The sequence below is a fragment of the Stenotrophomonas sp. 82F1 genome (assembly GCF_056861525.1).
This window is the reverse complement of sequence record NZ_JBSPUD010000004.1, coordinates 285,663-329,838: the sequence shown is the minus strand read 5'-3', so window position 1 is coordinate 329,838 and position 44,176 is coordinate 285,663. Positions and strand designations below refer to the sequence as shown.

34 protein-coding genes and 1 riboswitch (1 of these 35 running past the window's edge) are annotated in these 44,176 nt (G+C 66.7%); of the genes, 25 read left to right on the top strand and 9 right to left on the bottom strand.

The annotated features are described in order from the left end of the window. Positions 1-261: 261 nt before the first annotated feature. The 3 genes from AC13GI_RS07675 to hemH form a co-directional block, all read right to left on the bottom strand. A complete protein-coding gene (locus tag AC13GI_RS07675) occupies positions 262-2,358 on the bottom strand; it encodes a methyl-accepting chemotaxis protein (RefSeq protein WP_482995971.1) in 2,097 nt (698 codons plus the stop codon). A 291-nt stretch (positions 2,359-2,649) separates the two neighbouring features. Then, entirely contained in the window at positions 2,650-3,507 is an 858-nt protein-coding gene (locus AC13GI_RS07670; RefSeq protein WP_099819947.1) for an alpha/beta fold hydrolase, read from the bottom strand. After that, entirely contained in the window at positions 3,504-4,466 is a 963-nt protein-coding gene (hemH, locus tag AC13GI_RS07665) for a ferrochelatase (RefSeq protein WP_099819946.1), read from the bottom strand. Before hemH ends, AC13GI_RS07670 begins: the two co-directional genes overlap by 4 nt. Positions 4,467-4,632: 166 nt before the next feature. Between hemH and AC13GI_RS07660 the strand changes: the two genes are divergently transcribed. The 4 genes from AC13GI_RS07660 to tatC all read left to right on the top strand — a co-directional run bounded on the left by AC13GI_RS07660 (position 4,633) and on the right by tatC (position 7,060). Further along, positions 4,633-5,523, top strand: a complete 891-nt coding sequence (locus AC13GI_RS07660; protein WP_099819945.1) for a lipid-binding SYLF domain-containing protein — start codon at positions 4,633-4,635, stop codon at positions 5,521-5,523. A 74-nt stretch (positions 5,524-5,597) separates the two neighbouring features. Continuing rightward, positions 5,598-5,825 (top strand): Sec-independent protein translocase subunit TatA, encoded by a 228-nt coding sequence (gene tatA, locus AC13GI_RS07655; RefSeq protein ID WP_482995970.1) that lies wholly within the window; start codon positions 5,598-5,600, stop codon positions 5,823-5,825. A 15-nt stretch (positions 5,826-5,840) separates the two neighbouring features. Beyond that, the gene (tatB, locus tag AC13GI_RS07650; protein WP_482995969.1) at positions 5,841-6,314 is read left to right on the top strand and encodes a Sec-independent protein translocase protein TatB; all 474 of its coding nucleotides are present in this window, start codon (positions 5,841-5,843) and stop codon (positions 6,312-6,314) included. Then, the gene (tatC, locus tag AC13GI_RS07645; protein WP_176022400.1) at positions 6,311-7,060 is read left to right on the top strand and encodes a twin-arginine translocase subunit TatC; all 750 of its coding nucleotides are present in this window, start codon (positions 6,311-6,313) and stop codon (positions 7,058-7,060) included. The genes tatB and tatC overlap by 4 nt, the downstream gene beginning before the upstream one ends. A 92-nt stretch (positions 7,061-7,152) precedes the next feature. On the opposite strand, the gene AC13GI_RS07640 is transcribed toward tatC, so the two are convergent. The 3 genes from AC13GI_RS07640 to AC13GI_RS07630 are packed head-to-tail and all read right to left on the bottom strand — an operon-like array spanning position 7,153 to position 10,669. Next, positions 7,153-8,064 (bottom strand): BPSS1780 family membrane protein, encoded by a 912-nt coding sequence (locus tag AC13GI_RS07640; RefSeq protein WP_089237918.1) that lies wholly within the window; start codon positions 8,062-8,064, stop codon positions 7,153-7,155. A gap of 51 nt (positions 8,065-8,115) precedes the next feature. Beyond that, complete coding sequence (locus tag AC13GI_RS07635; RefSeq protein WP_375068743.1) at positions 8,116-8,862, bottom strand: glutamine amidotransferase; 747 nt, start codon at positions 8,860-8,862, stop codon at positions 8,116-8,118. Further along, positions 8,834-10,669 carry a GspE/PulE family protein gene (locus tag AC13GI_RS07630; protein ID WP_482995968.1) on the bottom strand — a complete coding sequence of 612 codons (1,836 nt, stop codon included), beginning with the start codon at positions 10,667-10,669 and terminating at the stop codon, positions 8,834-8,836. The genes AC13GI_RS07635 and AC13GI_RS07630 overlap by 29 nt, the downstream gene beginning before the upstream one ends. Positions 10,670-10,752: 83 nt before the next feature. On the opposite strand from AC13GI_RS07630, the gene glyQ reads away from it, so the two are divergent. The 8 genes from glyQ (at position 10,753) to AC13GI_RS07590 (ending at position 27,306) form a co-directional block, all read left to right on the top strand. Then, entirely contained in the window at positions 10,753-11,664 is a 912-nt protein-coding gene (gene glyQ, locus AC13GI_RS07625) for a glycine--tRNA ligase subunit alpha (RefSeq protein WP_025878768.1), read from the top strand. An 88-nt stretch (positions 11,665-11,752) separates the two neighbouring features. Next, the gene (glyS, locus tag AC13GI_RS07620; RefSeq protein ID WP_482995967.1) at positions 11,753-13,828 is read left to right on the top strand and encodes a glycine--tRNA ligase subunit beta; all 2,076 of its coding nucleotides are present in this window, start codon (positions 11,753-11,755) and stop codon (positions 13,826-13,828) included. 188 nt (positions 13,829-14,016) lie between these two features. Continuing rightward, positions 14,017-15,813 (top strand): autotransporter assembly complex protein TamA, encoded by a 1,797-nt coding sequence (locus AC13GI_RS07615; protein ID WP_165378667.1) that lies wholly within the window; start codon positions 14,017-14,019, stop codon positions 15,811-15,813. Beyond that, on the top strand, positions 15,810-19,676 hold the full coding sequence (locus tag AC13GI_RS07610; RefSeq protein WP_482995966.1) for a translocation/assembly module TamB domain-containing protein: 3,867 nt from the start codon (positions 15,810-15,812) through the stop codon (positions 19,674-19,676). Before AC13GI_RS07615 ends, AC13GI_RS07610 begins: the two co-directional genes overlap by 4 nt. A 179-nt stretch (positions 19,677-19,855) precedes the next feature. Next, a complete protein-coding gene (locus AC13GI_RS07605; RefSeq protein ID WP_482995965.1) occupies positions 19,856-22,003 on the top strand; it encodes a S46 family peptidase in 2,148 nt (715 codons plus the stop codon). Between the two features lie 238 nt (positions 22,004-22,241). Next, entirely contained in the window at positions 22,242-25,697 is a 3,456-nt protein-coding gene (locus AC13GI_RS07600; RefSeq protein ID WP_482995964.1) for a hybrid sensor histidine kinase/response regulator, read from the top strand. 252 nt (positions 25,698-25,949) lie between these two features. Then, positions 25,950-26,039, top strand: a riboswitch (yybP-ykoY riboswitch). Positions 26,040-26,127: 88 nt separating this feature from the next. Next, positions 26,128-26,703 carry a manganese efflux pump MntP gene (locus tag AC13GI_RS07595; RefSeq protein ID WP_099819933.1) on the top strand — a complete coding sequence of 192 codons (576 nt, stop codon included), beginning with the start codon at positions 26,128-26,130 and terminating at the stop codon, positions 26,701-26,703. A gap of 147 nt (positions 26,704-26,850) precedes the next feature. Beyond that, a complete protein-coding gene (locus tag AC13GI_RS07590; protein WP_482995963.1) occupies positions 26,851-27,306 on the top strand; it encodes an REP-associated tyrosine transposase in 456 nt (151 codons plus the stop codon). A gap of 102 nt (positions 27,307-27,408) precedes the next feature. Here the strand turns inward: AC13GI_RS07590 and AC13GI_RS07585 are convergent, their stop codons facing one another. Together AC13GI_RS07585 and acs are read right to left on the bottom strand one after the other, a co-directional pair. Next, positions 27,409-28,074 carry a response regulator transcription factor gene (locus AC13GI_RS07585; protein WP_006477308.1) on the bottom strand — a complete coding sequence of 222 codons (666 nt, stop codon included), beginning with the start codon at positions 28,072-28,074 and terminating at the stop codon, positions 27,409-27,411. 95 nt (positions 28,075-28,169) lie between these two features. Further along, positions 28,170-30,113 (bottom strand): acetate--CoA ligase, encoded by a 1,944-nt coding sequence (acs, locus tag AC13GI_RS07580; protein ID WP_482995962.1) that lies wholly within the window; start codon positions 30,111-30,113, stop codon positions 28,170-28,172. 245 nt (positions 30,114-30,358) lie between these two features. Here acs and AC13GI_RS07575 point away from each other — a divergent pair, with 245 nt between their 5' ends. From AC13GI_RS07575 to xth, 4 genes are all read left to right on the top strand, one after another. After that, positions 30,359-31,780 (top strand): DcaP family trimeric outer membrane transporter, encoded by a 1,422-nt coding sequence (locus AC13GI_RS07575; RefSeq protein ID WP_482995961.1) that lies wholly within the window; start codon positions 30,359-30,361, stop codon positions 31,778-31,780. A 111-nt stretch (positions 31,781-31,891) separates the two neighbouring features. Further along, a complete protein-coding gene (locus AC13GI_RS07570; protein ID WP_482995960.1) occupies positions 31,892-33,547 on the top strand; it encodes an MFS transporter in 1,656 nt (551 codons plus the stop codon). A 270-nt stretch (positions 33,548-33,817) separates the two neighbouring features. Continuing rightward, positions 33,818-35,224, top strand: a complete 1,407-nt coding sequence (locus AC13GI_RS07565) for a coniferyl aldehyde dehydrogenase (RefSeq protein ID WP_482995959.1) — start codon at positions 33,818-33,820, stop codon at positions 35,222-35,224. A gap of 65 nt (positions 35,225-35,289) precedes the next feature. Beyond that, positions 35,290-36,057, top strand: a complete 768-nt coding sequence (xth, locus tag AC13GI_RS07560) for an exodeoxyribonuclease III (protein ID WP_482995958.1) — start codon at positions 35,290-35,292, stop codon at positions 36,055-36,057. A gap of 51 nt (positions 36,058-36,108) precedes the next feature. Here the strand turns inward: xth and AC13GI_RS07555 are convergent, their stop codons facing one another. Then, entirely contained in the window at positions 36,109-36,360 is a 252-nt protein-coding gene (locus tag AC13GI_RS07555; protein WP_025878785.1) for a GlsB/YeaQ/YmgE family stress response membrane protein, read from the bottom strand. Between the two features lie 84 nt (positions 36,361-36,444). Between AC13GI_RS07555 and AC13GI_RS07550 the strand changes: the two genes are divergently transcribed. The 9 genes from AC13GI_RS07550 to AC13GI_RS07510 all read left to right on the top strand — a co-directional run. Beyond that, positions 36,445-37,044 carry a 4'-phosphopantetheinyl transferase family protein gene (locus AC13GI_RS07550; RefSeq protein WP_089237883.1) on the top strand — a complete coding sequence of 200 codons (600 nt, stop codon included), beginning with the start codon at positions 36,445-36,447 and terminating at the stop codon, positions 37,042-37,044. A 39-nt stretch (positions 37,045-37,083) separates the two neighbouring features. Further along, a complete protein-coding gene (gene rsmG / locus AC13GI_RS07545) occupies positions 37,084-37,722 on the top strand; it encodes a 16S rRNA (guanine(527)-N(7))-methyltransferase RsmG (RefSeq protein WP_033832551.1) in 639 nt (212 codons plus the stop codon). Between the two features lie 112 nt (positions 37,723-37,834). Continuing rightward, a complete protein-coding gene (locus AC13GI_RS07540) occupies positions 37,835-38,632 on the top strand; it encodes a ParA family protein (protein ID WP_032976776.1) in 798 nt (265 codons plus the stop codon). After that, positions 38,632-39,552, top strand: coding sequence for a ParB/RepB/Spo0J family partition protein (locus tag AC13GI_RS07535; RefSeq protein ID WP_089237881.1), 921 nt, complete (start codon positions 38,632-38,634; stop codon positions 39,550-39,552). Before AC13GI_RS07540 ends, AC13GI_RS07535 begins: the two co-directional genes overlap by 1 nt. A gap of 144 nt (positions 39,553-39,696) precedes the next feature. After that, on the top strand, positions 39,697-40,422 hold the full coding sequence (locus tag AC13GI_RS07530; RefSeq protein ID WP_482995957.1) for a suppressor of fused domain protein: 726 nt from the start codon (positions 39,697-39,699) through the stop codon (positions 40,420-40,422). Between the two features lie 64 nt (positions 40,423-40,486). Beyond that, a complete protein-coding gene (locus AC13GI_RS07525; protein WP_482995956.1) occupies positions 40,487-41,452 on the top strand; it encodes an NAD-dependent epimerase/dehydratase family protein in 966 nt (321 codons plus the stop codon). A gap of 90 nt (positions 41,453-41,542) precedes the next feature. After that, positions 41,543-42,265 (top strand): glycosyltransferase family 2 protein, encoded by a 723-nt coding sequence (locus AC13GI_RS07520; RefSeq protein ID WP_482995955.1) that lies wholly within the window; start codon positions 41,543-41,545, stop codon positions 42,263-42,265. After that, positions 42,265-42,612, top strand: a complete 348-nt coding sequence (locus tag AC13GI_RS07515; protein WP_482995954.1) for a lipid-A-disaccharide synthase N-terminal domain-containing protein — start codon at positions 42,265-42,267, stop codon at positions 42,610-42,612. Before AC13GI_RS07520 ends, AC13GI_RS07515 begins: the two co-directional genes overlap by 1 nt. Positions 42,613-43,010: 398 nt before the next feature. Further along, a protein-coding gene (locus tag AC13GI_RS07510) for a DUF885 domain-containing protein (protein WP_482995953.1) crosses the window boundary here: on the top strand, positions 43,011-44,176 show its 5' portion. 607 nt of this gene lie beyond the right edge of the window; only the first 1,166 of its 1,773 coding nucleotides appear in the window; the start codon lies at positions 43,011-43,013; its stop codon lies off the right edge, out of view.

Genomic DNA, 44,176 nt, shown 5'->3' with positions numbered 1-44,176 from the left:
ACTACCGGGGGCCAGCAGATGGCCGGCACCAAGCATAAGAAAGCGGCGCCCAAGGGCGCCGCTTTCTGTAGAGCTCAACGGCAGGCGGAGTTACTTCGCCGCAACGGCAGGTGCCCTCGGCCTTCATCATCGTGTGCCGGGCAGCCTTGAATGGACTGCCTTCGTACCCGTTGAGCCAACGAACCCTGCCGCGAACCGCGCCCAACAAAAAGGCGGCGCCCTGCGGGCGCCGCCTTCCATGGAGCATGGCGCAGGGTCGGCTCAGTCGATCAACGCCGCCTCGCGCTGCCGGAACACCGATACCGCCTGGTTAAGTGCGCCTGCCTGCGACTGCAGTTCACGTGCCGCTGCAGTGGCCTCTTCCACCAGGGCCGCGTTCTGCTGCGTGGCCTGGTCCATCTGCACCACCGTCTGGTTGATCTGCTCGATACCGGAGGACTGCTCCTGCGATGCCGCCGAGATCTCGCGCATCAGGTGGCTTACGTTCTCCACGCCGCCGACGATGCCCTGCATGCGCTGTCCGGCATCGGCCACCAACTGGGCGCCCTCGCCGACCTGACGACCTGCCTCGTCGATGAGGACCTTGATCTCCTGGGCGGCGGCGGCCGATCGCTGCGCCAGCACACGGACCTCGCTGGCGACGACCGCGAACCCGCGCCCCTGCTCGCCGGCACGTGCCGCTTCGACCGCTGCGTTGAGCGCCAGGATGTTGGTCTGGAAGGCAATGCCGTCGATCACGCCGGTAATGTCGCCGATCCGCTTCGACGCGCCTTCGATGGCCTGCATGGTGTCGACCACCCGCTGCATGGCGTGGTTGCCATCACTTGCCGCGCCCTGGGTGGAGGCGGCCAGCTCACTGGCCTGTCGCGCGTGCGCTGCATTCTGGCGCACGGTGGCGGTCAGTTCTTCCATGGAAGCGGCCGTTTCCTGCAGATGCGCAGCCTGTCGTTCGCTGCGCTCGGACAGGGCACCGTTGCCGGCGGCGATCTCGCTGGCGGCCGTGCTGATGGTGGTGGCGCAGTGCTGGATGTGGCCGACCATGCGTGCCAACTGGCTCGCGGTGGCGTTGGCGTCGCGCTGGATGGCGGCGAATGCGCCGTGATACTCGCCCTGCATGCGGCGATCGAGATCGCCGTTGGCCATCGCCGAGAGCATCTGCCGCACTTCGTCGACCGTGCTGCCCAGAGTATCCAGCAACTGGTTGATGCCACCGGTCAGGCCGTCGAGGAAGCTGGCGCCCTCGCTCGCCTGCAGGCGCTGTTCGAGATCACCGTGTGCGGCGGCATCGACAATCCCGGCAACGGCATTCTCCAGCGTCAGCTCATGGGTGCGGTCATGCCATTCCACCGCGAAGCCCAGCCGCGCGCCCTGTGCATCGAACACCGGGGTGACCACCTGGGCGAAATGCACCGGCCCGATCCGTACCTTGCCGTGATGTGTCACCTGCAGCCCGTTGAGGATGCCGCGGATGCGGTCCGGGTTGGCATGGAAACGATGGATGCTGCTGCCGACCAGCCGCTCGGCGTCGAAATCGGGGAACGCCTGGCGCAGCGTGGCCTGCTGGTTGCGCAGCAGCGCCACCACCGAACGGTTGACGTAGCGGATGACGTGATCGTTGTCGGCAATCATCATCGCCGTGCGCGAGGCGTCCAGTGCCTGGCGGATCTGCGCGTTCTCGGCGTGCGCCTCGGCCTCGCGGCCGCGCTGCGCCTGCACGTGGCGCGCGGTATCGGCCAACGCGTGGGCCAGTGAGCCGGGTGCGTAGCTGCGTGCATCGCTGTGTGCACCGAGGTCGGCGCCCGTGGCGATGTCACGTGCCAATGCGGCCAGGCGGTGCGGTCCGTGACCCAGCGCTTCACTCTGCTGGCGCAGGCGTGCGGCGGTCTGGCCCAGCACCAGCGTCAGCGCCGCCAGGGCAGTGGCATTCAAAAGCGGTGGCAGCACGGCCGCTCCGTCCAGCAACGGCGCCAGCACTGCAGTGACGCCAATGGCGCCGGCCAGCCACAACGGCAGGCGGTCACGCTGGGTGAGCAGCACGCCCAGCAGCAGTGCAGTCGGCAACGCGGCATTCAATCCGCCGATATGGCAGAGCAGGCTCAACTGCAGGGACAGCACTACCGCCAGGCCGTTGCGGGCGATGGCCTGGCCGGCCTGGCGCCAGCCCAGCCAGGCGGCTGGCAGTACCGCGGCGGCAACGGCGCTGGCGGCGGGCAGCGACGTACCGCGCACGGCCAGCACAAGGCCAATCGCTGCGAATACCACGCTGCCCAGCAGCAGGCGACGATCGCCCCGCTGTGCCAGCTGTTGCAGATAAGGGGGACGGCCCTGGTCGGGGGGGCGGGAGGACGCAATGGACATCGGCAACTCCTGGATCAACGGACGGCAGCGACCCTGCAACGCCCAGCGCGGAGGAGCGCAACGACGGCACGGTCGGGAAATTCGGAAAATGCGGCGCAGGCAGCGACGCGGAGGACAGACACCGTGACCACATCCTGTGGATGACGGTGCAGCAGACGGGACATGCGGTCTTCCTTGCAGAACCAGGAACAAGCCGCAGGCACAAAGGGCCTGCGTGCTGTGGGCGCAGGGGCCCACTACCGTTCTATCGGCCGCAGTGGCGCAGAGTGAAGTCCGCGCAGCCGACGATGGTCAGCGCGCGTTGCTGTTTCCGCTCAGGAATGCATCGATGACCGCGGCAACCTGTGCCGGGTGTTCCATGTGCAGATGATGATTGCCGGGGAATACCGCCAAGCGGCCATCACGCAGGTGCTGCAGGCGCTCGCTGCGCATCGGCTCGGGATAGTACGACTGCGCAGGCGTGGCGTAGATCACCTGGGTCGGGCAGCTGATGGCCTGCAGCAGGTTGTCGATCTGGCCTTCGCTGAGGCGGATTGCGGTGGGCAGCATCAGGCGCGGATCGCTGCACCAGCGATAGCCGCCATCGACCGGCTCGACACCACGTTCGACCAGCAGGCGTGCGCAGCCTTCGCTGAGCTGGTTGGTCATCATCCGCGCGCGGATCGGTGCGGCCAGATCGGGGAACACGCGCAGCTGCTTGCGTGCGAGTGCTCGGGTGGCATCGACGTGTTCGCGCAGACGGCTGGCGGTGTCCTCTTCCGGCCCACGCAGGCCGCCGAGCGCCTCGATGGCGACCAGGCGTTCGATGCGATCACTGACCGCCGCAGTGAGGCTGGCGATGCCGGCACCCATCGAATGGCCCATCAGGGTGAACCGGTCCCAGCCCAGCGCGTCGGCGACATCGAGTACATGGGTGATCGCCGCTGGCGTGGTGTACACCGCACCAGTGGGCAGATGTGCGCTGTGGCCGTGTCCGGGCAGGTCGATCGCCACCAGGTCCAGTTGCGGCAGATGCGGCGCCAGCGGCACGAAGCTGGCCGCATTGTCGAGCCAGCCGTGCAGGGCCAGCACGCGCGGTCCGTCGCCCGCACGGCGCAGGCCGGCAACGCGTACGCCCGCGATCTGCAGTTCAAACGGCTGCAGGGTCATGCCAGCGAGGCCACGGCCAGCCGTGCCAGTGCACGGGCGTGTTCCGGTTCAGCGTTGAGGCAGGGGATGTAGCGCATCTGTGCGCCGCGTTCGGCCAGCGTCTCGGTGAAGCCCATCGCGACTTCTTCCAGCGTTTCCAGGCAGTCGGTGGCAAAGCCGGGGCAGACCACGTCGATCTGTTTCACCCCTGCCTCTGCCAGCTCCCACAGGCTGGGTTCGGCGTAGGGCTGCAGCCAGCGTTCGCGGCCGAAGCGCGACTGGTAACCCATCTGCCAGTCATCCGCGCCCAGGCCGAGCGCCGCGGCGATCGCGCGTGCACTGGCCTCGCAGCGCTGCGGATAGGGATCGCCGGCATCGGCAAGGCGCTGCGGAATGCCATGGAAGGAGAACATCAGCTTCTGGCCGCGACCGTGCTGCTGCCAATAGCGCTGGATCGAGCCGGCGACGGCCGCAACCCAGTCCGGATCAATCGAATAATCCTGCACCAGGCTGACGGTGATCTGCGGGTTCCTGCGCTGCCACGCATCCACGCGGTCTTCGACCGAGGCGGTGGTGGTGGTCGAATACTGCGGATACAGCGGCAACACCACGATGCGGCGCACGCCCTCGGCGGCCAGCCGATCCAGTTCGGTGGTCAGTGCCGGTTCGCCGTAGCGCATCGCGTGGCGTACGCGCAGCGTCGGCAGCAGGGCCTGCATCGCCTGCGCCAACTGGCGGGTGTGGACCATCAGCGGCGAGCCGTCCGGCAGCCACACCTGGGCGTACTTGGCGGCCGAACGGCCACTGCGCAGCGGCAGGATCAGGCCGCGCAGCAGGGGCTGCCACAGCAGTGCCGGTAGGGCGACCACGCGCGGGTCGGACAGGAATTCGGCCAGGTAACGACGAACAGCGGGAGCCGTCGGCGTCTCGGGCGTGCCTAGGTTGACCGCCAATACGGCGGTATCGGGTGCGTCGAGCATGGGCGCTATTGTCGCCGATTCCATCGTCACGTCGGTATGCAGGGTTTGGATCGTTGTCATCGATGAGACTGATACAGGCAGGCAACGCTCATTGGGGATTCATCACAACACTACTAATTTCAGTCACTTGCTATATCTTCCTATGGACTGACTTCTGGAGCCTGCCATGCGTCGCCCGATCCAAGCCCTGCTGATCGCCGCCAGCCTGCTGTCCAGCCAGGCCATGGCCGGACCGCAGGAAGACCAGCGCGCCCGCAACGCGGTGCGTGTACTGGCTGAAATCCAGGGAATCCCTGAACAGGGCATTCCGGACAAATTGCTCGACGAAGGCCGCGCGGTCATCGTCATTCCCGACACGATCAAGGCCGGTCTGGTGATCGGCGGACGCCGTGGCCACGGCTTGATGTCGGTGCGCATGCCCAACGGTGCGTGGTCCAACCCGGTATTCATCAAGCTCACCGGCGGCAGCATCGGCTTCCAGGCCGGTGTGCAGTCCTCTGACGTGGTGCTGGTGTTCCGCAACGACCGCAGCCTGGACAACCTCGTCAACGGCAAGTTCACCCTCGGCGCCGATGCCGGTGTGGCCGCCGGTCCGGTGGGCCGCAATGCCGCCGCCGCCACCGATGGCCAGTTGAAGGCTGAGATCTGGTCGTGGTCGCGCGCCCGTGGCCTGTTCGCAGGCGTCGCCCTGGATGGTGCGATCCTGCAGATCGACGATGCCGCCAATCTCGACGCCTACGGCAGCAACACCACGCCGCGGATGATCTTCGAGGGACGCGCGGCGGGCTCGCCGTCAATGGATGTGGTCGCTTTCCGTGATCGCCTGGAAGAGGCGACCTACGCGGCGCGCAACAACCGCAACGGTGGCAATGACGCACCGCGTCCGGCCGCCGCTGCAGCGCCCGCCCCGGCGCCTGTTCAGGCAGCACCTGCGGCACCGGTTGAAGCGACCACGGCGCCGCTGCAGGCCGTGCCGCAGACCCCGCCGCCGGCCCAGCAGGGTTTCCAGCCGGTCAATGACGGTGAAATCCGCACTGAAACGCTGGGCAACAACTGACTTTCGTCACGCGCGCCGGCTTACAGCCGGTGCGCTATGCTCGGCAATCTGATCACTAACGTAACGAGCGACTTATGGGCAGTTTCAGCATCTGGCATTGGTTGGTCGTACTCGCCATCGTCCTGCTGGTGTTCGGCACCAAGCGCCTGACCAGTGGTGCCAAGGATCTCGGCTCGGCGGTCAAGGAATTCAAGAAGGGCATGCACGACGAAGACAAGCCGAACGCAAAGTTGGGCGACGAGTCGCGCAGCCAGGACGCCGCGCGCGCCGCGCAGGACGAGCACGACCGCAACGCACGTTGATCCGGAGCGGTTGCGGTGTTTGATATCGGCTTCAGCGAACTGCTGGTGATCGCGGTGGTCGCCCTGGTGGTGCTCGGACCTGAGCGCCTGCCCAAGGCGGCCCGCTTCGCCGGGCTGTGGGTACGCCGCGCGCGTAATCAATGGGATTCGGTCAAGCAGGAACTGGAACGCGAACTGCAGGCCGAAGACATCAAGCGGCAGATGCAGGACGTGCGCCAGGGCATGCAGGACACCGAGAACCAGCTGCGTGCCAGCGGCGAAGCCGTGCGCCGCGAAGCCGAGCAGATGCAACAGCACAGCGACACGCTGGCGCAGCAGGTGCGTGCACCGGCCCCGGCCGAACAGCCCCCCCATCTGGTGGACGCGACCGCGCCGGTAGTGGCTTCGCCTGAAGGTGCTGCCAATGCGGCCACCCCTGCCGAACCTGCGGGCGATACCGTTGCTGACACCGCGGCCGAAACACCCGCCCGCACGGAGCGCCCGTCATGAGCGAACACGACTTCGGCGAAAGTTCGCTGGTGGAACACCTGGTTGAACTGCGCGCGCGCCTGGTGCGTGCGTTGCTTGGCCTGGGCGTGGTTCTGCTGGGCCTGCTGCCGTTCACTCAGAAGCTCTACAACGCATTGGCCGAGCCGCTGATCTCGCAGTTGCCCAACGGGCAGACGATGATCGCCACCAACCCGGCCGGCGCCTTCTTCGCGCCGTTGAAGCTGACGTTCTTCGTGGCTCTGTTCGTGGCCGTGCCGTGGCTGCTGTACCAGCTGTGGGCCTTCGTCGCGCCGGGCCTGTATGCACGCGAGAAGCGCCTGGCGATGCCGTTGCTGGTCTCGTCGGTGCTGCTGTTCTATACCGGCTGCGCCTTCGCCTATTTCCTGGTGCTGCCGGCGGTCTTCCACTTCCTCACTACCTTCAGCCCCGAAGTGATCGCGATCACGCCGGATGCGAACGCCTACCTGGATTTCGTGCTGGCGATCTTCTTCGCCTTCGGCGGCAGTTTCGAACTGCCGGTGGCGATGGTGATCCTGGTGCTGCTGGGCTGGATCACGCCGCAGCAGTTCAAGGAAGGGCGCGGCTACGCGATCGTCGGCATCTTCGTGCTCGCTGCGATCCTGACCCCGCCGGATGTGGTGTCGCAGCTGATGCTGGCGATCCCGATGTGCCTGCTGTACGAGCTGGGCATCCACGCCGCGCGCTGGCTGGTGCCGTCTTCGGCGGTCAAGAAGCCTGCGGCCTGATTCTCCCGGTAGCGCCGGGCCATGCCCGGCGTTCGTGGGGCGAGGTGATATCCATCCGCCGGGCATGGCCCGGCGCTACCGTTGAGCCCGGCTCAGGCGTGGAAGACGTCGTTGGCAGGCGGCGACTGCGGCACCGGCGGTGCGCCGCGGCTGCCGCGATGCACGAACATCTGCTTCCAGGCCGCATAGACCGCGCCGACATACAGCGGCATCAGCACCGTGGTGAACACCAGCTGCGCAATGAATGCCGCCGCCAATGGGCCGCCGATCAGCATGCCCAGCTGGACCACGATCACGAACAGCACATAGACGCAGAACGCGGCGATCAGGCCGAGCACGGTGAACACGGCGGTGGCGCCGATGTTCTCGATGCAGCCCTGCAGGCTCAGGCGCAGCGCGTGCATGCCGCTCTGGCGGTCGAACACCACCAGTGCCGGCTGGGTGAACATCGCCAGGGTCAGGGCCACGGCGGTACAGAACACCAGCAGCATCCACAGCGCGATGCGCTGCGCCGGCAGGTTGGCGACCAGTTCGGCGGCGGTTTCCGGGCTGATCTGCTGCCCGCTGCGGCCGAGTTCCTGCATCTTGGTCATGGTGTCGCTGAAGGCGGTGAAGCCCTCGCGGCCGATCATCAGGTACAGCAGCGCGCCGAGCAGAAGCACGGCCAGCACCTGGATCGCCAGCGGCACCAGCAGGTGGCTGACACGGCGGTCGCGGATCGGCTGCAGCAGATGGGTGGCCAGGCCGGGACGGCCCTGGTCGATCTCACCCATGGCGTACAGCATGCCGCCGAACATCACCGGTGAGATCACCAGCGTCATCATCTGCAGGGCCAGGCCGGCGGTGCCGGGCAGCATCGTCCCCAGCAGGGTGACCACCCAGTTCACCAGCAGCCAGGTCAGGCCGATCCGGGCCAGCTGCAGCGGCGCACGCCGATACAGCGAGAACGTATCCAGCAACCACTGGGCGCCCGCCGAGGCTGGCAGCTTGCGAATCTCTTTCATGGACATCCGGGGAGGGACAGGAGGGGCCGGGCGGTGTGCCCGTGCCGCCGATTATCCCTGTTTTGCCACCGGCTGGGCTGAAGACAGCCGGGCCTGGCGGACAAAGCGCCGCAACAGCTGGCGGGCCAGCGGGGCGGCGCTCACCGCGCGCTCGATGCTGCGCGCACAACCACCATGTCGGCCGATGCAGTCGGCGCGCGCGCGCACGTAGCCACGCATGTGGTGGGTGGCGAATTCCGGATGGAACTGCACGCCCCAGGCCTGGCGGCCCCAGCGGAAGGCGTGGCAGCCATCCAGCGGCGAGCGTGCCAGCACGGCGGCACCTTCAGGCACGCGCAGCACGGTCTGCAGATGGGTGGCGTGGGCCGGGAAGTGGCTCGGCAGGCCTTGGAACAAGGGGTCCTGCGCGGCCTGCGGGTCCAGTGCCAGTTCAATCGTTCCCGATTCGCGCCCGGCGGGGTTGTAGGCCACTTCGCCGCCCAGCGCGTGGGCCAGCAGCTGGTGGCCGTAGCAGATGCCGAACACCGGCACGTTGTCGTGCGCGGTCTGTCGCAGCCAGGCGGCACTGCGCTCGCTCCATTCGGCGTGGTCGGTGACGAATGCGGCCGAGCCGGTCACCAGCACGCCGGCGAAGTTGCGTGGATCGGGCAGGTCGGCGCCATGCTCGACGTCGACCACGACGGTCTCGTGTTCTTCCAGGCCGGCGGCCACCCGGATCCAGTGCGGAAAGCGCCCGTAGCGGCGCAGCGACGGCACGGGGCGGCCGGTTTCAAGGATCAGGAAGGGCGCTGGATTCATCCGGGGGAGGCAGTACGGACAGGACTTCCTCGATTGTAGTCAGCCCCTGTGCCACCTTTTCAAGCCCGGCCTGGCGCAGGGTTCGCACGCCTTCAGCACGCGCGGCGCGGTTGAAACCGGCCAGATCCATGTCCGCACGGATCAGCCCGCGCAGGCGCGAGCCCAATGGCAGCAACTCATACAGGCCGATGCGGCCGAGGAATCCGGTGCGCCGGCACTCCAGGCAGCCGACCGGCCGACAGGGCGTGGCGGCATCTGGATATGCAGCTTCGCTATCAGCCAACACCGCCCAATCGGCCCTGCCGAGGGTGTGCGGCTGCTTGCAGTGCGGGCACAGGGTGCGCACCAGGCGCTGGGCGAGGATGCCGTTGACGGTGGATGACAGCAGGTAATGCGGCACGCCCAGGTCGAGCAGGCGGGTGATGGCCGAGGGCGCATCGTTGGTGTGCAGGGTGGACAGCACCAGGTGGCCGGTGAGCGAGGCCTGCACCGCCATCTGCGCGGTTTCCAGGTCGCGGATTTCGCCGATCATGATGATGTCCGGGTCCTGCCGCAGCAGGGTGCGCACACCGCTGGCGAAGTCCAGGTCGATGTTGGTCTGCACCTGCATCTGGTTGAATTCCGGCGCGATCATCTCGATCGGGTCTTCCACCGTGCACACGTTGACGTCCGGCGTGGCCAGCCGCTTCAGGGTGGAATACAGGGTGGTGGTCTTGCCCGAACCGGTCGGGCCGGTGACCAGCACGATGCCGTGCGGGCGCTCGACCAGGGCGGTCCAGCCGGCTGCTTCCTGCGGGCTGAAGCCCAGCTGGTCGATGCTCTTGAAGGCGGCTTCCGGGTCGAAGATGCGCATCACGCACTTCTCGCCGAAGGCAGTCGGCATGGTCGACAGGCGCATTTCCACTTCACGGCCGCCGGGCGAGCGGGTCTTGATGCGGCCATCCTGCGGGCGCCGGCGCTCGGCCAGGTCCATGCGTCCCAGCACCTTGATGCGGCTGACCACGACGGTCATCACCGCCGGCGGCACTTCGAACACCTTGTGCAGCACGCCGTCGATGCGGAAGCGCATGCGGCCCATGTCGCGGCGTGGCTCCAGGTGGATGTCCGACGCGCGCTGTTCGTAGGCGTACTGCAGCAGCCAGTCGACGATGTGCACGATGTGCTGGTCGTCGGCATTGACGTCGCCGGTACGGCCCAGTTCGACCAGCTGCTCGAAGCTGGGCAGGGTGGTGTTGGCCTCGCCACGCACGTCGCCACGGGCTCCGCGCACCGAGCGGGTGACGCCGAAGAACTCCATGGTGTAACGGTGCAGGTCGAGCGGATTGACCACCGCCAGCTCGATGCGCAGCCGGGTCAGGTGCTGCAGGTCGCGCAGCCATTCCTGTGCCAGCGGCTCGCTGGTGGCCACCAGCACGCGTTCGCCATCCACCGCCAGCGGCAGGAAGCGATGGCGGCGCGCGTAGGCGTGCGAGGCCACGGCGGTGACCGAAGCGACGTCGACCCGGGTTGGATCGATGCGCAGGTAGCGGCTGCCGGTGCGCTGGGCCAGCCACTCGGTGAGGCGTTCCAGATTGAGGTCGCCGCCGTCGCTTGCGGCCAGCTTGAGGTTGGACAGCAGCACCAGCGGATGTACTTCACTGGCATTGCGGGCGCCCTGCGCGGAAAAACGGATGCGCTCGCGCTCGTGCGCAGCCACCACGCCATCGGCCAGCAGGGCCGCCGCAACCTGTTCGAACTGCAGGCGACCGGGCGGCAACGGCACCGCACCAGGCTCGCCGGGCGTGCCCGAGGGCAGCCGATGTTCCATCCACCTGCTCCTTCCGGGTACGGAATGCCCCGCAGGTCGGCCGTTATACTAGCGCACCCCTTTGCCGGCCAAGACTCGTCCGCATGTCCGCGACCCCGACCGTTCCGATCACCTTCCAGGGCCTGATCCAGACCCTGAACCAGTTCTGGGCCCAGCAGGGCTGCGTGCTCATCCAGCCGCTCGACCTGGAGGTGGGCGCCGGTACCTTCCACCCGGCCACCTTCCTGCGTGCGATCGGTCCGGAAACCTGGAACGCGGCCTACGTGCAGCCCTCGCGGCGCCCGACCGATGGCCGCTACGGCGAGAACCCGAACCGCCTGCAGCGCTACTACCAGTACCAGGTGGCGATGAAGCCGGCACCGGACAACATCCAGCAGCTGTACCTGGATTCGCTGAAGGCGGTGGGCATCGATCCGCTGGTGCACGACCTGCGTTTCGTCGAGGACAACTGGGAATCGCCGACGCTGGGCGCCTGGGGCCTGGGCTGGGAAGTCTGGCTCAACGGCATGGAGGTGACCCAGTTCACCTACTTCCAGCAGGCCGGTGGCCTGGAATGCCGGCCGGTGCTGGGCGAGATCACCTACGGTCTCGAGCGCCTGTGCATGTACCTGCAGAACTGCGACAACGTCTACGACCTGGTGTGGACCTACGGCCCGGACGGGCAGCCAGTGACCTACGGCGACGTCTATCACCAGAACGAGGTGGAGCAGAGCACCTACAACTTCGAATACGCCGACGTGGAAGAAATGTTCCACCGCTTCGACGCCTGCGAGCGTGAAGCGCAGAAGCTGGTGGAAGTGAACCTGCCGCTGCCGGCCTACGAGCAGGTGATGAAGGCCAGCCACACCTTCAACCTGCTGGATGCGCGCCGTGCGATCAGCGTGACCGAACGCCAGCGCTACATCCTGCGCGTGCGCGCGCTGGCGCAGGCGGTGGCCAAGGCCTACTACGAGCAGCGCGAGAAGCTGGGCTTCCCGGGCGCGAAGAAGGCCTGACGGCTCGTTCTCCCATCACGCGTTTCACCTACTACCCCAGGGGCGCCGGCCGCGTCGCGCGCTGCGCCCCCACCACAGGATCGAACCGATGAGCCACTTGTCTCCCCTGCTGATTGAACTGGGCACCGAAGAGTTGCCGGTCAAGGCGCTGCCGGGCCTGGCCCAGGCCTTCTTCGACGGTGTTGTCGATGGCCTGCGCAAGCGCGGCGTCGAACTGGAACTGGGCGATGCACGCCCGCTGTCGACCCCGCGCCGCCTGGCCGTGCTGCTGCCGGGCGTTGGCCTGGAACAGCCGGAACAGCACAGCGAAGTGCTGGGCCCGTACCTGAACATCGCGCTGGACGCCGAAGGTCAGCCGACCAAGGCGCTGCAGGGGTTCGCGGCCAAGGCCGGGATCGACTGGACCGCGCTGGAGAAGACCACCGACAACAAGGGTGAGCGCTTCGTGCACCGTGCGGTGACTCCGGGCGCGCGCACCGCTGCGCTGCTGCCGGAAATCCTGCGCGAGGCCATCGCCGGCATGCCGATTCCCAAGCCGATGCGCTGGGGCGACCACAGCTGGGGCTTCGCCCGCCCGGTGCACTGGCTGGTGCTGTTGCACGGCGGTGATGTGGTGGAGGCCGACCTGTTCGGCCTGAAGGCCGACCGCATGAGCCGCGGCCACCGCTTCCTGCACGACAAGACCGTGTGGCTGACCCAGCCGCAGGACTATGTCGAATCGCTGCGAGCTGCCTTCGTGCTGGTCGATCCGGCCGAGCGCCGCCAGCGCATCGTTGCCGAGGTTGAAGCCGCTGCAGCTACCGCCGGTGGCAGCGCGCGCATCACCGAGGACAACCTGGAGCAGGTGGTGAACCTGGTCGAGTGGCCGTCGGCGGTGCTGTGCAGCTTCGAGCGCGCGTTCCTGGCGGTACCGCAGGAAGCGCTGATCGAGACGATGGAGATCAACCAGAAGTTCTTCCCGGTGCTGGATGACGGCGGCAAGCTGACCGAGAAGTTCATCGGCATCGCCAACATCGAGTCCAGGGACGTGGCCGAAGTGGCCAAGGGCTACGAGCGCGTGATCCGCCCGCGCTTCGCCGATGCCAAGTTCTTCTTCGACGAAGACCTGAAGCAGGGCCTGGAGGCGATGGGCGAGGGCCTGAAGACGGTGACCTACCAGGCCAAGCTGGGCAGCGTGGCCGACAAGGTCGCGCGCGTGGCGGCGCTGGCCGAGGTGATCGCAACGCAGGTGGGGGCTGACCCGGTGCTGGCCAAGCGTGCAGCGCAGCTGGCCAAGAACGACCTGCAGTCGCGCATGGTCAACGAATTCCCGGAACTGCAGGGCATCGCCGGCCGCCACTACGCGGTGGTCGGTGGCGAGTCGCCGGAGGTGGCGCTGGCCATCGACGAGGCCTACCAGCCGCGCTTCGGTGGCGATGACATCGCGCTGTCGCCGCTGGGCAAGGTGCTGGCGATCGCCGAGCGTGTGGACACCCTGGCCGGCGGTTTCGCCGCGGGCCTGAAGCCGACCGGCAACAAGGACCCGTTCGCCCTGCGCCGCAACGCGCTGGGCCTGGCCCGCACGATCATCGAAAGCGGCTTCGAGCTGGACCTGCGCGCGCTGCTGGCCAGCGCCAATGCCGGGCTGGCCGCGCGCAACGTGCAGGCCGACGTGGCTGAGCTGTACGACTTCATCCTCGACCGCCTGAAGGGCTATTACAGCGACAAGGGCGTGCCGGCCAGCCACTTCAACGCGGTGGCCGAGCTGAAGCCGGCCTCGCTGTACGACTTCGACCGCCGCCTGGATGCGATCGGGATCTTCGCCGCGCTGCCGGAAGCCGAGGCGCTGGCAGCGGCCAACAAGCGCATCCGCAACATCCTGCGCAAGGCCGAAGGCGATATTCCGGGCCAGATCGATGCGGCCCTGCTGCAGGAAGATGCCGAGCGCGCGCTGGCCGAAGCTGTGACTGCCGCCATCGACGATACCGGCGCCAGCCTGCACCAGAAGGACTACGTGGCCGTGCTGGCGCGCCTGGCCCGCCTGCGTCCGCAGGTCGATGCGTTCTTCGACGGGGTGATGGTCAATGCCGAGGATCCGGCTCTGCGGGGCAACCGCCTGGCGCTGTTGACGATGCTGGGTGAGCGCCTGGGCAAGGTCGCGGCGATCGAGCATCTGTCGAGCTGATGGGTAGCCGCCCATCCACGCATGGCGTGGATCTACTGGGTAGTGCCGGCCACTGGCCGGCATCGCACACGATGCCGGCGTCCGCGCATGCGGCCGCGATGATCGCCACAAAGGCGCGTATTTTGACCGCCACTTAACAACCGATCCCGAAACACGTGATGCATTTCGCATCGTCACCTTCGGTCGGTATGCTGTGCCGCATGCAGCCAACGAAATACGCCCTGCCGCTGATGGTCCTCTCGCTTTGCGCCACTTCCGTGGCCCATGCGCGCGGCACCATCGACAAGGTGGACATCAAGGGATTGGACAAGGGCGACGACGCCGCGATCATCGAGAACATCCAGGAATCGCTGTCGTTGTTCGACACGATCGGCAAGGAGCAGGGCGAGTCGCGCCTGGAATACCTGCTGTCGCAGGCCGAGCGGCAGACCCGCCAGGCGCTGGAGCCGTTCGGGTACTACAACCCGGTGATCAAGGTCGAGGCGCCGCGGCAGGACGAGCACGTCACCGTGCTGATCCATGTCGACAAGGGCCCGCCGGTGCTGGTGCGCCGCGAGCATATCGACATCACCGGTCCGGCGATGTACGACCAGTACCTGCAGGACGACCTGACCGCATTCAAGCCCCGCAAGGGCCAGCGCTTCGAACATACCCAGTACGAAGCCAGCAAGATCACCGTGACCCGGCGCCTGGCCGAGCGTGGCTACTTCGACGCCGACTACACCCAGCGCCAGGTGCAGATCACCCGCGCGGACAACGCTGCCGACATCGACCTGACCTGGGACAGCGGCCGCCGCTACAACATGGGCCCGGTGACCTTCGAGCAGAACTACTTCGACGACAAGCTGTTCGACCCGCTGGTGTACTGGGACCAGGGCAGCTATTTCCACGAAGGCAAGCTGGACCGCCTGCGCGAGTCGCTGACCAAGCTCGATTATTTCAGCGTGATCGACATCCAGCCGCGCCCGGACCAGGCCGATGAAAACGGCGAGGTGCCGGTCGATGTGAAGCTGACGCGGGCCAAGCGCAGCATCTACTCCTACGGTCTCAGCTACGGCAGCGAAAGTGGCGCCGGTGTGCGCGGTGGCCTTGAACGGCGCTTCCTGAACAGCCGTGGCCACAAGATGAACACCCAGCTGGACTATGCGCAGAAGCGCAAGAGCCTGATCACCAGCTACCGCATCCCGGCGTTCAACTGGCTTGATGGCTGGTACACCTTCGCTGCCAGCGCCTACGACGAGCAGACCGACTACATCGATCTGCGCAACTTCAAGCTGATCGCCAGCCGCAGCGGCGAGATCAACGAGAACTGGACCGCCATCGCCTCGATCAACGCGCTGCGCGAACGCTGGCGCTATGCCTCGGGCACCGAATTCACCGATGCGGTCTACAACACGTCCACGCTGGTCTATCCGCAGATCGTGGCTGATTACGTGAAGGTGGACGACGAGCTGTTCCCGCGCAGCGGCATCAGCGGCACAGCGACGGTACGTGCCGGCGTCGAAGGCGTCGGTTCGGATACCAGCTTCGTGCAGGCCAATGCGGTGCTGCGCTGGTACATCCCGGTGGGACCAACCAACCGCCTGATCCTGCGCGGCGAAGGCGGCACCACCTGGACCAGTGACCTGGTGGCGATGCCGCCCAGCCTGCGCTACTTCGCCGGTGGCGACCGCAGCATCCGCGGCTATGCCTACCGTGAGGTCGGCCCGCGTACGCCTAGACCCGACAAGTACGCGCTGGGTGCCAAGCACCTGGTGGTCGGTTCGGCCGAATACGAGCATTACTTCAATGGCGGCCCGTGGGGTGCGGCGGTATTCGTCGATACCGGCAGCGCCTTCGATACCAATATCGATCTGCATACCGGCGTCGGCTTCGGCGTGCGCTGGAAATCGCCGGTGGGCCCGGTGCGGGTCGATATCGCGCATGGCCTGAACAACCCTGATTCGCAGTTCCAGCTGTACCTCAACATCGGAGCGGACCTGTGAGCACGCCCGCACCGACCCCGTCGCCGAACACCCCGCCGCGGCGCGTGCGCTTCTACCGCCGTCGCCGTTTCTGGGCATGGTCCGGCGCGGGCGTGGTCGGCCTGGTGCTGGTTGCCCTGCTGGCCGTGTACTGGCTGCTGCAGACGGTGGCCGGCCGCGATGTACTGCTGGCGCAGGTGGTGGCACGCCTGCCGGTGGGTGCCAGCTTCACCTGGGACAAGGTCGATGGCCCGGTGGCCGGACCGTTGACCCTGTACAACGTGGACTTCCGCTACGACGACATCCATTTCCACGCCGAGCGCGCGCACCTGGAGCCGGACCTGCGCCCGCTGCTGGGCCGCAAGCTGCTGCTGGACAAGCTGGAACTGACCAACGCCACGCTCAACCTGGCCAAGAGCGACGAGCCGTTCAAGCTGCCTTCGTGGCCCGATTCACTGCCGCAGATCGAAATGCCGCTGGCGATCCAGGCCGATGTGATCGCCATCGACAGTTTCCGCATCAGCCAGGCCAACGAGCCGGTGATCGACATCAGCCGCGTGCGTGGTGGCATCGAGATCGCCAACGGCGAGTTCCAGGCGCGCAAGCTGGTCGTGGACAGCGACATGGGCAATTTCACTGCCCAGGGCCGCTACATCCCGGCCAAGGATTACGACACCGACGTTACCGTCACTGCAGTGCTGCCGGCACCGCGCGGTCGGACTGCGGCCACGGTCGGCCTGGTCGCACGTGGTGATCTGGCGCATATGGAAGTGGCGCTGGCCGGTCGCGCGCCGAAGCCGCTGCACGCGATGCTGGTGTTCGATGGCCGCACCGATCCGACCTGGAACGCGACCGTGCGCAGCGACGAGCTGGATCTGGCGCTGTTGTCGCCGGCGCTGGCGAGCTCGGCCATCGCGCCGCTGGCATTGGATTTCACGGCCTCCGGCAAGGGTGGCAACGCCAACCTGCAGGGCCGGGTGAAGCAGGGTGAGCAGGAACTGGAGCTGGCGCCGTCGGTGGTGTCGCTGCAGGACCAGGTGCTGAAGGTCTCACCGCTGGTGGTCAAGGGCCTGGGCGGCGAAGCACGCCTGGAAGGTACTGCCGATTTCAGCGAAGAAGACCAGCAGAAGCTGAACTTCTCGGTGATCGCGCAGGACCTGACCTGGGTGCCGGCACCGGACCCGAACACCGCCGGCAGTTCGCCGGTGCCGGTAACGCTGAAGGAAGCGCGCTTTGGCCTGGCCGGTACCTTGAAGGCGTGGGCGGCGATCGGCCGTGCCGATGTCGAGCGCGAAAAGCAGAAGGCGCAGCTGCGCTTCGATGTGCGTGGCAACGATCAGGCTGCGGAGATCCGCGAACTGCAGGCGCAGACCCCGGGTGGCCAGCTGCAGGTGGAAGGCAAGGTGGCATGGGCACCGCAGCTGGACTGGGATGCCAAGGCCACGCTGAAGGATTTCGACCCGGGCTACTTCGCGCCGGGTTGGGATGGTCGTCTGTCCGGCAATCTCGCGTCCAAGGGCCGCCAGCTGCCGCCGCCGGCCAATGCGCCGCCGGGCACCGCGGGCACGCTGGAGGCCACGGTGGACCTGCCCTCGCTGAAGGGCACCCTGCGCCAGCGCAACGTGGATGCACAAGGCAAGTTCGCCCTGCAGGGTGAGCAGGGCCAGGGTGAACTGAAACTGGCCGTCGGCAGCAGCCGGGTGACCGCCTCGGGCAAGGTCGGCGACCGCCTGGACATCGATGCGCGCTTCGAACCGCTGCAGCTGAGCGATCTGCTGCCCGGCGCCGACGGTGGCCTGCGTGGCCAGGTGCAGGTGAAAGGCCCGCGCGATGCGCCGGACATCACCGCCGATCTGGTCGGCAACAATCTCAACTGGGACGGTTACGGCGCTGAAAGCCTGAGCATCAAGGGCCGGCTGCCGTGGCGTGGTGATAGTGGCACGCTGGCGATTCAGGGCCAGCAGGTCAACGCCGGCATGCTGCTGGAACGCTTGAACATCGATGCGCAGGGCAGTGTCTCCAACCTGCGCCTGGCCGCGCAGACCCGCAACGAGCTGGGCGCGATCGAGCTGCAGGGCAGCGTGCGCCAGCAGGGCGAGCAATGGCGTGGCGAACTGGCCGCGCTGCGCATCGCACCGGTGAAGGGCGATGCGTGGGCACTGCGTGCGCCTGCGGCATTCGCGATCAACGGCAGCAACTACACGCTGGGCGAAACCTGCCTGGGCGCCGCGACCGGGGGCGCCCTGTGTGCGCACGCCAACTGGCCACGCGAAGGGCTGGTGGTGCGCGGCGATGCGTTGCCGTTGGCGCTGGTGCAGCCGTGGTTGCCCCCGCAGTCCGGCCGGCGCATCTACCTGCGTGGCGAACTCAACCTGGACGCGCAGATCCGTCCGCGTGGCAACGCGTGGGAAGGGCATGTGGAAGTGCGTTCGGCCGAAGGCGGCGTACGCCTGGGCGAGAACCGCAACACCAGCGTGGCCGATGCCAACCGTGGCGAGCTGGTGCGCTATGACCAGTTCTCGTTGAAGCTGGACATGACCCCGGCCAGCATCAAGGGCTACCTGGGCATGGGCTTCCAGGGCAACGGCTTCGTCGATGCCAAGATGCAGACCGGTTGGGAACCAAGTGCGCCGCTCAACGGCGAGCTCTACCTCAACATGTCGCGCCTGTACTGGCTGGAACTGTTCTCGCCGGACGTGGTGCGCCCGACCGGCCTGATCGAAGGCCACGTGAGCCTGCGCGGCACCCGCGGCCAGCCCTCGCTGGGCGGTGATGCGCAGCTGAGCAACTTCAAGGGCGAGTTCCCGGCGCTGGGCCTCACCTTCGACCAGGGCAAGGGCAGCTTCGTCGCTCAGCCTGATGGCTCGGCCAAGATCACCGCGCAGGCCAATTCGGGCAAGGGCACGCTGTATGTCGACGGCGGCCTGTCCTGGTTCGGCGATGCACAGCCGCTGCAGCTGAAGATCCACGGCGAGAACGTGCTGCTGTCCAACACCAGCGAACTGCGCATCATCGCCAATCCCAACCTGGACTTCACCCTGGCCAAGGCCGCGATGGAGCTGCGCGGAACGGTGCACGTGCCCGAGGCCGACATCGATCTGGAGCGCCTGGACCGTGGCACCTCGGTGTCCGAAGACGTGGTGGTGCTGGACCCGGCCGATCCGGAAGAGTCGCGCACCTCGCCGCTGGACATGGAGCTGACCGTCAGCCTGGGCGACAAGGTCAAGATGACCGGCTTCGGCCTGAAGGGCGCGCTGACCGGCAAGATGCAGGTCTGGGCCAAGCCCGGCCGCGAGATGACCGCCAACGGCGGCCTGGAAGTCAGTGGCCGCTACAAGGCCTATGGCCAGGACCTGACCATCACCCGCGGCAACCTCAACTGGAACTACAACGCGGTGTCCGACCCGCGCATCAACATCCGCGCCGAGCGCCGGATCGGTGATGTCACCGCCGGCATCGACGTGACCGGGCGCGCACAGCAGCCACGTGCCGATGTCTGGTCCGATCCGGCGATGTCGCAGTCCGAAGCGCTGGGTTACCTGGTGCTGGGGCGCAGCCTGACCGGTGCCAGCAGTGACCAGACCCAGCAGGTGAACGCCGCATCGGCCGCGCTGTCGGCGGGCAGCGGGCTGCTGGCTTCGCAGCTGGGTGCCAAGCTCGGCCTGGACGATGCCGGCGTCAGCCAGTCGCGCGCGCTGGGCGGTTCGGTGATCGGTGTGGGCAAGTACATTTCGCCCAAGCTGTACGTGGGCTACGGCGTATCGCTGGTTGGTGCCGGTTCGGTGATCACGCTGAAGTACCTGCTGCGCCGCGGCTTCGACATCGAAGTGGAATCGAGCACGGTGGAAAACCGTGGCTCGCTGAACTGGCGGCGGGAAAAATAACCCGCCGCGACATCCCTGTAGAGCCGAGCCATGCTCGGCTTCCGCGCGCAGCGCGGACTGACGGAAGAGCAGCCGAGCATGGGCTCGGCTCTACCTGTCAGGCCCCCAACCATCGGCCGTTGCCCCATCCGGCCCCAGCGGCTATGGTCCCGGGCTGTTCTGTCGTACCGGATTGCCTCATGTCGCCACGCAAAGCCCTCCCCACCGCCCTGGCCCTGGGCCTGACCCTCGCCGCCGGCGCCCACGCCGATGAAGGCATGTGGATGCCGACCCAGCTGCCGGAGCTGGCCAAGCCTCTGCAGGCGGCCGGTTTCAAGGGCAACCCGGCCGATCTGGCCAACGTGACTGCGCCGCCGCTGAGTGCGGTGGTGCGTGCCGGTGGTGGCACCGGCTCGTTCGTCTCGGCCGACGGCCTGCTGCTGACCAACCACCACGTGGCGATGGGCGTGATCCAGTACAACAGCTCGCCCGAGCACAACTTCATCAACGACGGCTTCATCGCCAAGGGCCGCGCCGACGAGCGCCCGGCCAATCCGGACTTCCGCGTGCTGGTCACCGTCGGCTTCGACAAGGTGACCGACCAGGTGCTGGCACAGGCCAAGGGCAAGACCGGCCGCGCGTACTTCGACGCGGTGGATGCGGCCAGCAAGCAGATCGTGGCCGAGTGCGAGAAGGACGGCAGCGTGCGCTGCTCGGTGGCCAACATGTATTACGGCACCGACTTCTACCGCATCGCCCAGCTGGAACTGAGCGACGTGCGCCTGGTCTATGCGCCGCCGCGCGCGATCGGCAACTACGGCGATGAGATCGACAATTTCATGTGGCCGCGCCACACCGGCGACTTCACCCTGCTGCGCGCCTACGTGGGCAAGGACGGCAAGCCGGCCGCCTACAGCAAGGACAACGTGCCCTACCAGGCCCCGGCGCACCTGCAGATGTCGGTGGAAGGCCCGAAGGAGGGTGACTACGCGATGCTGGCCGGTTACCCGGGCATCACCTACCGCCATCGCACCGCCGCCGAATTCGCGGGCCAGATCGATACCGTGCTGCCGCGCCGGGTGTCGGTGTTCCAGCAGATGATCGATACCATCGAGGCCGCCAGCGCCAAGGATGCGCAGGCGCGTACCCGCTACGCCTCGCAGCTGCAGTCGCTGAAGAACAACCGCAAGCGTGCCGCCGGTGAGCTTGAAGGCCTGCTGCGCAGCGACGCCAAGGCGCAGCGTGCAGCCGACGAGCAGGCGATGCTGGCCGCCACCGACCGCAAGTACCAGGGCGACATCAAGGCATTGCTGACCAACCTGTCGCAGGGTGCGGCCGTGGGCGAGCGTGACCTGCTGCTGGAGCAGATGGCCGGCCAGAGCCAGCTGCTGCGCTCGGCGCTGCTGCTGGAACGCCTGCGCATCGAATCGGCCAAGCCGGACGCGCAGCGCGAGACCGGCTACCAGCAACGCGACCAGGCGATGATCGAGGGCGTGCTGAAGCAGGTACAGCGTCGCTATGCACCCGAGGTCGAGAAGGCGCTGCTGACCACCCTGCTGACCCGCTACCAGCAGTTGCCGGATGCGCAGCGCGTGGCCGAGTTCGACACGGCGTTCGGCCGTACCCCGGCACAGCTGGCGCAGGCGCTGGACACGCTGTATGCCGGCACCCAGCTGGGTGACGAAGCGCAGCGCCTGTCCCGTTTCGCCGCTGCCCGCGAAGGCAAGGCGCTGGCCGCCGATCCGCTGATTGCCGTGGCCGGCCCGCTGGTGGCCGCGCAGCTGCGCATCGAGAACGAGAGCAAGACCCGCGAAGGCGAACAGCTGCGCCTGCGCCCGGCCTACATGCAGGCCTTGTTCGCCTGGCGTGCCAAGCAGGGCCGTGCGGTGTACCCGGATGCCAACCGCACGCTGCGCATCAGCTACGGCAAGGTGGAAGCGCTGCACCCGCGCGATGGCGTGACCTACTCGCCGGTGACCACCGTGGCCGGCATCGTCGAGAAGAACACCAACGCCTATCCGTTCGATGCACCCAAGCCGTTGCTGGCCGCGATTGCCAAGGGCGACTTCGGCAGCACTGCCGATCCCGCGCTGAAGACGCAGACGGTCAACTTCCTGACCAACCTGGACACCACCGGCGGCAACTCCGGCTCGCCGGTGCTCAACGCCAAGGGCGAACTGATCGGCCTGAACTTCGACAGCAACTGGGAGTCGGTCAGTGCCAGCTGGTGGTTCGACCCCCGCTACAAGCGCGCCGTGCACGTGGACATGCGCTACCTGCGCTGGCTGCTGGCCAAGGTCTACCCGGCGCCCGAGCTGCTGAAGGAAATGGGCGTTCCGGCGGAATAAGGCCGGTACCCGGCAGGTGCCCACCGTTTCCTGGTGGGTGCCCACCATCTGCCAGTGGGTGCCCACCTTTTCCCAGTGGCTGTCCACCTTTTCCTCCGGTGGGTGCCCACCGTTGGTGGGCACGGACGCCTCCGTCACGACCAACGGTCTTGACCCACCTTTGCGGGCCACCGGCGTGACCTACCATCACCACCAACGGTCATGATCTACTGGCCCCTGCTCTGACGGAAACACGCGCGTGGTCTCCAGCTGGATCCTGCTGCTGGTCTCGGTTGCCTATGCGGCGCTGCTGTTCGGCGTGGCGTGGTGGGGTGACCGTCGGCCGATGTACCCGGACCGGCCGTGGCTGCGGCCGGTCGTCTACAGCCTGGCACTGGCGGTGTACTGCTCGTCGTGGACCTTCTACGGCGCAGTCGGCACCGCCGTGCGCAACGGCGTGGGCTACCTGCCGATCTACATCGGTCCGCTGCTGCTGCTGCTGTTCGGCTGGCGCATCATCGAGCGCCTGGCGCTGATCGCGCGCAGCCAGAACGTGGTCTCCATCGCCGACTTCATTTCCTCTCGCTTCGGTCGCTCGCGGCGGCTGGCGGCGCTGGTGGCGATCATCGCGCTGATCGGCATCATTCCCTACCTCGCCCTGCAGTACAAAGCGGTGGCGATGAGCCTGCAGGTACTGACCGGCAACACCGGCCCGACCGGGTTCTTCAGCGATCCAGCCCTGTACGTGGCATTGCTGATGGCGCTGTTCGCCACCCTGTTCGGTACCCGCCAAGTGGACGCCACCGAACACCACCACGGCATGATGCTGGCGATCGCGCTGGAATCGGTGATCAAGCTGGTGGCGATGGTGGCGGTGGGCGTGTTCGCTTACGTCTGGCTCAGCGACCGCAACGAGGCGGTGGTGGAGTCGGTGCATACGCTGTTCACTGGTCTGCCACCGGTGGGTTTCCTCTCGCAGACCCTGCTGAGTTTCCTGGCCATCATCTGCCTGCCGCGCCAGTTCCACGTGGCGGTGGTCGAGTGCGGCGACGTGCGCGACGTGCGCCGCGCGCGCTGGATGTTCGGCGGCTACCTGGTGCTGATTTCGGCGATGGTGCTGCCGATCGCCACCGCCGGCATCAGCCTGTTCGGTACCGGAAGCGGCGTGGCCGATGACTCGATGGTACTGGCCCTGCCGCTGGCCGAGGGCCGCAACGCGCTGGCACTGATCGCCTATATCGGCGGGTTCTCTGCCGCCACCGGCATGGTCATCGTGTCCTCGATCGCGTTGGCGACGATGGTCAGCAACGATCTGGTGATGCCGGTGCTGCTGCGTCGCAGTGGCGATCACCAGGAAGCGGCCGACGTCGCTTCGCGCGTGCTGTGGATCCGCCGCCTGGCGATTCTGCTGCTGGCGCTGATGGCCTACAGCTACTACCGCAGCAGCAGCAACGACAGCACCCTGGCCTCGTATGGATTGATGGCCTTCGCCGCGGTAGCGCAGTTCGCGCCGGGCCTGATCGGTGGCCTGTACTGGCGCGGCGCCAGCCGTCGTGGCGTGGAGACCGGCATGCTGCTCGGCTTCGCCACCTGGCTGTACACCCTGCTGCTGCCGGCGATGACGATGGCCGGCTGGATGGATGCGGGCTGGGTGCAGCACGGTCCGTTCGGCATCGATTGGCTGCGCCCGCAGCAGCTGTTCGGCATGACCGGCTGGGACCCGCTGACCCACGGCACGTTCTGGTCGCTGCTGGTCAACGCGGCGACGATGATGCTGGTATCGGCGCGTTGGCGCCCGGGCGTGGATGAGCGCCTGCGCGCTGCGCCCTTCCTCGATCCCTATGCCGAGCGGCCTTCAGTGGCCGGCGGTTGGCCGGGCCACGTGCACGTGGGCGACCTGCTGGCACTGGCCTCGCGCGTGGTCGGCGAACGCCATGCGCGGCGCTCGTTCTTCGAACAGGCGCAGTCGCTGGGGCGCGAGCTGCAGTCCTCTGCACCGGCTGACCGACCCTGGGTGCAGTTCACCGAACGCCTGCTGGCGGCGTCGATCGGTGCGGCGTCCGCGCGCCTGCTGCTGACCAGCCTGCTGCGCGGCTCGGGCATGGACCTGGGCGAAGTGGTGGCGGTGCTGGACGAAGCGGGCCAGGAGCTGCGCTTCAATCGCGAGATCCTGTCGACCACGCTGGAAAACATCAGCGCCGGGGTCAGCGTGGTCGACCCGGACATGCGCCTGACCGCCTGGAACCGGCGCTACCAGGACATGTTCGGTTACCCCGATGGGATGCTCTACGTGGGGCGCCCGGTGGCCGACCTGATCCGCTACAACGCCGAGCGTGGTGAGCTGGGCGAGGGCGATATCGAAGTGCAGATCAACCGTCGCATCGGCTATATGCGCGCCGGTTCGCCGCATGTGTTCGAGCGCACCCGCAGCGATGGCAAGGTGATCGAAATGCGTGGCCAGGCACTGCCCGGCGGCGGCTACGTCACCAGCTACAACGACATCACCGACTACAAGCACGCAGAACGCGCGCTGCTGGAAGCCAACGAAACGCTGGAACAGCGCGTGGCCGAGCGCTCGCATGTTGCGGAAGTCGCGCAGCAGTCCAAGACCCGTTTCCTGGCCGCGATCAGCCATGACGTGCTGCAGCCGTTGAACGCGGCACGACTGTTTGCTTCGGCGCTGCGCGACAGCGACCATGTCAGCGACGAGCAGAAGCACCTGGCCGAGCGCGTGGATGCGTCGCTGCGTGCGGCCGAGGAGTTGCTGGATGGGCTGCTGGACGTGTCGCGGCTGGATGCCGGCGGCCTGCATCCGGTGATCGGCGAATTCGACGTCAGTGCGCTGATGCGCGAGCTGGCCGCGCAGTACACACCGGTTGCGGCCGGACGTGGGCTGCGCCTGGATCTGTTCGCGCGTACCACCTGGGTGCGCAGCGACCGTCGCCTGCTGCGTCGCGTGCTGCAGAACTTCCTTGCCAATGCGCTGCGCTACACGCGGCAGGGGCGCATCGTGCTGGCGGTGCGCCAGCGCGGCGACGAAGTGGAACTGCAGGTGTGGGACACCGGTCCCGGCATTCCCGAGCATCACATGCGGCAGATCTTCGATGAGTTCCACCGCTACCAGCAGCCGTTCGACTGGGGCGAGCAGGGCCTGGGCCTGGGCCTGTCGATCTGCCAGCGCATCTCGCGCCTGCTCGACCATCGCTTGAACGCGCGCAGCCGGGTTGGCAGTGGCTCGATGTTCTCGATCATCCTGCCGCGGGTGGCGCCGTTGCCGGGCTATACCGAAGCGGTCGCCCTGGCGGCGACGGCACCGCCGGTCCGTAGTGATTCGCTGGCGGGCCTGCGCGTGCTGTGCGTTGACAACGACGAGGAGATCCTCGATGGCATGCGCGCGCTGCTGGGGCGTTGGCAGGTGCAGGTGATCACCGCATCGACAGTGGACCAGGCGCTGCAGAAGATCGCCGAGCGACCGCAGGTGATGCTGGTGGACTACCACCTGCACGACCGCATGGATGGCCTGGATGCGCTGGTGGCGCTGCGCGAGGCAGCGGGCTATCCGTTGCCCGGTGCGCTGCTGACCGCCGATGGCCGCGATGAGCTGAAGCGGCTGGCACGCGATCGTGGCTATCGCCTGTTGACCAAGCCGATCAAGCCGGCGTCGCTGCGCGCGTTCCTGGGCGCGCTGCGAGATACCCGGAACGGCGATGCCTGATGGCAACTGTAGAGCCAAGCCCATGCTCGGCTCCTGCGCGAAGCGCGGTGTTCCGCCGTCTGGCTGGAGAGCAGCCGAGCATCGGCTCGGCTCTACAAGATCTTGGTAGCTCGAACTCCCCGTAGAGCCGAGCCCATGCTCGGCTCCTGCGCGAAGCGCGGCTCATATATAGCCTTCGCTATAAAAACCAGCCCTGCCTGCGCGTTTCGCTGGAAATGCGCCACGCGCGGATCGCGGTGCTAAGCTTCGCGTCCCCTTGGGGAGTAGCCGGATTCCTACGCAGGAATCGTCCACGTCAACATACTCGGCCAGTGCGCCGTGGCGTGGACAACCATGATGGTTGGCGAGACCAGCGGCCCGCGCGCGCAACATCAGGTTGGGCGCGAGCGCAGGCCGTGCGTCCGTCCTTGCCCGACCTCAGCAGCCACCAATGTCCCCCCTTTCGATCCTCCTGATCGGCTTTGCCATGTCCACCGATGCCTTCGCCGCAGCGATCGGCAAGGGCGCAGCCATGCGCAAGCCGGTGTTCCGTGATGCGCTGCGCGCCGGCATCATCTTCGGCGTCATCGAGGCGATCACGCCCATCATCGGTTGGCTGCTTGGCCGTGCCGCGCTGCAGTACGTGGAAGCGTTCGACCACTGGATCGCCTTCGGCCTGCTCGGCGCGCTGGGCATCCACATGATCTACAACGGCCTGCGTCCGGATAACGGCGAGGACGATGAAGATCCGGCGCAGCACCATGGTTTCTGGAAGCTGGCACTGACCGGTTTCGCCACCAGCATCGACGCGATGGCGGTGGGTATCGGCCTGGCCTTCATGGACGTGCATATCGGGGTGATGGCCGCAGTCATCGGCCTGTGCACGCTGACCATGGTCACCGCCGGCATCATGCTGGGCCGCGTGCTCGGCAGCATGGTCGGCAAGCGCGCCGAAATCATCGGTGGTGTGATCCTGGTGATCATCGGTGCGACGATCCTGTACGAGCACCTGCACGGTGCCGCGTAAGCAGGGATAGCTGTAGAGCCGAGCCCATGCTCGGCTTGTGCCTGAAGCAGCCGAGCATGGGCTCGGCTCTACATTGGGGCATTGGCTGACACGCCTTGCGGCGTTGCGCTGATGGAGGGGCGGTCAGGCACAGCCTAGTCTTTCCGCATGTCCAGTCCCGCACTTCGTATTGGTCGGTGGTCGCAGACCGGCAATGTCTATGCGATCACCGCCGTGACATACGCGCGTCGGCGCTGGTTCGACGATGAGGCCAACGTCGATCTGCTGATAGAAGCGCTACGCACAGTGGAGCGGACGGGTCGGACATGCTCCCTGGCCTGGGTGATCATGCCGGATCATCTGCATTGGTTGATCCAATTGCGGAGCGGAACGCTCGCCGGCTGCATGCAGATTCTCAAGTCGCGCAGCGGCCGCTCCATCGGCAGGTACGTCGATGCCGATACTCCCATCTGGCAGCCGGGATACTACGATCACGCGCTCCGTAGCGATGAATGCCTGCGCACGCAGGCGACCTACATGGCGGCCAATCCGGTGCGCGCCGGACTAGCTACGTGCATTGGGGAGTACCCGTATGCGTGGAGTCGATGGCCGCTTGAAACGTGATCTGGAATCTGGCGAAGAGCAGCCGAGCGTGGGCTCGGCTCTACAGGGGCCCCATGACGTCTGTAGAGCCGAGCCCATGCTCGGCTCTGAAGTTCGTCACTATCAGTCTTCTTCCGGCGGCAGCACGATGGCGTCGTCGTCGATCGCCAGCTTGCCGGCCATCAGCACGGCCTGGGTGCGGTTGGTCACGCCCAGCTTGCGCAGGATCGCGGTGACGTGCGCCTTGATCGTTGCTTCGGAGACGTTGAGGTCGTAGGCGATCTGCTTGTTCAAGCGGCCCGCGCCGAGCATCTGCAGCACGCGGAACTGCTGCGGGGTCAGCTCGCGCAGGCGCTGGCCGACTTCGCGTTCTTCGCTGCCGGTCGGCGGCACGTTGTGTGCTTCCGGCGGCGCCCAGGTCTCGCCATCGAGGATGGTGCCGAGCGCATGGCCGATGGTGTCCGAGTCGGCCGATTTCGGGATGAAGCCCAGTGCGCCGTGGTCGAGTGCGCGACGCATCACCGTGGCTTCTTCGCGTGCGGAGACCACCACCACCGGCAGGTGCGGATGCAGCGAGCGCATGTGCACCAGCGCATTGAAGCCCTGTGCGCCGGGCATGTTGAGATCCATCAGGACCAGGTCGGCGTCGTTGTGCTGGTCGGCCAGCGCATACAACGCTTCCACGCTGTCGGCCTCGAACAGTTGAACGCCCGGAATGACCCGCTGCACGGCACCCCGCAGGGCTTCGCGGAACAACGGATGGTCATCGGCAATCAGGAGGGTGGTCATGGTCGGGGGGAACCGTAGGGGGAACTGTTCGGGGCCGAAGCCCCTGGGGTCAGAGCCCGTTCCTTGCGGAAAGGGATCCGACCCCGGGTAGCGAATCAACGAACCTTGCGTTCGTCCACCAGCGAGGCCACGACCGACGGATCGGCCAGGGTCGAGGTGTCGCCGAGCTGGTCCGGCGCGTTCTCGGCGATCTTGCGCAGGATGCGGCGCATGATCTTGCCCGAACGGGTCTTCGGCAGGCCCGGCGCCCACTGCAGGTGATCGGGCGTGGCGATCGGGCCGATCTCCTTGCGTACCCAGGCGACCAGCTCCTTCTGCAGCTCGTCGCTGGGCGCTTCCTCGGCCACCAGGGTGACGTAGGCATAGATGCCCTGGCCCTTCACGTCGTGCGGGAAGCCGACCACGGCGGCCTCGGCCACCTTCGGATGCGAGACCAGTGCGCTTTCCACTTCGGCGGTGCCGATGCGGTGGCCGGATACGTTGATCACATCGTCCACGCGGCCGGTGATCCAGTAGTAGCCGTCTTCGTCGCGACGGCAGCCGTCACCGGTGAAGTAGCTGCCCGGGTAGGTGCGGAAATAGGTATCGATGAAGCGCTGGTGGTCGCCGTACACCGTGCGCATCTGGCCCGGCCAGGAGTCACGGATGATCAGGTTGCCTTCGGTCGGGCCATCCTTGATCTCGCCATCGGCGTTGACCAGGGCCGGCTGCACGCCGAAGAAGGGCAGGGTGGCCGAACCCGGTTTCAGATCCATCGCGCCGGCCAGCGGTGAGATCAGGATGCCGCCGGTCTCGGTCTGCCACCACGTATCGACGATCGGGCAGCGGCTGTCGCCGACCACCTCGTAATACCAACGCCAGGCTTCCGGATTGATCGGTTCGCCGACGCTGCCGAGCAGGCGCAGCGACGCGCGCGAGGTCTTCTTCACCGGCTCCTCGCCTTCGCGCATCAACGCGCGGATGGCGGTGGGGGCGGTGTAGAAGATCGACACCTTGTGCTTGTCGATCACGTTCCAGAAGCGCGACGTATCGGGGTAGTTCGGTACGCCCTCGAACATCAGCGAGGTCGCGCCATTGGCCAGCGGGCCGTACACGATGTAGCTGTGGCCGGTGACCCAGCCGACGTCGGCGGTGCACCAGTAGATGTCGTCCTCGCGCAGGTCGAACACCGCTTCATGAGTGTAGGCCGCGTACAGCAGGTAACCGGCGGTGGTGTGCAGCACGCCCTTCGGCTTGCCGGTGGAACCGGAGGTGTAGAGGATGAACAGCGGATCCTCGGCGTTCATCGGTTCCGGTTCGCAGCTGGCCGGCTGGCTGTCGACCACATCATGGAACCAGCGGTCGCGCGGGGCCTGCATGTCCACCGCGCCGCCGGTGTGACGCACCACCAGCACGGTTTCAACCGTATTCGTGCCGGGCAGCTTCAGCGCCGCATCGACGTTGGCCTTCAGCGGAATCTTGCGGCCACCACGCAGGCCTTCGTCGGCGGTGATGATCAGCTTGCTCTGGCAGTCGCTGACCCGGTCGGCGATCGAGTTCGGCGCGAAGCCACCGAACACCACCGAGTGGATCGCACCGATGCGCGCGCAGGCCAGCATGGCCACGGCAGCGTCGACGATCATCGGCAGGTAGATGGTGACCCGGTCGCCCTTCTTGACGCCGAGGTTACGCAGCGCGTTGCCGAGGCGGCAGGTGCGCTCGTACAGCTCGCGATAGGTCACGTGCTGGGCCGGCGCATCCGGGCTGTCCGGCTCGAACAGCAGGGCGGTCTTGTCGCCACGCTTTTCCAGCTGGCGGTCCAGGCAGTTCACGCTGGCGTTGAGCTCGCCATCTTCGAACCACTTGATGTGGAAGTCGGCCAGGTCGTAGCTGACGTTCTTGATCTTCGTCGGCTTGCGCGACCAGTCCAGCCGCTCGGCGGCCTTGCCCCAGAACGCATCCGGATCGGACACCGAGGCCTGGTACTGCTGTTCATAGGAAATCTTGTCGATACGCGCCTTGGCGGCGAACTGCGGATCGACGGGGTAGAGATCAGCCATGGCACCCTCACTTGCACGTTGACTTTGTGTGTGCAGCCGCAGCATTGCCGCAGCCGTTCCCCCTCAGTTTGCCCCATCCACCCCCGGTCGCGTCACCACTTCGGTTAGACCTTGGTCGAAAGTCGGGCCCCTGCAGGCCTGGGTTCGACCAATGGCCAATAGCCGGTGCGTGCAAACGCCCCGCAGTCTCGGCTCGACCGTGCCCCACGCGCGGCATCACCTTGCCACTTGGGAGAGAGGGCAACATGAGCCACCGTACGTTGAAAGCCGTGCGCACACCTTTGGCGGCCTGCCTGTTGGTCGCCCTGGTCGCACCGGGCATGGCGTTCGCCGAGACCGCCAAAGAGAAGGCACTGGAGTCACGCGTCGCCGAACTGGAGCGGCAGGTGCAGGCGCTGCTGGCGTCGCAACAGCAGCAACAGACCCAGATCGTGCAGACCCAGCAGGCGGTCACCGACGTCCGCACGCTGCAGGCCGAACAGAAGCCGGCGGTGCCTGCGGGCAAGCAGCCGATCCAGGTCACCACCATCACCCCCGGCGCGGCGCCGGGTACCACGGTCAAGATCGGCGGCTTCATCAAGGCCGATTTCCTGGCCACCCAGACCAGCGATGGCCAGCTGGCCGACGATGCCACCGGCCGCGCGCTGTACCTGCCCGGGCAGACCCCGGTGGAAGGTGCCGGCGGCAGCGGCAAGCGCTCGGACGTGGACTACAACGCCCACGCCAAGTTCTCGCGCTTCAACCTGGGCATCGACAACGTCAGCGAGTCGGGCAACAAGGCCGGCGCGTTCTTCGAGATGGATTTCTTCGGCAATTCGCTGGGCAACCAGACCGCCACCAACACCTATGGCTTGACCCTGCGCCATGCGTACATGTACTGGAACAACTGGATGGCCGGCCAGACCTGGTCGAACTTCATGGATGCGGCATCGCTGCCGGAAGCGGTCGACTTCGTCGGTCCGACCGATGGCGTGATCTTCGTGCGCCAGGCCCAGCTGCGTTACACCAAGGGCGGCTTCAGCGTCGCGCTGGAGAATCCGGAAACCACCACCCTCACCGGTACGCGCAATCCGGTCACCGGCGCCTGGACCAATGCCAGCGCCAACTCCGATCGCGGCAGCCTGCCGGACCTGACCCTGCGTTATGGCTGGAAAGGTGACTGGGGCACCTTCGGTGTCGGCGGCATCGTCCGTCAGCTGAAGGTCGACAACCAGACCACCGGTGCCAAGGCCGACAAGGTGGCCGGTGGCCTGACCCTGGGCGGCAAGTGGGTGATGGGTGACAGCGATTCGCTGCACTACCAGTTCACCGGTGGCGAGGGCATCGCCCGCTACATCGGCCTGGGCATCACTGCTGATTCGGCCTATGACGTGGCCCGCGACGAGCTCAACCCGACCGGTGTGATCGCCGGCTACGTCGGTTGGCGCCATGCGTTCTCGCCGAAGCTGCGCACCAACCTGATCTACGCGCGCAGCGACTACGACAACGACAGCATCCTCGGCCCGCTGGTGACCAAGAGCGTGCAGAGCATCCGCGGCAACATCTTCTACTCGCCGCTGCCCAAGGTCGATGTCGGTGCCGAGCTGATGTACGGCAAGCGCGAGGTCGAGAACGGCAACAAGGGCGACATCACCCGTCTGCAGTTCACCACGAAATACAGCTTCTGATCGAGTGCCGACCAACGGTCGGCACCTGCCGAGATTGAGTGCCGACCATGGTCGGTATCTACCTAGACTGCGTGCCGACCAAGGTCGGCACCTACAGAGGGAAAGCGTCCCATGTCCACAACACCTGCACCGGCGAAAGCCCAACTTACCCAGGGACACAAGAAGGTCATCTTCGCGTCGAGCCTGGGCACCGTTTTCGAGTGGTACGACTTCTTCCTGTATGGCTCGCTTGCGGCGATCATCGCCAAGCAGTTCTTCAGCGGCGTCAATGAAACCACGGGCATGATCTTCGCCCTGCTGGCCTTCGCGGCCGGCTTCTTCGTGCGACCGTTCGGCGCGGCCTTCTTCGGCAGCCTCGGCGACCGTATCGGCCGCAAGTACACCTTCCTGGTCACCATCCTGATCATGGGCATCTCGACGTTCCTGGTCGGTGTGCTGCCCAACTACGCCTCGATCGGCTTCGCCGCGCCGGTGATCCTGATCATCCTGCGCCTGGCCCAAGGCCTGGCGATGGGCGGTGAGTACGGTGGTGCTGCCACCTACGTGGCCGAGCATGCGCCGGACGACAAGCGTGGCCTGTACACCAGCTTCATCCAGTGCACGGCCACGCTCGGCCTGTTCATGTCGCTGCTGATCATCCTGGCCTGCCGCTATTTCCTCGGCAACGAAGCCTTCGAAGCCTGGGGCTGGCGCATTCCGTTCCTGGTCTCGATCGTGCTGCTGGGCGTGTCGGTGTGGATCCGCCTGCAGCTGAGCGAGTCGCCGCTGTTCCAGCAGATGAAGTCGGAGGGCAAGGGTTCCAAGACGCCGTTCCGTGACAGCCTGAAGGGCGGCAACCTGAAGCTGATGCTGCTGGTGCTGCTCGGTGCTGCCGCAGGCCAGGCGGTGGTCTGGTATGGCGGCCAGTTCTACGCGCTGTTCTTCCTCAGCAGCATGCTGAAGGTCGATGCCACCACTTCCTACCTGCTGATCGCGGCTGCGCTGGCGCTGGGCGTGCCGTTCTTCATCTTCTTCGGCTGGCTGTCCGACCGTATCGGCCGCAAGAAGATCATCCTCGCCGGCTGCCTGCTGGCCGCCGTCACCTACATCCCGATCTTCAAGGGCCTGACCCACTTCGCCAACCCGGCCATCGAAGAGGCCCGCAGCAGCTCGCCGGCGCTGGTCGTGGCCGATCCGGCTACCTGCTCGTTCCAGTTCGATCCGGTGGGCCTGCGCAAGTTCACCAGCTCCTGCGACGTGGCTACCGCCGCGCTGACCAAGGCCGGTGTGCCGTATGACGTGCAGCCGGCCGCCGCTGGTTCGCTGGCAATGGTCAACGTGGGCAGCGCCAGCGTCACCTCGTATGAGGCCGCCGGCCTGAGCAAGGAAGAAGGCAAGGCCAAGGCCGATGCGTTCGGTGCCGAGCTGAAGACCGCGCTGACCACCGCCGGCTACCCGGCCAAGGCAGACGGCGCACGCATCAACTACGCCGGTACGATCTTCATGCTGTGGCTGCTGGTGCTGTACGTGACCATGGTCTACGGCCCGATCGCCGCCTACCTGGTCGAACTGTTCCCGACCCGCATCCGCTACACCTCGATGTCGCTGCCCTACCACATCGGCAACGGCTGGTTCGGTGGCTTCCTGCCGGCGATCTCGTTCGCGCTGGTGGCCGGTACCGGCAACCTGTACTACGGCCTGTGGTACCCGATCATCATCGCGCTGATGTCGGTGGTGATTGGCGGCCTGTTCCTGCGCGAGACGAAGAACGTGGACATCACCAAGTAGGAATGATGTTCATTGGATGAAGGAGAGGCCGTGGTGCAGACCACGGCCTTTTCGTTTCCCTGTAGCGCCGAGCCATGCTCGGCGACCGCGCAACGCGCGGCACAAAACTCCGCAGACGCGAACAGACAGCGCTCAATGCCGTCATCGCGGTTGACAAGCATCCGAAGCCACATGCCCTCTCGCGCCTGGGGTCAGATCCCTTTCGCACGCGAAAGGGATCTGACCCCATCGAGACCGCCGCCTCACGTGCGCACACCGTATAGTCGCGGAATGAGCACCTCAGCCGCCGACCTCCCCGCCATCCTGCACACCCTGCGCAGTGCCTGGCAGTCGCAGCGTCCCTCGCTCGACCAGCGCGACGCCGATCTGCGTCGCCTGCGCGCGGCGCTGAAGGAACGCATGGACGAAATGGCCCAGGCCATCGCCGAGGACTTCGGCCACCGCGCCCATGTCGAATCGAAACTGGCCGATGGCATGAGCGTGCTGTCGGCCATCGACCACCTGCGCCGCCACCTGCGGCACTGGTCGAAGCCGCGTCATGCGTCTGCCGGCTGGAAGCTGTGGCCAGCCCGCGCGCAGCTGCGGCCGACGCCGCTGGGTGTGGTCGGGGTGATCTCGCCGTGGAACTATCCGGTCACGTTGGCGTTGGTGCCGCTGGCCACCGCGATTGCCGCTGGCAACCATGTGCTGCTGAAGCCTTCCGAGCACACACCGCGCACCAGCGCGTTCCTGGCCGATCTGCTGGCCAGCGTGTTCCCGCTCGAGCGCGTGGCGGTGGCGCAGGGTGGGGCGGACGTGGCGGCGGCGGTTTCCTCGCTGCCGCTGGACCATCTCGTATTCACCGGTTCCACCGCGGTCGGTCGCAAGGTGATGGCGGCGGCGGCGGAACATCTGGTGCCACTCACGCTGGAGCTGGGCGGGAAGTCGCCTGCCATCGTCTGCCGCGATTTTCCGTTGGACAAAGCCGCAGCGCGGCTGGCCACCGGCAAGTGGTTCAACGCCGGCCAGACCTGCATCGCGCCGGATTACGTGCTGATCGACAGCATGCGCCAGCGCGAATTCGTGCAGGCACTGCAGCAGCAGGTGCGCGAGCGTTACGGCGATTTCAGCGATGCGGATGACTACACGCGGATCATCAATGAAGGCCAGTACCGGCGCCTGCAGGGCTATCTGGCGCAGGCGCGCGAACGCGGTGTGCCGGTGATTCCGTTGGCGCAGGTGGATGAGGCGCGCGCTGATCGCGAGCGGCTGCTGGTGCCGACGGTGGTGCTGGACCCGCCGGACGATCTGGATCTGATGCGCGAGGAGATCTTCGGCCCGATCCTGCCGGTGCGCGCCTATCCGGACCTGGATGCGGCGCTGGCCAACATCGTGTCCCGCGACCGGCCGCTGGCGCTGTATCCCTTCAGCCATGACACAGCCACGGTGGAGCGCATCCTCGGCCAAGTGGTGGCGGGTGGGGTGACGGTCAATGACACGCTGCTGCACTTCGCCGCTGATGGTTTGCCGTTCGGTGGCGTTGGGGCCAGTGGCATGGGCGCGTACCACGGGCAGGCTGGGTTCGATGCCATGAGCAAGCTGCTGCCGGTGTTGTGGCAGTCGCGCTGGGCGGCCAGTGACCGGCTGCGGCCACCGTATTCGAAGATTGCCGGGCTGTTGAGGTTGCTGCTGCGGTGAAGCCATTCCGGTGACGCATTCCCGTAGAGCCGAGCCCATCCCGGCCACCCGGGTAGAATGCCCGCATGAAGATCGCCTCGTGGAACGTCAATTCGCTCAATGTTCGCCTGCCGCACCTGGAGCAGTGGCTCAAGGACTTCGGCCCGGACATCGTCGGCATCCAGGAAACCAAGCTGGAGGACCACAAGTTCCCTGATTCGGCGCTGATCGCCGCCGGTTACCGCAGCGTATTCGCCGGGCAGAAGACCTACAACGGTGTGGCGCTGGTGTCGCGCGAGCCGGCGCAGGACGTGCAGGTCGGCATTCCCGGTTTCGAGGACGAGCAGAAGCGGGTCATCGCCGGCACCTTCGGCGACCTGCGGGTGATCAACCTGTACGTGGTCAACGGCCAGGACATCGGCACCGACAAGTACGAGTACAAGCTGCGCTGGCTGGAGGCGGTGCACGCGTGGATCGCCGAAGAACTGCAGCGGCATCCGAAGCTGATCGTGATGGGCGACTTCAACATCGCCCCCGATGCGCGCGACGTGCATGACCCGGAGGTGTGGAACGAGAACCACATCCTGACCTCCACCGCCGAGCGTGGCGCGCTGGCCAAGCTGGTGCAGCTGGGCCTGCACGATGGCTTCCGCCTGCACAACGACGAGGCCGGCACGTTCAGCTGGTGGGATTACCGCGCAGCGGGTTTCCGCCGCAACCTCGGCCTGCGCATCGACCTGAATCTGGTCTCCGATGCATTGAAGGGCAGTGTGGTGGCCTCGGGCATCGACCGCGAGCCGCGCACCTGGGAACGCCCCAGCGACCATGCACCGGCCTGGGTGCAGTTGGGTTGAAACAACGAGGCCCGGCAATGGCCGGGCCTCGTGTTCAAGCAGTATTCCGCGTCAGCGTATGCTCTTGCGGGTGAACAGGTTGACGATCGCCAGCAGGATCACCGCGCCGATCAGCGAGAACAGGAACGTGCGCAGGGTGATCGCTTCGTTGATGCCGCCGCCGAACAGCCAGCCCGAAATCAGTGCGCCGACGATGCCCACCACGATGTTGAGGATGATGCCCTGCTGGCCATCGCGCTTCATGATGATGCTTGCCAGCCAGCCGACGATGCCGCCGACGATCAGCCAGATGATGATGCCCATGATCGACTCTCCGGTGGATAACCGAGCCCAGTTGACGCGCAACGCTGTGAACCCGTCGTGCAATCCCGTGACGGCCGCGTGCGGATGAGCCTGCCAGCCACTCTCGACGGCCCCTGGCGGTTTGGTCCGGTCACCGTCTGGCGCTGCCCGCACGTGCCCGGTCAGCGCGGTGAGCCGCAGGCCCGGCAGGTGCTGGCACAGGCCCTGGGCGGCGAGCCGGATGCGCTGCCGCTGCTGCGCGATGACAAGGGCCGGCCCGAGCTGAGCGGCGCGCTGGCCCACTACGGCACCGGCTGGAGCCACAGCGGCGAGGTGCTGCTGGTGGCGCTGGGCGAAGGCGTGCGGTTGGGCGTGGACCTGGAACTGCTGCGGCCGCGCCCGCGCATGCTGGAAATCATCCAGCGCTTCTTCCATCCCGACGAAGTGGTCTGGCTGCAGGGCCTGGACGAGGCCGACCGCGAGCATTGGTTCTTCCGCGTGTGGTGCGCCAAGGAAGCCATGCTGAAGGCGCACGGGCAGGGCATTTCCTTTGGCCTGCACCGCCTGCAGCTGGCCCCGGCCGCCGATGGCGCGCTGCACCTGCGCTGGTGCGACCCGGAACTGGGCGAGGCGGCGCGCTGGCACCTGCACGAGTGGCAGGCCAGTGGCCAGTTCCGCGCCGCATTGGCCTGGTATCCGCAGTGAATCGCCGAATCTGCAGTGAAAACCGGCGATAATGTCGGCATGAGCGAACACGATCTTCCCGCCGGCGTAGCGACCACGCTGCAGCAGGGCCTGGCCAGCATGGGCCTGGCTGCCGAGCTGGCCCCGCCGCTGCTGCGCTACCTGGCGTTGCTGCACCGCTGGAACGGCACCTACAACCTCACCGCCATCCGCGATCCGCAGGAAATGGTCACCCGCCATCTGCTTGATTCGCTGGCGATGCAGCCGTTCGTGGCCGATGGCAGCCTGGCCGACCTCGGTACCGGCCCCGGGTTGCCGGGCATCCCGCTGGCGATCGCCTGCCCGGGCCTGCAGGTCACCCTGGTGGAAAGCAACGGCAAGAAAGCCCGCTTCATGCGCGAGGCGGTGCGCCAGCTGGGCCTGGGCAATGCCCGCGTGGCCGAGTCGCGCGCCGAAGCGCTGGCCGAGCCGGGCAGCTACGATCAGCTGACCGCGCGCGCGATGGACACCCTGGCCGGCATCGTCCGCGTCGGTGGCCACCTGCTGCGCCCCGGTGGCGTGCTGCTGGCCATGAAGGGCGTCTACCCGCATGAGGAGATCGCAGCGCTGCCGGCCGGTTGGCAGGTGCGCGAGGTGGTCCCGCTGAGCGTGCCCGGCCTGGCCGGCGAACGCCATCTGGTCACTGTCACAGGCCCCTGAACCCCGCCGCCACCCCCTTGTGGAACAAGCGGTTGGCGATCCACGATTTCCGCACGGGCCCGGTTGTACGCATAATGACCGGTCCCAGCACACGTCGACGAGGCACACCCGCATGGCCCGCATCATCGCCATCGCCAACCAGAAGGGTGGCGTCGGCAAGACCACGACCGCCGTCAACCTGGCCGCTTCCCTGGCCAACGCACCCAAGCGCGTGCTGTTGGTCGACCTGGATTCCCAGGGCAACGCGACCATGGGCAGTGGCGTGGACAAGCGCGAGCTGGTCTCCTCCACCTACGATCTGCTGCTGGGCGAGTCCAGCGCTGCCGACGTGCGCGTGCAGACCGCCGAAGGCTACGACCTGTTGCCGGGCAACATCGACCTGACCGCGGCCGAGATCCAGCTGATGGCGCAGAGCGAGCGCGAGCAGCGCCTGAAGCGCGCGCTGGCGCCGATCCGCGACGAGTACGACTACATCCTGATCGACTGCCCGCCGGCACTTTCGCTGCTGACCTTGAACGCCCTGGCCGCCGCCGATTCGGTGATCGTGCCGATGCAGTGCGAGTACTACGCGCTGGAAGGCCTGAGCGCGCTGGTGGAAACCATCGAAGCGCTGCGTGCCAACCTCAACCCGGCGCTGGAGATCGAAGGCGTGCTGCGCACCATGTTCGATGTGCGCAACAACCTGGCCAACGCCGTGTCGGCCGAGCTGACCGAGCATTTCGGTGACCGCGTGTTCCGCACCATCGTGCCGCGCAACGTGCGCCTGGCCGAGGCGCCCAGCCATGGCCAGAGCATCGTCGGCTACGATCGTGCTTCGCGTGGCGGCGTGGCCTACCTCGGCCTGGCCGGCGAGATCATCCGCCGCAACAACGAACGCAACAAGGCCAGCAAGGCCGTGGAGACCGTCTGATGACCAGCAAGCCTGCCGCCAAGAAGCGTGGCCTCGGCCGCGGCCTGGACGCCCTGCTGGGGCCCAAGGGCGCGGTCAGCCAGGTGCAGGCCAGCACGGCGGTGATCGAGCCGCTGCCCGGTGAAGTGCTGCGCAAGCTGCCGGTAGGCCAGCTGCAGCCGGGCAAGTACCAGCCGCGTCGCGAAATGGACCAGGGCAAGCTGTCCGAACTGGCCGACTCGATCAAGTCGCAGGGCGTGATCCAGCCGATCCTGGTGCGCCAGCTGCCGGCAGGCAACTTCGAAATCGTCGCCGGTGAACGTCGCTGGCGCGCCTCGCAGCTGGCTGGCCTCGACGAAGTGCCGGTGGTGGTGCGCGAGCTGGAAGACCGCACCGTCATCGCGATGGCGCTGATCGAGAACATCCAGCGCGAAGACCTCAACCCGCTGGAAGAAGCCGAAGCACTGCAGCGCCTTATCAGCGAATTCACCCTGACCCATGCCGAGGCGGCCGAGGCCGTCGGTCGCTCGCGCGCGGCGGTGTCCAACCTGCTGCGCCTGCTGGAGCTGCCGATCGCCATCCGCCTGCTGCTGGAAACGCGCCGGCTGGAGATGGGGCACGCCCGCGCGCTGCTGACCCTGGCCCCGGAACTGGCCAGCAAGCTGGCCCAGGAAGCGGCCGATGAAGGCTGGTCGGTGCGCGAGGTCGAGCGTCGTGCGCAGGCGTTCGCCGCCGGCAAGGTGCCGAGCAACCGTCCGCAGCCGGTGGCCAAGGTGCAGCAGGCCGATATCGCCTCGCTGGAGACCGAGCTGTCCGAAGTGCTGGGCACCTCCGTTGCGATCAACCATGGCCGCGGTGGCAAGGGCAAGCTGATCATCCATTACGCCAACCTGGACACGCTCGATGGCGTGCTGGAGCGGCTGCGCACGCGCCAGGGCTGACCCCGGCGCAGTTTCATGAGCGCACGGCCTGTTCCTGCCGTGTGCCGTCGATTGCAGGGAACGCACCGCCGCGCGTGCCGGAGGTCGTATCGTCCACCCGCGGGTGGGCCCGCTCCGCCCCGTGGCTCATCCAGGGAGCAGGACATGACCATTGAAGTAGACGACGTCAGCCCGGGCGGCAGCCCGATTCTCGTGCACAGCCGCGAGAAGGACTTCACCCCGGCCCACGGCGAAGAACACATCGAGGCGATCAGCGCGTACATCGAGCGCCATCTGGGGCCGATCTCCGGCGTCTTCCACGAAATCATCTCCGATATCGTGCACATCGACGTGCACGTGGTGCCGGCTACCGACGCGTGTCCGTACCTGCGCCTGGTGACCTCGGGCATGAGCGACCTGCCGATGTCCGTGCCCGATGAGGTGGACGCCCCCCGGCACATGGAACTGATGGTGACCCTGCCGGCGGATTGGCCGATCACCCAGGATGCCTTCAAGGACGAGCGCAACTATTGGCCGGTGCGCCTGCTGAAGACCCTGGCGCGGTTGCCGCATGAGTACGACACCTGGCTGGGCTTCGGCCACACCATTCCCAACGGCCATCCGTCCGAGCCCTATGCACCGGGCGTGGGATTCGATGGCGCCATCGTGCTGCCGCCGGTCACCACCCCGGACGACTTCGGCACGTTGGCGCTGGAAGACGGCACGACCATTGAGTTCATGGCGATCGTGCCGCTGTACCCGGAAGAGATGGATCTGAAGCTGAAGAAGGATTCGGAAACCCTGCTGGACCGCTTCGATGCGAAGAACATCCAGGATGTCATCCAGCCGGGGCGCACCAATGTGGCCAAGAAGCGTTTCGGCCTGTTCTAGGCCCTGCGCGTACCATCAGACTTTGTAACCACTGAATTGACCGCTGGATTCCAGGCCCACCGCAATGACCATCCTGCTCACCGGCGCAGCCGGCTTCATCGGTGCCTACACCGCCCGCGCCCTGCTTGATGCGGGCCAGTCGGTGGTCGGCCTGGACAACTTCAACGATTACTACGACCCGCAGATCAAGCGCGACCGCGTGGCCGCGCTGTGCCCGGCGCTGGACCTGCGCACGCTGGACCTGACCGACCGCGATGGCCTGGCCGCGCTGTTCGACGAAATACAGCCGACGGCGGTGATCCACCTGGCCGCGCAGGCCGGCGTGCGCTATTCGCTGGAAAACCCGCACGCCTACGTCGACAGCAACCTGGTCGGCTTCGTCAACATGCTCGAGCTGTGCCGCCACCGTGCCGTGCAGCACCTGGTGTATGCGTCCAGCAGTTCGGTGTACGGCGATTCGGCTACGCCGCCGTTTTCCGAAGACCAGCGCGTGGACCAGCCGCGCTCGCTGTACGCCGCAACCAAGGCCGCCAATGAACTGATGGCCTACACCTACGCGCAGCTGTATGGCCTGCATGCCACCGGCCTGCGCTTCTTCACCGTGTACGGCCCGTGGGGCCGGCCGGACATGGCGCCGCTGCTGTTCTCGCGCGCGGTGCTGGCCGGCCGTTCGATCGATGTGTTCAACGAAGGCCGCATGCAGCGCGACTTCACACATGTCTCCGACATCGTGGCCGGTATTCTCGGCGCCCTCGCGCATCCGGCTGATGGTCCGGTGCCGCACCGGGTGTTCAACCTCGGCAACCACACGCCGGTCGAGCTGGAGCGCTTCATCGGCGTGATCGAGCAGGCCGCCGGTCGCCCTGCGCAGAAGGTCTACAAGCCGATGCAGCCGGGCGACATGGTGCGCACGATGGCCGATACCCGGCGCGCACATGACGCATTTGGCTACGAACCGGCCATGCCCATCGAACAGGGCCTGCCACCGGTGGTGCAGTGGTGCCGCGAGTATTTTGCTGATCGCGCGTGAGAACGCATCCTCACACTGCCGGATTCATCTTCGGATAACCTCGGCGTCGGAAAATGCGCGGTCTTTGTCCCTCCTTGGCCGAGTCCCCCCATGAGCCAACCCGAGCTGTCTGTCGTCGTCCCAGTATTCAACGAGCGTGACAACGTCGCGCCCCTGGTGGCCGAAATCACCGCTGCACTGCGCGGCCGGCTGCCGTTCGAGATCGTCTACATCGACGATCATTCGCGCGACGACACCCTGGCCGTGCTGCAGGGCCTGAAGGCCACCACGCCGGAACTGCGGGTGCTGCACCACGTCTCCCAGAGCGGGCAGAGCACCGCAGTGCGTACCGGCGTCAAGCATGCGCGGGCACCGTGGATCGCGACCCTGGACGGTGATGGCCAGAACGATCCGGCCGACATCCCCAAGCTGCTGCAGGCCCGCGGTGCCGCCGATGCCCAGGTGAAGCTGTTCGCCGGCTGGCGCGTCAACCGCCAGGACAGCGGCAGCAAGCGCTGGGCCAGCAAGTGGGCCAACGCCATCCGTGCGCGCATGCTGCGCGATGACACCCCCGATACCGGCTGCGGCATCAAGCTGTTCGAGCGCAGTGCCTTCCTCGACCTGCCGTACTTCGACCACATGCACCGCTACCTGCCGGCGCTGATGCAGCGCGCCGGCTGGAAGACCGTCAGCGTGCCGGTCAACCATCGCCACCGCACTGCCGGCGTGTCCAAGTACAACAATCTCGGCCGCGCGCTGGTCGGCATCCGCGACCTGCGCGGCGTGGCCTGGCTGATCACCCGCAGCAAGCGCACCGCGGTGGAGGAGCGTTGATGGATCTGCAGCTTCACTGGCTGGACCAGCCGCTGACCTGGCTGTACTGGACCGGCCTGCATGTGACCGGCTGGAAACTGATCGGCTACACCGGCGCGCTGATGTTTGGCGGCCGCTGGCTGGTGCAGTTCGTGGCCTCCAAGCGCGCCGGCAAGCCGGTCATTCCGCGCCTGTTCTGGTACATGAGCGTGGTCGGCAGCCTGATGACGCTGAGCTACTTCCTGTTCTCGGCCAAGCAGGACTCGGTGGGCGTGCTGCAGAACCTGTTCCCGGCGTTCACCGCGTTGTACAGCCTGCAGCTGGACATCAAGCACCGCGGCTGGAAGCGCGACAAGGCCAGCCACTAGGTCTCTGGGGGTCGGATCCCTTTCCGCAGGAAAGGGCTCTGACCCCGTCAGGCTCCCGGCGCATCCACGCATGGCGTGGATCTACTGAAAGACCTTCGTTTTCCTGGTGAGGGCTTTGCCAGAGAGCCACCGGACGCTTGCTTCTGGTAGACGCCGACCTTGGTCGGCACGCTGTGGTAGCGCCGGGCCATGCCCGGCGGCTGTGGGATGGTGGCCAACGTCGGCCGCGCTGCGCGCTCGCGGGGCATGGCCCCGCGCTACCGCGCGCCTTCGGCGCTGGGGTCCCGGCCTGCGGCCGGTTCCCGGCCCTGCCTGCGTTGCAGGCAGGACCTTCGTCCCATGCCATGCGCGGTGCGGGGTGCCATGATCGGGGTCTGCCTTCCCGGGAACCTGTGCTCGTGAAAACCCGTCTTGCCGTAGCCCTGCTGATCGCCCTGTCTGCCCCCGCCGTGGCCCTGGCCGCACCGCCCACCGCCACCGCGCCGGCCAGCGTGGCCACTGAATCGCCCGCCGACGCCGCCTTCCGCGCGCTGTACGAGAAGGAATGGAAGTGGCGCCAGGACGGCGGCGGCGAGGCCAGCGAGGACGAAGACGCCCCGGCCAACGCCACCCGCATGCCCGACGTCGGCCCGGCCGCGCAGCAGGCACGCCTGAAGGTATGGGACGAAACCCTGGCCGCGCTGAAGAAGATCGACCCGAAGACCCTGTCGCCCGACAACCAGGTCAACTACGCGATCTACCGCGACCAGGTGTTCAACCTGGCCGAAGAAGTGCGCCTGCGCGGCTACGAGATGCCGTTCAACGCCGACTCCTCGTTCTGGTCGAACCTGTCCTTCATGGCCCGGCGCGAGATGAAGACCGTGCAGGACTACCAGAACTACATCGCGCGCCTGAATGATGTGCCGCGCTACTTCGACCAGCAGACCGACAACATGCGTGCCGGCCTGAAGCGCGGCTTCAGCGTGCCGCGTGCGGTGCTCGATGGTCGCGAGGTGTCCATCGCCACCGTCGCCGAACTGAAGGATCCGACCGAATCGCCGTTGTACGCGCCGTTCAAGAAGCTGCCCAACACCGTCCCGGCTGCGGAGCAGGCCAAGCTGCAGGCACAGGCGCGCGCGGCGATCAGCGGCAAGGTGGTGCCGGCGTTCCAGCAGCTGCGCACCTTCTTCGTCAACGAATACGTGCCGCAGGCGCGTACCACCCTGGCCGCCGAAGCGATGCCCGACGGCAAGGCGTACTACAAGCAGCAGATCCACGAATACACCACGCTGGACCTGTCGCCCGACGAGATCCACCGAATCGGCCTGGATGAAGTGGCACGCATCCAGAAGGAAATGAACGACATCATCAAGCAGGTGAAGTTCAAGGGCAGCTTTGCCGAGTTCCTGACCTTCCTGCGTACCGACCCGCAGTTCTATGCCAGGACACCGGAAGAACTGCTGTCGCGTGCCGCATGGATCTCCAAGCGGGCGGACGGCCAGCTCGGCAAGTACATGACATTGCCGCGCGCGCGCTTCACCATCGTGCCGGTGCCGCCGGACATCGCGCCGTTCTGGACCGCCGG

Bases quoted from the DNA above. Each gene is read 5' to 3' on its own strand.
- AC13GI_RS07675 (WP_482995971.1), bottom strand. From the start codon at position 2,358: ATGTCCATTGCGTCCTCCCGCCCCCCCGACCAGGGCCGTCCCCCTTAT.
- AC13GI_RS07670 (WP_099819947.1), bottom strand. From the start codon at position 3,507: ATGACCCTGCAGCCGTTTGAACTGCAGATCGCGGGCGTACGCGTTGCC.
- hemH (WP_099819946.1), bottom strand. From the start codon at position 4,466: ATGCTCGACGCACCCGATACCGCCGTATTGGCGGTCAACCTAGGCACG.
- AC13GI_RS07660 (WP_099819945.1), top strand. From the start codon at position 4,633: ATGCGTCGCCCGATCCAAGCCCTGCTGATCGCCGCCAGCCTGCTGTCC.
- tatA (WP_482995970.1), top strand. From the start codon at position 5,598: ATGGGCAGTTTCAGCATCTGGCATTGGTTGGTCGTACTCGCCATCGTC.
- tatC (WP_176022400.1), top strand. From the start codon at position 6,311: ATGAGCGAACACGACTTCGGCGAAAGTTCGCTGGTGGAACACCTGGTT.
- AC13GI_RS07640 (WP_089237918.1), bottom strand. From the start codon at position 8,064: ATGAAAGAGATTCGCAAGCTGCCAGCCTCGGCGGGCGCCCAGTGGTTG.
- AC13GI_RS07635 (WP_375068743.1), bottom strand. From the start codon at position 8,862: ATGAATCCAGCGCCCTTCCTGATCCTTGAAACCGGCCGCCCCGTGCCG.
- AC13GI_RS07630 (WP_482995968.1), bottom strand. From the start codon at position 10,669: ATGGAACATCGGCTGCCCTCGGGCACGCCCGGCGAGCCTGGTGCGGTG.
- glyQ (WP_025878768.1), top strand. From the start codon at position 10,753: ATGTCCGCGACCCCGACCGTTCCGATCACCTTCCAGGGCCTGATCCAG.
- glyS (WP_482995967.1), top strand. From the start codon at position 11,753: ATGAGCCACTTGTCTCCCCTGCTGATTGAACTGGGCACCGAAGAGTTG.
- AC13GI_RS07615 (WP_165378667.1), top strand. From the start codon at position 14,017: ATGCTGTGCCGCATGCAGCCAACGAAATACGCCCTGCCGCTGATGGTC.
- AC13GI_RS07605 (WP_482995965.1), top strand. From the start codon at position 19,856: ATGTCGCCACGCAAAGCCCTCCCCACCGCCCTGGCCCTGGGCCTGACC.
- AC13GI_RS07595 (WP_099819933.1), top strand. From the start codon at position 26,128: ATGTCCCCCCTTTCGATCCTCCTGATCGGCTTTGCCATGTCCACCGAT.
- AC13GI_RS07590 (WP_482995963.1), top strand. From the start codon at position 26,851: ATGTCCAGTCCCGCACTTCGTATTGGTCGGTGGTCGCAGACCGGCAAT.
- AC13GI_RS07585 (WP_006477308.1), bottom strand. From the start codon at position 28,074: ATGACCACCCTCCTGATTGCCGATGACCATCCGTTGTTCCGCGAAGCC.
- acs (WP_482995962.1), bottom strand. From the start codon at position 30,113: ATGGCTGATCTCTACCCCGTCGATCCGCAGTTCGCCGCCAAGGCGCGT.
- AC13GI_RS07575 (WP_482995961.1), top strand. From the start codon at position 30,359: ATGAGCCACCGTACGTTGAAAGCCGTGCGCACACCTTTGGCGGCCTGC.
- AC13GI_RS07570 (WP_482995960.1), top strand. From the start codon at position 31,892: ATGTCCACAACACCTGCACCGGCGAAAGCCCAACTTACCCAGGGACAC.
- AC13GI_RS07565 (WP_482995959.1), top strand. From the start codon at position 33,818: ATGAGCACCTCAGCCGCCGACCTCCCCGCCATCCTGCACACCCTGCGC.
- xth (WP_482995958.1), top strand. From the start codon at position 35,290: ATGAAGATCGCCTCGTGGAACGTCAATTCGCTCAATGTTCGCCTGCCG.
- AC13GI_RS07555 (WP_025878785.1), bottom strand. From the start codon at position 36,360: ATGGGCATCATCATCTGGCTGATCGTCGGCGGCATCGTCGGCTGGCTG.
- AC13GI_RS07550 (WP_089237883.1), top strand. From the start codon at position 36,445: ATGAGCCTGCCAGCCACTCTCGACGGCCCCTGGCGGTTTGGTCCGGTC.
- rsmG (WP_033832551.1), top strand. From the start codon at position 37,084: ATGAGCGAACACGATCTTCCCGCCGGCGTAGCGACCACGCTGCAGCAG.
- AC13GI_RS07540 (WP_032976776.1), top strand. From the start codon at position 37,835: ATGGCCCGCATCATCGCCATCGCCAACCAGAAGGGTGGCGTCGGCAAG.
- AC13GI_RS07535 (WP_089237881.1), top strand. From the start codon at position 38,632: ATGACCAGCAAGCCTGCCGCCAAGAAGCGTGGCCTCGGCCGCGGCCTG.
- AC13GI_RS07530 (WP_482995957.1), top strand. From the start codon at position 39,697: ATGACCATTGAAGTAGACGACGTCAGCCCGGGCGGCAGCCCGATTCTC.
- AC13GI_RS07525 (WP_482995956.1), top strand. From the start codon at position 40,487: ATGACCATCCTGCTCACCGGCGCAGCCGGCTTCATCGGTGCCTACACC.
- AC13GI_RS07520 (WP_482995955.1), top strand. From the start codon at position 41,543: ATGAGCCAACCCGAGCTGTCTGTCGTCGTCCCAGTATTCAACGAGCGT.
- AC13GI_RS07515 (WP_482995954.1), top strand. From the start codon at position 42,265: ATGGATCTGCAGCTTCACTGGCTGGACCAGCCGCTGACCTGGCTGTAC.